This is a genomic window from Flavobacterium rarum (SeqCode), assembly GCF_965234445.1.
GTDB classification, from domain to species: Bacteria; Bacteroidota; Bacteroidia; order Flavobacteriales; family Flavobacteriaceae; genus Flavobacterium; species Flavobacterium rarum.
The window spans coordinates 57,672-115,342 of the sequence record NZ_OZ248502.1; the positions used below are offsets into that span (position 1 = coordinate 57,672).

Consider the following 57,671-nt stretch of genomic DNA (forward strand, 5'->3'; position numbering starts at 1 on the left):
AATCTGAAATATCCATATCACACAATTCGGATATGCTTTTTTCGTAGATTCTAAAATAGTTCGCTTCTTTTTTTAAACGCGAACCTTCGCAAACGGGACATTTTACTTCGTCCATAAAAGCTGCTGCCCAACGTTTTATGGTTGTCGAACCGCTTTCGTCGTGTTGGTTTTTTATAAAATGAGAAATCCCTTCAAAGTCAATTTTGTAATCTCTCGCAACGCCTAAAACTTCAGAATTGATGGTGAATTTTTCTTTACCGCCATTCAAAATCATTTCCATGGCTTCTGCAGAAATTTTTTCGACAGCATCAGTTAGTTTAAAATCATATTTCTCACCAATTATCTCCAATTGCTTGAAAATCCAAGATGATTTGTATTCGCCCAAAGGCGCAAAACCACCAGCTTTGATGGATAATTTAGGATTCGGAATGATCTTTTTAACATTAATTTGATTGACAGTTCCCAATCCGTTACAATTATCGCAAGCACCTTTTGGGGAATTGAAAGAAAACAAATTCGGTTCTGGATTTTGATACGATATTCCAGTAGTAGGACACATTAAGTTTCTACTGAAATAGCGGACTTCATTGGTGTCTTGGTCCAGCACCATCAACACATTTTCTCCATGATGCATCGCTGTATTGATACTTTCGGACAACCGTTTTTCATTGTCGGGGGTGTTTTCGATTACCATTCTGTCTACAACAATTTCGATATCATGGGTTTTGTAACGGTCCAATTTCATTCCCGAAACCAGGTCCAAAACATCTCCATTGACACGGACTTTCAAAAATCCTTGTTTGGTTATTTGCTGAAAAAGTTCCGCATAATGTCCTTTTCTGGCTCGAATAACCGGTGCAAGTATGTTGATTCTTTTCCCAGTAAAATCCTGAATAATCAAATCTTTAATTTGATCATCCGAATACGAAACCATTTTTTCTCCAGTATTGTAGCTGTAAGCATCGGCTCCACGGGCATAAAGCAAACGCAGGAAATCGTAAATTTCGGTAATGGTTCCCACCGTAGAGCGTGGACTTTTACTTGTTGTTTTTTGTTCAATCGCAATAACAGGGGAGAGTCCGTCAATTTTATCAACATCGGGACGTTCTAATCCGCCAAGAAATTGTCTCGCATAAGCCGAAAATGTTTCTACATAACGGCGTTGCCCTTCGGCATAAATAGTGTCAAATGCCAAAGAGGATTTTCCAGAGCCCGAAAGTCCGGTAATAACTACCAGTTTTTCTCTGGGAATGGAAACATCTATATTTTTTAGATTGTGAACGCGGGCACCTTGAACTTCAATCGTATTGTTTGTATCTAGCATAGTTTTTGCAAAAAAGCAAAGTTACCATTTTGATTGCTACTTTTAATAGAACAGTATGGAAGATTGTGTTAAATTAGAATAAAAAAAAACGCTAATTTTAGTTAGCGTTTTCTTTTTCGGGTTTCCATATAATCTTCTATCGCTTCCTTAGTAGTAAGCCAGTTTCTGCCTTCTTTGTAAGCATCAATTTTTCCCTGACGCGCCAATAAACTGATGTATTCCTGGCCGTATGGAAAATTAGGCTCTTGAACAATATCAGAAATTTCCTGATATTCTGTGTAATTATCAGGCATAGCTCTTTTGTAAATATTTAAGGTTCGTTCCAATGCCTGACACATCAATAACGTTAATTTTTGATAATTACCACCATTGGCTTGATTCAATGCTTCGTAGTATTTCTTTCGGTCATTTTTAAGAATAATAGCAGGTGGAAAACCACAGCGCATTAATATTAAATTCATAGCCAATCGGACAGTTCGACCATTCCCATCAAAAAAGGGATGAATCCATACCAATTTATGGTGAAAAACAGTAGCCAACTCAATATCATTTAGGTTTAAAGGATTTGTATTTACAAAATCAATCAATTCATCCAATAAATCGGGTACTTTATTGGCATTCGGTGGTGTAAAATTGGCACCTGTAATTCGAACACCTGCATTTCGGATACGTCCTACAAAATCTTCTTCAATTGAGCGTAAAACCAAACCATGCAAAGATAAAATATCAATACTGCGCAAAGTATAATCTTCATTTACGATTGAGTACAAATAATCAATGGCTTTATCGTGGTTATGTGTTTCAAAATGCTCTCGAAGTGATTTTCCTTTTACGGTTATCCCTTCTTGTATGACCATTTGAGTTTCGCGTAAGCTCATTGTATTTCCTTCAATACTATTCGAATTATATGTCCATTCTATCGAAAGGCTTTCCCGAATTTTATGTAAAGCAATATTAGGCAATGGTCTGCTGGACTGCAAATCTTGTCTTTTTTCATACAATCTGTCAAAGGTTGATTGAAGTTCTTCTCGGTATGTTAAATTGATATCCCACATAAGACCACAAAGATACATTTATTATCGGATAAATTAAATTTTAATCTATCCGATAATAAACTATTCTATAGTCATCGATTTTAGCTTGGCTCTATAAGCTTCAAGAGCCACCGATTTGGATATAAAACCAAAATATTTTTCATCACTTATCACAGGGAGAAACGCTTTTTTGGATAATTCAAATTTGTCCATAACGACTTCCATACTATTTGAAGGATGTATAATAGCAACAGGCTTTATCATTATTTCTTTAATCAAAGTATATTTTACGCGATAGGGATTGAAAATGATTTCACGAATGTCATTGAAATGTACAATACCCAATAGTTGTTTTTCTTTTGAAACCACAGGGAAAATAACTTGATTGGAATGGGATATTAAATCAACCAACTTTTCTAGGTTATCATCAGGTGAGATAGTAAGATAATCGGTTTGAATAATAGATTGGGTATCTAAGGTCGAAAGTACATTTGAATCTTTATTACTAGTAAAAGCATGCCCTTTTTTTGCTAGACTCTTGACATCCAAAGAGTGTTTTTCAAATGTTTTTGAAATGGCAAAACTGATGGAAGAAACAATCATTAGTGGAATCATTAGACCATAACCGCCTGTAATTTCAGCAATTAAAAATATAGCTGTCATTGGAGCATGGAACAATCCGCTCAAAATACCTGCCATACCAACTAATGTAAAATTTGTAATTGGCAAATGGGTTAAACCAGTTAAATTCAGCGATTTAGAAAAGAAAAAGCCAACATAAGATCCTAAAAATAGAGAAGGAGCAAAATTCCCTCCATTTCCACCACTGCCTAAAGTAATTCCCGTAGCAAAAGCTTTTAGCAAAAAAGAGCATCCAACGAAAGCTAATAAAACCCAGCTGTTATTTCTAAAATCCCTAAAAAGAGTATCTTCAAGTAATTGATTCGGATCGCTATCTGCTAATGTTTTGATACTCTCATATCCTTCTCCAAATAAAGTTGGAAAAATAAAGATTAAAAGAGCTAATATCGAAGCTCCAAAAAAAGCTTTTTTGTAAGTTGAGAGTCTTAAACGACCCAGAAAATGCTCTGTTCTTTGAAAATTTCTAGCATAAAAAACAGCAATAAATCCTGTAAATATTCCTAAAAGAATATAATAAGGGATGTTTTGATAATTAAAAGTTTGTCTGCCCGTAAAATTCAATAAAATAGTCTCATCCAAAGCAATTGCTGAGACTAAAGCACCTGTAGCTGCAGCAATCATAATGGGTGTAAATGCTGCTATACTAACATCAACCAGTAAAACTTCAATAGCGAACAAAACTCCTGCAATTGGCGCATTAAAGGCTGCGGCTATTCCTGCTGCGACACCACAACCTATGAGAAGCGTTCTATCTTTATAATTTAACTTATAACGTTGTGCATAATTTGACCCAAAAGCTGCTCCTGTAATAACAATAGGACTCTCTAATCCAGCTGAACCACCTAATCCAACTGTTAGTGAGCTAGTTACAATTTGGGCGTACATTTGCTTTTTTGGAATTATACTCGCTTTTTTGGCTACAGCATATAAGATTTGGGATGTGCCTTTTTCAATTGTACCTCCTAAAAAGCGTTTTACAACAAATACGGTAAGCATTATACCTATAACAGGCAACATCACTTTTAGAATTCCCAACTTAAAAAAATTGGCATGAATAGTCATATATGTTGCGAAACGAAAAACCCAATGTGCAAATGTCTTTAAAACAATAACTGCTAAAGCAGCAGATATTCCAACCAAAACACTGGATAAAAAAATAAATTGCTTAGGAGTAAGAAGTGTTTGTGCTAAAACAATTAAATATTCTATTTTTGAAATTATCTTTTTAAGCATTTTATTTCTAATTGGTTTAAATACAAAAATAGGTTTTTATAATTTTAATTTTCTCATACATTACCTTTAATTAAGGTCTGGGTTAAAGAACAAAATACTAGACTCAATATGAACTGGCAAACAGATTCTTATCCTAAATTTTTCAAGGCTTCTTTCTCACTCAATTTTTTTAAATTGGAACTTAAAACAAAATCTTTGACTGCATCCGGATTTGTTTTGGCATATTCCCGCAATGCCCAGCCTATGGATTTTTGAATAAAAAATTCAGTTGATGTTTTGTGTTTCTCACATATGGATTTCAATAAATTAAAATTCGTTTTTTCTTTATAACCCAACTGAAAAAGAATCGCGGATCGATTGAGCCACATATTATCTGAATTGGAAAAACGAACAATGACAGCATCAGTTTCATTCGGAAATTGTATTAAAAAATCTCCTAAAATAAATTTGGCAATAACATCAACACTGTCCCACCAAGAATTAGTGGTAATGAGTTTTTCAATAAGCAGAATATCTTCTTTTATATAATTGTTTTTGAGATTTTTGATTACCATTTCTAAGGTGCAATACTGAAGTTCCCGTTCTTTTTTAGAATATAATAACAAAGCAATATCTCTTGTATTATCGAAAACTTCTTTTTGGTTTGCTGCCCAAATAGCTTTAAATATACATCTTCTTTCCTCTGTTTTTATGCCAAAAAAAAGAAAATTATTTTTCATGTATTTTGACATAGCAATTGCATTTTCGGCATTGCTGTTTGCTAGGAAAGCTTTTTCTAATGAGGTTATAAAATTCATATAATTAAAAATCAATGGCAATATCAATGGCAATTTCAATGATGAAATCTGCAATCTGTATCTAACAATCTAAAATCCACTAGCTTTATCATCTCCTCTAAAATCAGCACCGCCTTCTAATTTTCCATCTGGTAGTACCAAAATAGCATCCACTTTTCCAATTACGGGAGTTGTTTTTTCATTGATGATGTATCCTTTGGCTTTTAATTTTTCGAAAGTATTGGTATCAAAAGTTTTGGGTTCAAATGTAATTACGTCTGGTAACCATTGATGATGAAATCTAGGAGCGTTTACCGCTTCTTGCATTCCTAAATTGTATTCATAAACGTTTAAAATCGTTTGCAAAACCGAAGTAATTATAGTTGAACCGCCAGGTGATCCGACAACCATAAATAATTTTCCGCCTTTCTCAACAATTGTAGGAGTCATAGAACTCAACATTCTTTTTTGAGGTGCGATGCTGTTGGCCTCATTTCCAACCAAACCAAACATATTGGGTTCACCGGGTTTGGAACTGAAATCATCCATTTCATTGTTTAGAAAAAAGCCCAATTCATCACAATAATACTTGGAACCAAATCCATCATTTAGGGTTGTAGTTGCTGCAACTGCGTTTCCAAATTGATCTACGATGGAGTAGTGAGTTGTTTCGGTGCTTTCATTGTAATTAACCTTTCCTTCTTTAATTTCAGCCGATAGAGTTGCTTTATTTACATTAAAACTTGACATTCTTTCTGTTAAATAATCCGAAGCCATTAATGCTTTCAAAGGGATTTTTACAAAATCAGGATCACCCAAAAAATAGCTTCTGTCGGCATAAGCTCTTCGCTCGGCTTCCACAATTACCTGAATCGATTCGGCCGAATTGTGACCCATTTTGTATAAATCATAAGGCTCAATCATTTTTAAAATTTGTGCCAGACATATACCGCCACTGCTTGGAGGTGACATCGAAATTACTTTTAAATCTTTATACTTAAAAGAAAGGGGAGTTCGCCATTTGGCTTCATATTTAGCCAAATCTTTCATAGTAATAATTCCACCTTTATCTTGAAGGTATTTAACCAAAATTTTGGCGGTTTGTCCTTTATAAAACTCATTTCGACCATTTTGGGCAATTCTTTTTAAGGTTTCAGCCAAGGCAAGATATTTAATGGTATCATTTTGTTTGTAAACAGTGGCAAATTTAGTTTTTTCTCCATTTGCTTTTATAATTGATTCTCTATAATCATTGAGTCGGCGTTCTTGTCTTCGGGTAACAATAACTCCTTTTTCTGCTAATGCAATAACAGGTTTCAAAATTTCGGATATTGGCATAGAACCATATTTGTCGTGAACGGCAAATACTCCTGCAATAGTTCCCGGAACGCCAATGGCAAGCGGTGATTCAGTACTTTTTCCTTTAATTACATTTCCGTCTTTGTCCAAAAACATATTTTTGGTGGCGGCCAATGGTGCTTTTTCTCTGTAATCTAGCGAGCCAACTTCGCCATTTGCTTTGCGAAATACCATAAATCCACCACCTCCGAGGTTGCCTGCATAAGGATAGGCGACTGCCAAAGCCAATTCTGTAGCAACCATGGCGTCAAATGCATTACCGCCTTTTTGCATAATTTCGGCACCAATTTTTGATGCTTCTTCTCGTGCAGAAACGACCATTGCTTTGTTGGCAACAAGACCGTTAGTTGTTGAATTTGTTTGCGAAAAACTATTCAAACAGATCAATAGTAATAGTAAGTTAATATTTTTCATATTTCTTTCAAGTAATCTTTAAATAAGCGTTGTATTGATTGTTTAAAATTAAATTATTATTAAGATTTTAAAAGTCATTAAGCTTAATAAACTTAATATCTTAATGGTGATTTTATTTAGTTTTTATTTTGCAAGAGTAGAATTGATTGCAATCATAGAAGATTTTTACTAGTATCCAGATGCGTTATTATCTCCTCTTTTGTCTGCTCCACCTTCTAATTTACCATTTGGAAGTACTAGAATAGCATCGACTTCACCAATAATTTGATTGTTTTTTTCATTGATAATGTATCCCTTGTTTTTTAAATCATCCAATAAAGATTTTGAAAACGAATTCGGTTCAAAAACAATTTCGTCCGGTAACCATTGATGATGAAAACGTGGGGAATCTACCGCCTCCTGCATACTCAAATCAAACTCGTAAACATTCAAAATAGTTTGTAAAACAGAAGTGATAATAGTTGAACCTCCAGGAGTTCCCACAACCATAAAGAGCTTTCCGCTTTTCTCAACAATCGTTGGCGACATAGAACTTAGCATTCTTTTTTCGGGTGCAATGCTATTGGCTTTTGATCCTGTCAAACCATATAAATTGGGCACACCCGCTTTGGCACTAAAGTCATCCATTTGGTTGTTCAAAAAGAAACCCAATTCATCACAATAAATTTTAGAACCATAGTTGTCATTTAAAGTAGTCGTTACAGAAACTGCATTTCCTTTGGCATCCACTATCGAATAATGGGTTGTTTGCTTGCTCTCATAACCTTGAATAGTGCCGTGAGCTACATTCGAAGATTTTGTGGCTTTATCAAATGAAAAATCACTCATTCTATTTTTTAAATAAGTGGAGTCTTCTAATTCTTTCATCGGAAGTTTTACAAAATCAGGATCGCCCAAAAAATAGTTTCTATCGGCGTAGGCTCTTCGTTCCGCTTCCGTAATCACCTGAATTGTTTTGATGCTATTGTGTCCCATTTCGGCAAGATCATACGGCTCAATCATCTTCATTATTTGATTCAAACAAATACCGCCGCTGCTTGGAGGTGACATCGAGGTTATCTTTAAATCTTTATAATTAAAAGTAATTGGTGTTCTCCATTTTGCTTGGTATTTGGCTAAATCATCAAGAGTGAAAAGACCGCCTTTTTTGGAGATAAAAGCAACCAATTTCTGTGCCGTTTCTCCTTTATAAAATTCAGTTGCCCCATTTTTTGAAATTCGCTTCAATGTTTCGGCCAAAGCCAAATATTTGATGGTATCCCCAACTTTATATACTTTCGAAAACAAACTATTTGTCCCATTGGCTTTTAAAAAAGAAGCTCGGTAATCTGCCAAACTTTGAGCTTGATATTCAGTAACGACAACGCCTCTTTCTGCTAGAGCAATTACAGGCTTTAAAATTTCACTTATAGGTAATGAACCATATTTTTGATGTACTTCAAATATACCTGCGATTGTACCTGGAATTCCAGACGCTAAAGCCGTTTCGGTACTTTTTCCGTCAATGATATTTCCTTTTTCATCCAGATACATATCTTTTGATGCTGATAAAGGGGCTTTTTCTCTATAATCCAACGCTCCTGATTCGCCGTTTGCCTTTCTGAAAACCATAAATCCGCCACCACCAATATTTCCCGCTTGAGGATGGCTTACCGCTAAAGCCAATTCGGTTGCAACCATAGCGTCAAAGGCATTTCCTCCTTTTTTTAAGATTTCAACACCAATTTTGGATGCTTCTTCTCGAGCCGAAACTACCATAGCCTTTGAAGTCACTAAACCTGTTGGTTCAACAACTTTCTCATTGGATTTGCAACTTAGAAACAATACTGTGATTAGAAGAATGTATTTTCTCATAGGGATACTAATTTTTGTTGGGATTGGATTTTAACATCTTCGAAGAAAGACGTAAATTCTTGTTCAAATTCGGTATAATATTCAATAAGTTCATTTGGTGAAAAACGCATTTTGGATTCGTTTTTGGTTCGGCTGTCCATTTGTGTCAAAATCCTACTAATTCCCTCAACGGTTTGATAACTGACTAACCAATTGTATTCAATCATATAAGGCATCATTCCTTTGGTTCTTTCGGATAAAAAATCATAATTATCACGTAACGATTGGTAAAAGTTTTCGGTAAAATCAACCAAAGACTCACTTGAATAATTACTCCAATTTTTGGCTAAAAAATGATCATAAAAAACATCGACAATTACACCTGCATAATGATGATAATTTTGATGCAAACGCTTGGTGCTTTTCCTAAAAACAAGATGAGCATCGGTATACGTATCAATAAAACGATGCAATTTGATTCCCTTTTGAATTTCTAATGGATAATTTTCAAAATGTTTCCCCCGAATTCCATCCGCCATAAAGTTTCCGATTTTTATCAAATCGTTATCACCAGATAAATAAATGTGGGCTAGGAAGTTCATTTTTATTAGTTGCTAAGTTTCTTAGAAGCTGAGATTCTGAATTCTCTTTTGTAAATGTATAAACTTTTTGGATCTACACTCAATCATGTGGGTTTTAAAAATTAAAAATTTAATTTTTTCTTTTTACCATTAAGTTATTAAGATTCATTAAGTCCTATAAAACTTAAATTTTCTTAATAACTTAATGGTGAAAATTTTTCTTCATTTTTTCTTATGCACACAATTCAAGGCAGAACCAACTTTTTATTGATTATTTTATAAATTAAACCAAGAGAGTAAATGAATGATTTTCATATTCTCAGAAACTCAAGCATTGAAGAACCTATTTTTATAAAAACTTAGCAACACAGCACCTCAGAAACTCAGCAACTTTTTTATATTTGTATTAAAATAACCATTAATTCAAAAAAATGACTTTAATAAAATCAATATCCGGAATACGAGGAACAATAGGAGGGAAAGTAGGAGATAATTTAACTCCTGTTGATGCAGTAAAATTTGCTTCGGCCTATGGAACTTGGCTAAAAAATTATTCCAAAAAAGAGAAGCTGACTGTTGTAGTTGGCCGTGACGCCCGTATTTCGGGGCCTATGATTCACAATTTGGTAATTAATACACTTGTTGGACTCGGAATTGATGTAATCGATTTGGGATTATCTACAACTCCAACCGTTGAAGTAGCTGTTCCATTAGAAAAAGCGGATGGTGGAATTATTCTAACTGCATCCCACAATCCAAAACAATGGAATGCCTTGAAATTATTGAATGAAAAAGGAGAGTTTTTGAATGGCGCAGAAGGAGAAAAAATTCTCGAGATTGCCGAAGATGAAGCTTTCGATTTTTCGGATGTAGACAATTTGGGGGAAATCACACAAAATGATGCCTATATGGATATTCATATCGATGAAGTTTTGAACTTGCCATTGGTAGATGTTGAAGCAGTAAAAGCGGCTAAATTTAAAGTAGTTGTTGATGGCGTGAATTCATCAGGAGGTATTATTATCCCAAAATTATTAGAATTAATGGGCGTTGAAGTGGTGAAATTATACTGTGAACCCAACGGACATTTTCCGCACAATCCAGAACCTTTGAAAGAACATTTAACTGATATTTCGGAGTTGGTGGTTAAAGAAAAAGCGCATTTAGGCGTAGTTGTTGATCCTGATGTTGATCGTTTGGCTTTTATTTGCGAAGACGGTGAAATGTTTGGAGAAGAATATACGTTGGTCGCTTGTGCCGATTATGTGTTGAGCAAAACGCCAGGAAATACGGTTTCGAATATGTCATCTTCCCGTGCCTTACGTGATGTGACCAACAAACATAACGGTACTTATGAAGCCAGTGCTGTAGGTGAAGTAAATGTAGTGGAGTTGATGAAAAAGAATAACGCTATCATTGGAGGTGAAGGAAATGGAGGAATTATTTATCCTGAATCACATTACGGTCGTGATAGTATGGTGGGTGTGGCTTTGTTCCTTACTCATTTAGCCAATAAAAAAATGTCGGTATCCGCTTTGCGGGCTTCGTATCCGGAATATTATATGAGCAAAAACAAAATTGAATTAACACCACAAATTGATGTTGATGCAATTCTTGTCGCAATGACCGAAAAATACAAAAATGAAGATATCACTACTATTGATGGAGTGAAGATTGACTTCGCTGACAATTGGGTGCATTTAAGAAAATCGAATACAGAGCCGATTATTCGTATTTACACCGAAGCGTCAAGTCAGCAATTGGCAGATGATTTGGCTTTACGAATTATAGATGAAATAAAAGCTGTAGCTGGAATATAAATTCTATTTTTTATAAAATTAACCCTTTCAGATTTCTTCTTTATGATGGATTGAAAGGGTTTATTGTTTTTGAAATAGTTTAGATTTTAACATAATGTATTCTTTTAAAAAACAATATATTTGCAATCAAATGTACATATCGATGACAAATAATAGTAATTCTACTTCATTAGAACAATATTTTCAACAATTTCGTAAGAATATAATTGGAATTGATCAAGAATTTGATTCGCCTTACGGGCAGCAAAAAATAATCTATACCGATTGGACAGCCAGCGGTCGTTTGTACCGACCTATTGAAGAGAAATTGATGAACGAATTTGGTCCTTTTGTTGCCAATACGCATACCGAAACGACAGTTTCCGGAACGGCAATGACCAAATCCTATCATCATGCCCGTTACATTATTAAGCATCATGTAAATGCAAATTCGGATGATGTTTTAATAACAGATGGAACCGGAATGACAGGAGTTGTAAATAAATTTCAACGTATATTGGGATTAAAAGTACCCGAAAATCTAAAAGATTTTATCAATATTCCAGCCGAAAAGAAACCAATTGTTTTCATTTCGCACATGGAGCATCACTCAAATCAAACCTCTTGGTTAGAAACAATAGCTGATGTGGAAGTAATTCCTGCTACTGATGATGGACTTTTTAGTTTAGAAAACCTTGCCCTTTTATTAGATAAATATAAGAATAGAGCATACAAAATTGCTTCTATTACTTCTTGTTCGAATGTTACTGGAATTAGAACGCCATATCACGAAGCGTCAAAGTTAATGCACCAAAATAACGGGGTTTGTTTTGTTGATTTTGCCTGCTCAGGTCCTTATGTGAAAATTGATATGCATCCTGAAGATTCCGAATCGTATTTGGATGCCATCTTCTTTTCACCACACAAGTTTTTGGGAGGCCCAGGAACTTCTGGTGTTTTGGTATTTAATAAAAAATTATACCACAATATGGTTCCAGATTGTCCTGGCGGAGGAACAGTTTCTTGGACAAATCCTTGGGGAGAACACAAATACATTGATAATATTGAAGATAGGGAAGACGGTGGAACACCAGGTTTTCTTCAAGTGATCAAAACGGCATTGGCTATTCAGTTGAAAGAGCAAATGGGAATTGAAAATATTCTCAAACGCGAACATGAAATTGTGGAGTATGTTTTTGACACCTTAGGAAATATCCCAAATATAAAAATTCTTGCTGGTCAACATCACGATCGATTGGGTGTAATTTCATTTTTTGTTGAAGATTTGCACTTTAATTTGGGTGTCAAATTATTGAATGACAAATTCGGAATTCAAACTCGTGGTGGGTGCAGTTGTGCAGGGACTTACGGTCATTTTTTGTTGCACGTAGATCAAGAAGCTTCCAACAAATTGATAGACGAAATTAGTTTAGGAGATTTGATACGGAAACCGGGTTGGATTAGAATGTCCATCCATCCGACAACTACAACTGCCGAAATTGAATATGTTTGCAACAGCATTAAATCGTTGTCCCATAATCACAAAATTTGGGACTTAGATTACATTTATAATAAAGACACTAATGAGTTCATACACAAAAATACTATTGCAACTGAAGATAAATTAGTGCAAGATTGGTTTTCGTTATAAATACGGTGTCACTAAGAATAAAAAATGCACTTTTTCATATTAATGGTCTTTAAAAGGGGAGTTTTTAGTTGTTTTATTTTTTTGTTCAATATTCTTTGCTCTTTTTGAAAAAGCTAAAATAGTTTTTTGTTTGGAAATTTGGAAATGGGAATGTTTAGGAAATCTAATATGAAAATTATTATATTTGAAAAATGCAATGATTTTTAATATAATAACCTAAATGAAATTATCCCTAACCACTCTATTAGTTTTGCTTATATTCAGCATCAATTTAAACGCTCAATTAAGTAAAGAAAACTATAAATTTTCTGGCGATATTGAGACTTATATGGAAAAAGACACTGTTCCATGGAGATTTCAATATGGAGCAACTTATTATTCAATAAACGGAAATTATAAAAAAGCATTACAAACATGGGACAAAACAATGTCTAAAGTCCCTTCTATTACTACTCAAGACAGTTTATATTTCAACCAATTTCAACCACAAGATGCTAAAGAGTATATTCTATATCGTTCCAAAAATGAAAAGCTTATCATAATTAATGAAGCACACAATAATTCGAGACATAGAGTATTCACTACATCATTATTAAAAGGATTGTATAAAAATGGATATCATTTTTTGGGAATAGAAGCACTTGATGACACTTTAATAAATCAACGAAAATTTCCTGTTTTAAAGGGAGGAAGTATGTATATACATGAATCTCAATATGGAAATTTAATCAAAGAAGCATTGGATATAGGTTTTACTTTATTCAATTATGAATATAAATGGGTCAAAGGCAAAACACAAAAGGATAGAGAAAGAGAACAAGCAGAAAATATTGCTAAGATTATGGCTCAAAACCCAAATGCCAAATTTTTGATTCACTGCGGTTATGACCATCTGAATGAAGGAACTCCAGGTATAAAAGAATGGGAAAAAGCGATGGCTTCTAGAGTACATGATTTATCAGGAATCAATCCGTTTACAATTGACCAAATACCATGTTCTGAAAAGGGAGATTTAAAATTTAATACTCCTTATATTCAAATGGCTAATATCAAAAAACCTTCGATAATGGTAAATGTGCAAGGTAAAACGTATTTTGGAGAAATTGGGAAAGAAAGAGCAGATTGTAGTATTATTTACCCCGTAAGTACTTATACGAATCAAAGGCCAGATTGGCTTACATTAGATGGACAAAGAAAAACTTTTCATTTCACTTCCAATTCAATTACAGAATATCCTGTTCTAGTTATGGCGTATCGAAATAATGAATTCGAGCAAGAAGGAATCCCAGCTGATGTTATTGAAGTAAAGAATAAAGATGAAAAAGTAGATTTAGTTTTGAACAAAGGCGATTATCGAATAATTGTTAAAAATAAGGACTATAAAATTATTCAAGATTATCAGCAGAAAATAAAGTAATTAAAAAAATAGCCTTTGGTCTAAAAAACATATTGATTTTCAAATTATTTTGCCACAGATTTAAAGGATTAAAAAGATTTTTTTCTGTGATTTATAGCAAAATCTGTGCTAATCTTTGTAATCTGTGTAATCTGTGGCTGAAAAAATACTTATATTTATTAGACTAAAGCCAAGAAATATTGAATTTAAAAGATGAAAGTACAAGCAATACTATTCTAAAAAGAAACCTTATTTTTGCCAATAGACTTTAGTAAAACAAAATAGATTTAAATTAAAAAAAGCACACGAAAATAATGGTTATCGACAAAATTGAAAATTACAGACTTTATAGTACGCTTACTAAAAGACTAGCTAAAGGATTTGAATTTATTAATAATACAGATTTAATAGCAATAGCCCCAGGTAAATACGAAATCGAGAATGATGCCATTTTTGCAATCGTTCAGGAATATGATACCAAAGAACAGGAAGATTCTGTATTGGAAGGTCATCATAAATACATAGACATTCAATACGTAATCCAAGGAGTTGAGCTAATGGGATTTACTCCTTTGACCAATCAAGAAGTTGTTGAAGAAAATTTAGAAAAAGATTACACTTTCTATAATGGAGAAACATCAATGCTTCGAGTAGAAGCAGGAATGTTTACATTATTTTTTCCTGAAGATCTTCACAGACCTGGTGTAAAAGCAGGGCAAATTTCGAAAGTCAAAAAAGTGGTTGTGAAGGTTAAAATTTAAGAAATACTTAATTACTGCCAATAAGCACAATACTTTTGCAATTCTAAAAAATATAAAAATGACAACTCATCTCGCACTTCTTCGTGGTATAAATGTTTCGGGCCATAATATGATAAAAATGGACGCTTTGAAAACAACTCTCGAAGCCATTGGTTTTAAAAATGTACAAACGTATATACAATCTGGAAATGTTTTTGTAGATACTGATGAAGAAAGTCCCGCAAAAGTTGGTTTCCAAATCAAACAAGAAATTTTTAAAGTTTTTGGCCACGAAGTACCTATTGTGGTTATTGAAAAAGCTGATTTAGAAGCCTGTTTAAAAAATAATCCTTTTTTGAGGGAAAAGGAAATTGATCTCAAGAAGTTGTACGTGGCTTTTATTTCCACAACTTTACGAAGCGACAATATAAATGATTTGAAAATTAGCCAATTCAAACCCGATGAAGCCAGCATCGACGAAAGTAGAATCTACATTAAATATGCAGTGGGAGCAGGGAAAACAAGATTTGACCAAAAATACATCGAGAAAAAACTAAATGTAACAGCCACTATTCGAAATTGGAATACGGTAACACAGCTGTTGAAAATGTATGAGGAGCGATAAATTAAAATCTTATTGAATTAAAATTTATATGTTAAAAAAACTACTTCTCTTTTTATTTGTTTTTCTGTTTTATAATTCTGCCAATTCTCAAAACTTCGATAGAGTCCCTACGATAGATTTGATGGGAGGTTACTTAGGATTCTCTTCATTTGTGGACTATGACAATGATGGTTTATTGGATATTTTTGTTACAGGATTAGATTTTGGTGCTGCAGGTGATTTTAAGCATGCTATTTTTTATAAAAATAATGGTGACAAAACTTTTACAGAAAGTAATATATCCAATATTCCTAGAATTGTATACGGTGATTATTCTTGGGGCGATTTTGATAATAATGGTACACAGGATCTTATATATACTGGTACTGTATCTGGTGGTAAGGATGGAAACATTACTAAGATTTATAAAAACATAAATAATGGGTGTGAATTTGTAGAAATTTCACATTCAATTCCAAAACTAAGTAGTTGCTCGATTGATTGGGTTGACGTTAATAATGACGGTTTGTTGGATATTCATTATCAAGGTATTAACTCTGGAGATAAATTTGATTTAGGTATTTCTAAAAACAATGGAGATGATTCCTTTACAAAAATTGAAAATACAGGTTTAATTGCTATAAATGGAGGTTCGGGCAATCATACCGTTAATAATTCAGAATGGGTTGATTTTGATGGCGATGGTTTAAAAGATGTAATTATGGCTTCGTCAACTAATACAGAGAGGCGTTTTGCTATATATAAAAATTTAGGGAACTTTAAATTTGAAAAAATTAATTTAGACTTACCTCAATTTAGTTATGTAAAAATGGATGTTGGAGACATTAATAATGATGGTCTTGTAGATTTTGTTTTTACAGGAAGCACAAAACTTTATTTAGATAGTGCCGATTATGGTGCCCAAATTTATTTTTATATTAATAAAGGAAATATGAGTTTTAATAATACCACTAGTATTAATAATGAAGGTGTTATATTATCTCAAATAAAACTTGCTGACTTAAATAATGATGGCTTTTTAGATTTTATAAATTATGGTTCAGGAGATAGTTTTAAAGTCACGAGAATTTATATAAATAATAAAGATAATACTTTTTCTGAAAAAAATCATTCTCTTCCTGTTTGTTATAGTGGTGGTATCGACTTTGGAGATTATGACAATGATAAAGATTTGGATATACTTTATTATGGCAGAACCGAAAATCCAAGAGATGATGAGATTACACAGATTTTCGAAAATAAAACCTTAAACATTGAACTTCCGACTGAGATTCTTTACGATAAAGGATGTGGCTGTAGTTTACAAGGATCTTTTTCTTTAAACAATTCTGTAGATAGTGTAAAATGGGATTTTAATGATACAGCTACAGGAATATTAAATACATCCAATTTGCCAAGACCCACACATCTTTTTTTAAAAAATGGTACTTATTCAGTATCCGCAACATATACTAAAGGATCTATTACAAATACATTTTTTAAAACGATATCAATAAGTGGAACACCAATCGTTGCAGAACCGTCTGATGTAAATACTTGCATAGTAAATGATCAATTCAATTTCCATGCTTTGAAAGATTTACAAATCCTAAATGGTTTATCTTCATTAGACTACGATATAAGTTATCATTTATCATTAAAAGAGGCAGAGAGTAATAGCAATAAACTATCCAATTTATATACCATTCAAAGCGCAACACAAAATGTTTTTATAAGAGTTCAAAGTAAGAGCAATCCCAGTTGTTATATAATTAAAGATTTTGTGATCAAGGTCTTACCCTCGCCGTTAGCAAATGCTGTAGATGATATATATGTATGTGATTTTAACAATGATGGAATTGAATCATTTGATCTTAGTACTATTGAAAGCAAAATTTTAGGAAATCAGACAGATGTAAAAATTGAATTTTACGATAGTAATAATAATTTTCTTTCTAGTCCATTGTCAACAAGTTATAGCAATATAATACTGAAAAAAGATTTTATTAAAGCAAAATTAATTAGTTCTAATAATTGTTATTTCGAAACCACTGTAAATTTAATAGCAAGTCCTTTACCAATAGCAAATAATTTGTCTATTTTGATTGGTTGTGATGATAATAATGATGGTGTTTCAGAGTATTTTGACACCACAAATATTGAAAATAATGTAATAGGTAACCAATCTGGAATGCAAGTGTCATACTATGATAATCTTGGAAATAAATTAACAAATCCTCTGCAAAATCCATTTACAAACTCAATCAAGAACACTCAAAATATAGTAGTGCGGGTAACCGATTCAAAAACAAAATGCTTTTCCGAGACTATTTTAACTCTTAAAACGTCTTCAAAACCGGTTATCAATAAACCTCAGAATTTATATGCCTGTGATGAAGGCAACGGATTTACTAGTTTTAACACATCATTAATTGAATCGCAACTCATAAATAATCAATCTGGTTTACGCATTTTTTATAAAGATGTCAATGGTAATATACTACCGAGTCCTTTACCTACAACTTTCAAAAATACTATTGCAAATGTCCAAACGGTTTTTGTAAAAGTTGAAAATAGTTTAAATCCATTATGTTTTTCTGAAACTAATTTTGATTTAATTGTAAATAAACTGCCTAGAATTGATTTGGAGAAAAATTATTCTAGATGTGAATTAGAACCATCATTACCAATTTCCATAAATCCTAATTATGATTCTTATAACTGGAAATTTGAAAGCAAAGATATAATTTCAGTTACGAATGAGGCTAAACTTATAGACCCAGGTAATTATACAATTTTGGTTACCAAAAATGATAATGGTATATCCTGTGAAAATTCTTTTAGCTTTATTTTAGAAAAAACATTTAAACCGCAGATTGAAAAAATTAATTTTGCCCAGTTTGGTAATAACTTTATTGAAATTATCGCATTAGGGGATGGTAATTTTGATTATTCAATTGATGGAATAAATTATCAGGATAGTAATTTCTTTGACACTGTTTCTATGGGGAATTATAGGGTTTATTTAAGAGATAAAGATGGATGTGGAGAAGATTCAAAAGAAGTGACAGTATTGGATTATCCTAAATTTTTCACTCCAAATAATGATGGACTTAATGATTTTTGGCAAATAAAAAATTTGGAAGAATACCCAAATGCTCAAGTATTAATTTTTGACAGATTTGGAAAAATATTAAAAAATTTAAATTCAAATGATATTGGTTGGGATGGAAAATATAATGGTGAAATGCTAATTTCAGATGATTATTGGTTTGTATTACATTTCGATAATAATACTAAATCTTTCAAAAGTCACTTTGCATTGAAGCGATAGAAAACTTAACACAAACTAGAAATAATTGTTACCTCACGCAACCTTTTTTATAAAACAGCATCTATATAAATAACGATACTGAATATTTTTGAAACTGAATACAAAAAAGTAATCCAATAAGAATTGTTTAGTGCGTTTTGTTAATAGTTTGATGTTTTGGTTAATTTCAATTTATGACAAATTTTTAAAAGAGAACTCTAAGGCACAACGCTATATTGTTCTCTTTTTTATTTATTACATTCTCCCTAAGAACGAAATAGATTAAATAAATGGCATCGTTAAAAATAGTATATTTACTTTCAATTTATCAAAAAGATACCGCGTCCATTCAACTTTTAAATCCTAAATAAAGATGAAATTTCAATTTTCTATAATTTTTACCATATTGTTTTTTTGTAGCACATTTGCTCAAAACGGAACACCAACAGATTTTTTAACGGCTCAATTTCATAAAGAGAGAAGAGAAGCTTTTAGAAAAAAAATGTCCAATAATAGTGTAGCTGTATTTTTTGGAAATCCAATTCGGAATCGTGCCAATGATGTAGATTTTGTCTATCATCAAGATCCCAATTTTTATTATTTGACAGGATACAAAGAACCCAATTGTGTTTTAGTTCTATTTTCGAATGATCAAATGGATAAAGAAGGTTCATCTTATAATGAAATCTTATACGTCCAAGAAAAAAATCCAAGAGCAGAACAATGGACAGGAGTTCGATTGGGAATCGATGGAGCCCAAAAAGAATTAGGTTTTTCTAGGGCCTTTAATGGAAAAAAAATTTTAAAATCGGGTATTGATTTTTATAGTTTTAGTTCGGTATATTTTGAGGAATTTAAAGACGATTATCGCGAATCCAAAAGAGAAGAAGCTGATGTTTTTAAACTCGTTGGGTCTTTCAAAAATCAAATAGGTTTTAATACAAAGACAAACTTAAAAACAGATTCAAATATTCAAAATGAAATAAATTTGACCAAAAATGTTACTTCTAAAAAAGCAAATGTTGACACCAAATCTATTGATTTGTTTATGAAAAAATTAAGAGAGATTAAATCCAAAGAAGAAATGGTTTTGTTGACAAAAGCTATTCGGATTTCTGCAATGGGACAACGGGAAACAATGAAAGCAATGCATACGGGTATGTCTGAAGCCGAAATTCAAGGTGTTCATGAATTTGTTTATAAAAAATATGGAAGCGAATTCGAAGGTTATCCTTCTATTGTAGGTGCAGGGAACAACGGTTGTGTTTTACATTACATAGAAAATAACAAAACGAAAGTCGAAAATGATTTAGTTTTAATGGATTTAGGTGCAGAATACCACGGTTATACTGCTGATGTAACCCGAACTATTCCTGCAAACGGTGTGTTTTCAACAGAGCAAAGATTAATTTATGATTTGGTTTATGATGCTCAGGAAGCGGGTATTGCAACGGTTAAAATTGGAAATAGTTTTACTGCTCCTGATCAAGTTGCTCGAAAAATTATTACCGATGGATTATTAAAACTTGGAATTATCAAATCAGCAGAAGATTCCAGAAAATACTTTCCTCACGGAACCTCGCATCATATTGGGTTAGATGTACACGATCCTGGAATGTACAATACTTTCGAGAAGGATATGGTGCTAACTGTTGAGCCGGGAATTTATATTCCGATTGGAAGTGATTGTGACAAAAAATGGTGGGGAATAGCAGTTCGAATCGAAGATGATATTTTGGTAACGGCAAATGAACCTATTAATTTGTCTGCGGAAGCACCCAGAGAATCAAATGAAATTGAAGCACTTATGAAAGAAAAAAGTGTTTTGGATGGTTTTATTTTACCCAAGCTAGACTAGAATATTTATTTGAATTTTTTAATAACCAAAAGCTCCGCGATCTGATGACTACGGAGCCTTTTGTCTTAGTTTATTTCTCTACCAAATCACAATACCAAAAACCAAAATCAAATGCATCCGATGCAGATGTATCACAAGCAGTGTCTGATGCTTCTTCTTTTTTAGGTTTTTCATATTTGCGATAAACCACTTCACCAATTTCAAATTCAATCGGTTTATTGAAAATTGGCCCATCAAAAGTAAAGGTATGAAATTCTCCATTTTCTCCACAAACATCAACATTATCAGGTAAATCATTAATGAAATCTTGATCAATTACCCGACCAACAAAACTTTTGTCCAAAAAGCGTTCATTAACACAAACCACAATAGTTTTGAATCCTAATGAAATAAATTCATGAATCAAATCAACTGTTGGTACTTTCCATAGCGGAAAAACACCTTCAAAACCCATTTCGGCCAATTTATCTTCTCTGTATTTTCTTAAATCTTCCAAAAAAATATCACCAAAAATGGAATGCGTTACGCCTTGTTCTTTTAATTTAGAAAGCGTAGTTTGCATAACTGCTTCGTACACTTCCATCGTTGGCATTTCTGGAATCTGCATAATTTCAAGAGGCAGTCCAATACTTTGGGCTTGCTGATGTAATAATTCTACTCGAACTCCGTGCATAGAAATACGTTGAAATTCTTGATTTACACTCGTTAATAAGCAAGTAACATCATATTCTTTGTTACGAAGTATTTTGTATAAGGCTAAAGCAGAATCTTTTCCACTGCTCCAATTAAATAAAGCTTTATTTTTCAATGGTTTAGTATTTGTTTATTTCGGAAGTAAACTTACAAATTATGTTGCATTTGTTCTACAAACCTTTGTAACTTTGAATAACTTTATAGCCAAATTTAATTCTTAATGAAATATTTATTACTTCTTCTTTCCACTTTTATATTCGCACAACAAACCAAATCAGTAGATTTTAAGTCTGTATTGGGAAAAATAAATATAAGCCCAAAAGATAAGTTAATTACTGGAGATGTTATTTATGATTTTGAAGTGCTAAGTCCTACGGATACTATCAAAATTGACGCTCAAAATATGGTGTTTGCAGATGTAAAGTTAAATGGGAACAATATTCAAACTATAACAACAACAAAGCAATTAAAGCTTGTATTTCCATTTAAAAAAGGAAGTAATAAACTAACTTTTAATTACTCGGCAAAACCCAAACAAACGCTCTATTTTGTGGGTTCCGAAGCTTCAAATAACTTGCAAATTTGGACTCAAGGACAAGGTAAATATACTAGTCATTGGTTCCCTAGTTTTGATGATGTCAATGAGAAAGTAATTTTCAATATGGATATTGTTTTCAATTCCAAATACCAAGTACTATCAAACGGACTCTTAAAAAGTAAAGTCCAAAATAATGGTGTGACCTATTGGAGATATCAAATGAAAAAGCCAATGAGCTCTTACTTGTTAATGCTTGCTATTGGAAAATTTGATAAAAACACGCTGAGAGCCAAATCGGGAATACCATTAGAAATGTACATCGACCCGAAAGATGTTGCCAAACATGAGCCAACCTATCGGTATTCCAAAGAAATATTTGATTATTTGGAAAAGGAAATAGGAGTGAAGTACCCTTGGGAAATTTACCGCCAAATTCCTGTTTCTGAATTTCTGTATGCAGGAATGGAAAATACGAGCTCTACTTTGTTTACCACTCGTTATGTAGTTGATGCCATAGGTTTTGAAGATCGAAGTTACACCAATGTCAATGCACACGAATTGGCTCATCAATGGTTTGGGGATTTAATTACGGCCGAAAGCGGGAAAGACCATTGGATTCAGGAAGGTTTCGCTACTTATTATGCTTTGCTGGCCGAAAAAGCAATCTATGGGGAGGATTATTTTTATTCCAAATTGTACGAATCATCAATGCAACTCAAACAAGCCTCCAAAACAGATACCATTCCAGTGTTGAATGCCAAAGCAAGTTCGTTGTCATTCTATCAAAAAGGAGCATGGGCGTTGCACGTTTTACGAGAAGGAATAGGAGAGAAAGCCTTTAAAAAAGCAGTGAAGAATTATTTGAAGAAATATGCTTATCAAAATGTGAAGACAGAAAATTTCTTCGATGAAATCAGGAAAGTGTCCGATTATGATTTGGTGAATTTTAGTAAAATATGGTTGGAATTACCCGGTTTTAGCAGCGAGATTGCCAATGAATTACTGGCCAAAAACAAAGCGATGCAAGTTCAGCTTGAAGTTGCCAAACTCAGAAACAAACCTTTGGAAGAGAAATATGCCTTTTTCGAAAAAATATTACAATCGGATATATATTTCACCGTAAAAGAAGCTATTGTTGGTCAACTCGTGAAAGAGAAATTTGAAGACAAAAAGCAATTATTGCTATTGGCTTTGCAAACTCAAAACATTCAGGTTCGTCAGGCTGTGGCAAGCACTCTTCAAAAAATCCCTGAAGAGTTCAGAACCGAATATGAAATGTTGCTCGATGACAAATCCTATCAAACACAAGAAGTTGCTCTGTACAATTTATGGAACAATTTTGAAAATAAAAGAGCAGTGTATTTAGAAAAGTCAAAAGATTGGGTAGGTTTTAATGATTTTAATCTAAGAATTCTGTGGTTATCTTTGGCTGTTTCAACATCCGAATATGCTGCCAATAAAGAAATATACCTTCAAGAATTGGTCAACTATTCTTCTCCCAATTATGAAGCTACAACTAGACAAAACGCATTGGAATACTTGATTAATTTTAATGTGATTAACGATGCAGTATTGAAGAATTTAGTCAATGCTACAACACATCACATGTGGCAATTTTCTAAATTTGGAAGAGAAAACATTCGAGTTTTATTGAAAAATTCCGAAATCAGAAGTTCTTTTCAAACTATATTCCCTAGTCTAAACGAAAAAGAACAATTTCAATTGGATCGATTACTTAAAGAATAGATGTTAAGATTCTAAGTTACTAAGACTATAAGAATTTTATAAAAGAAAAAAAAAAAGCTAAGTTTCTAAGACAAAAACTTAGAAACTTAGCCTCTCAGAGTCTTAAAAACTCAAAAATCTACCACATCTGGCTCACTTCCTTTTTGATATAACCCAAAGCTGCATTACTAGGGGTTTGTTTTTCCAATAAATCATTCAATAGTGTTTCTCTCAACTGGTCTGCATTACTTACAACTGGACTCAAAGCCGCTTTTCGAATCATTTGACTCGTAGCGTTTTTGGCTGTAGTAATAATAGTCCAACATTCATCGGTCATATAGATTTGTTGCGCCAAATTGTGTTCAAATTCCTGATCGATTTGAGCAATAACAAAATTGGCATAATCATTTTTATCAGTCGAAATCGGTGAAATACGCGTCAATAAATTAGCAAGACTAATGCGTTCCAAAAACAAAGTCATGCGTTCATAGGCTTGTAATCGCATGGGCATTGAGTTTTTTTGACCGTCTTTCATCAATAAATAACGGCGTCTACCTTCTTCATTTTTGGTATGTAAATTAAAAAAGTGAAAAGCAACCATTCCAGTAATAATAGCAGGTAAAGTATAACTCAGTAATTCTAGCATTTTTGATAAATCCATTTTGTTTTCATTTTATAAAAAACAAAAATAATGTTTTTGAAACTAAAACAATGGCTAATTTATCGCAATAATTTAAAGTGGAATAGTATTTTTGTCCCTCAAGATTCAAAACCTTTACTGTACAGCACTAATGGAAACCTACATCATCGTATTACTTTGTTTAGCTGCCTTTTTCGCGGGATTTATTGATGCTATTGTAGGTGGTGGCGGACTCATACAAACTCCTGTAGGTCTCATACTGCTACCTAATCTTCCGGTATCTACAGTCATAGGATCCTTAAAAGTTCCAGCATTTAGTGGTACTTCATTTGCAGCTTACCAATACATTAAAAAAGTCAATGTCGATTGGAAAATTCTTGGCACTATGATGGTATTGGCATTTCCTGCAGCATTTTTGGGATCTACATTATTGACTTATGTGAGCAATGATTTCATGAAACCTTTGTTGCTTGTAGTGCTTTCGTTATTAGCTATTTATACTTATGCTAAGAAAAACTTTGGTCAGCACCAAGCCAAAGAGATTTTACCAAAAACACAAATATTGAATGCAGTTGGAATTAGTTTTGTAGTAGGTTTCTATGACGGATTCATAGGTCCAGGAACGGGAAGCTTTTTTGTTGTTGCCTTCATCGCCATAATGGGATTTGATTTCCTGCATGCTTCTGCCAATGCCAAGATGGTCAACCTAGCTACTAATTTTGGTTCCATTTGTTTGTTTTTGTTAAAAGGAAAAATAATATGGGCAATAGCATTACCTATGGCTGCTTGTAATGCAATTGGAGGGTGGATTGGTGCAAAACTAGCCATCAATCGAGGAAACAAATTCATCCGAATCTTCTTTTTAGTTGTAGTGATTGGCACATTGCTTCGTTTTTCCTATGACGTGTTTTTTAAATAATATTTTAATTTTACTGGTGTTTAAAACAGTTTGACACTCAATATATTCTAGAATTTATAGATATATATAAATCAATCTTTAATAAAAAAGAAAAACCGCAAAGTGACGTATCTGTTGTTTTGCGGTTTTTGTTTTCAATAAATAGTAACTCTTTTAGTAAAGCAAATAGACTTTGCTAAAATTTTACTTATGCTAGCAAGAGCTCTAATTTTATCCTTTTTCTCAATATCATTTTTCCAAGCAATCCACAGCAGTAAATCTATATTTTACTTTTTCAAAATCTAAAGGCGTGTCTTTAGCAAAATAAGATTTTCCCAAATAGGTTTCTATCTTACCACTTCCTAAAATGAGTTCACTCCCTTTTTTTAAGAAAGCCATTGGATTTTTGAATTTTACTTTTTCATTTGTTCCTTGAATAAATGAGTAATCTGCAAATAATGTGTCTCCATGAAATTCACCTGTAATTTTTCCTGTTTTTTCTGGCATATTTATGATTTTCATTACCATATCACCAGTTACTTTTTTGTTTTTTAATATATTGATTTTTAGATCGATAGTGTCGTTTTCATACAGTGCTTTGAAACATGTTATGCTTATCGGATTTTCTGCCTCAGCTTTGGTTGTTTCAACATCTTTTGGGATTTCATTTTTTTTACAGCTTTGGAATCCAAGGCAAGCCAATAACAAACAAAATAGGGCTAAATTTTTCATAGTATTTAGATTTAATTTATAAACTAATAACATAGCTAATTTACGAATAAAAAACATGCATTAATGGATTCGGCATTTTATATTTTGACAAATAATTAACGCAATAAAATAATTGTACCTAGCACCATAATTAATTATATAATTTTACAGAAAAAATATTGGTATTATGCTGATAATCAATTATATTTTACAATTAGATAAGAAATTTGTATTAACTTTGACTTTAGAAATTTTATAAACAATTTTATATACTTATACTATGAAAAAATTAAATATTATTTGGATAATGCTGATGGTTTGTTTTATAAATATGACATCAATATTTGGGCAATCAGAGTCTAAAAAAAATAAAATTATAGCAGACAGCAATACCTCAAAGGCAGAGTTCATAAAAACCGACCATCTCATGAAATCAATTTTTAACAATGCTTATGGCTATGTCATTTTTCCAAATGTTGGAAAGGGAGGAATTGGAGTTGGGGGAGCAGCTGGTAATGGAGCGGTTTATGAAAAAAATAATTTGGTAGGTATGGCAAAGTTGTCACAATTGAGCATAGGATTTCAGGCAGGTGGGCAAGCATATCGAGAGGTAATATTTTTTGATTCTAAAAAAGCTATGGATCGGTTTAAAGAAAGTAAATACGAGTTTTCAGCCCAGGTTTCTGCAGTAGCTGTAAAGGCGGGAGCCTCAGGAAATGCGAAATATACTGATGGTGTTATGGTATTTACAATGCAAAAAGGCGGCCTTATGTATGAGGCTTCGGTTGGTGGTCAAAAGTTTAAGTTTAATAAATTATAATACTCTTTTTTGTTATCACGCAAAAGCAATATGTGCTTTCGCTTTGAATCGGTAAATATATTTTACAATTCATAAAAACTAAAAGCTATGATCTATAAAAATCATAGCTTTTTTTTATCTATAAATTTTTATAGTTCCGAAAACTATTCAAATACAAATCGTAAAATAAACGGTATGATAAAAAATAAAACAATAGAAACCGAAAACAGTATCTTTTACTTTTTAGCTTCGATAATCGATAGAAAACAACGTTCTCAATTCTGCAATCTGAATTCTGATAAGACTCGTTTATTCATTCTAAAATTCTTATTTTTGCATCAAACAGAAATTTTTCGATGCAAAAATATATAGAACAACTTAACGAGGCACAACGCGAGCCGGTATTGCAAAAGGATGGTCCAATGATCATTATTGCCGGTGCTGGGTCAGGAAAAACTCGTGTACTTACCATTAGAATTGCTTATTTGATGCATCTCGGTGTGGATCCGTTTAGTATATTGTCATTGACGTTTACAAATAAAGCGGCGCGAGAAATGAAGAAACGTATTTCGGATATTGTGGGAGCCAGCGAAGCTAAAAATCTATGGATGGGTACTTTTCACTCTGTTTTTGCTCGAATTTTGCGTTCAGAAGCGGAGCATTTGGGATATCCTTCGAACTTTACAATTTATGATTCGCAGGATTCATTACGCGCCATTTCTGGAATTATCAAAGAATTGCAATTGGATCGTGATGTCTACAAGCCCAAACAGGTTTTGGGGAGGATTTCGAACTTTAAAAATAGTTTGATCACTGTAAAAGCGTATTTCAACGATCCAGATTTACAAGAGGCTGATGCAATGAGCAAGAAACCAAGAATGGGAGAAATCTATCAGCATTATGTAGACCGTTGTTTTAAGTCGGGCGCAATGGATTTTGATGATTTGTTATTGAAAACCAACGAATTATTAACTCGTTTCCCTGAAGTTTTAGCGAAATACCAAAACCGTTTTCGATACTTATTGGTGGATGAGTACCAAGATACCAACCATTCTCAATATTTAATTGTTCGTGCTTTGTCGGATAAATTTCAAAACATTTGTGTAGTAGGGGATGATGCACAAAGTATTTATGCTTTTCGAGGTGCAAATATCAATAATATCTTGAACTTCCAGAAAGATTACGAAGGGGTAAAAACCTTTAGACTAGAACAAAATTACCGTTCGACCAAAAATATTGTAGAAGCAGCCAATACCATTATTGATAAAAATAAAGTAAAACTTGACAAAATTGTATGGACAGCCAATGAATTCGGTCCAAAGATTAAAGTACACCGAAGTTTGACAGACAATGAGGAAGGTCGTTTTGTTGCAGGAACCATTTGGGAGCAAAAAATGAATCATCAATTGAACAATGGTGCTTTTGCCATTTTGTATCGTACCAATGCACAATCCCGTGCAATGGAGGATGCGCTTAGAAAAAGAGATATTCCGTATCGTATTTATGGGGGACTATCTTTTTACCAAAGAAAAGAAGTAAAAGATGTATTGTGTTACCTTCGATTGGTTATTAATCCAAAAGACGAAGAAGCTTTGGTGCGCGTGATCAATTACCCCGCTCGTGGTATTGGTAACACTACAATTGAAAAACTGACTATTGCGGCTAATCACTACAAACGATCCATTTTTGAAGTGATGCAAAACATAGAGCGCATTGATTTGAAACTGAATGCAGGAACCAAGCATAAACTATTGGATTTTGTAACAATGATTCAGAGTTTTCAAGTAATTAATGAAAATCAAGATGCTTTTTATCTAGCAGACCATGTAGCCAAAAAAACGGGATTGGTTCAAGAATTAAAAAAAGATGCTACTCCCGAGGGAATGGCAAAAATCCAGAATATAGAAGAATTATTAAACGGTATCAAAGATTTTACAGAAGGTCAAAAAGAAATAGATGGTGCTCGTGGTGCTTTGTCTGAATTTATGGAAGATGTGGCTTTGGCTACGGATCTTGACAAAGACACCAGTGACGAAGACCGTGTGGCTTTGATGACAATTCACTTGGCCAAAGGACTTGAGTTTCCTCATGTATTTGTGGTTGGAATGGAGGAAGACTTGTTTCCTAGTGCCATGAGTATGAGTACTCGAAGCGAATTGGAAGAAGAACGTAGATTATTTTACGTAGCTTTAACACGTGCGGAGCATCAAGCGTATTTGACTTATGCACAATCCCGTTACCGTTGGGGGAAATTGACTGATAGTGAACCTTCTCGTTTTATAGAAGAAATTGACGGACAATATTTGGAATACCTTACGCCAGCCGAAAGCAATTACCGTTATAAACCTACCATTGACAGTGATATTTTTGGAGATATAGACAAATCAAAATTGAGATTGGCTAAACCCATAGGAGGAAGCCCGCCGACCTCTGTAGGTGGTGTAAAACCAGAAGTAAGTATTAGAAAACTGAAACCAGTTACAGGAGCGAATCCATCAACATCAGGACCTGCAAATTTATTTGATAATAAGTTGACTGCCGGAAATATAGTAATGCATGAACGTTTTGGAAAAGGACAAGTCATCAATCTTGAAGGTGTCGGTGCTGATAAAAAAGCAGAAATTAAATTTGAAGTAGGTGGGCTTAAAAAATTATTATTGCGTTTTGCAAAATTGGATATTATAGGTTAAAAAATGTTTTAGGTTTCAAATTTCATTGCGTATGATTTTAAACTTTTAATTTTTTAAACTTTAAACAAAAAAATATTATGGCTCAAATTATAAAAATTTATCCCGATAAACCCAACGAAGCTGCTATTGCAAAAGTAGTTAAGGTATTGAAAGACGGTGGTTTGGTGATATATCCAACAGATACAGTTTACGGTCTAGGTTGTGATATAACTAATTCTCGAGCACTCGAAAAAATAGCGAAAATAAAAGGAGTAAAGCTAGAGAAAGCTAATTTTTCATTTATTTGCCACGACCTAAGCAATTTATCCGATTATGTAAAACAAATCGATACTTCGACATTTAAGTTACTCAAAAGAGCCTTGCCAGGGCCTTATACATTTATTCTTCCAGGAAATAATAATTTGCCAAAGGAGTTCAAAAAGAAAACAACAGTTGGTATAAGGATTCCAGACAACGCTATTGCACTAGAAATGGTTCGGGAATTAGGAAATCCAATTGTTTCAACTTCTATAAGGGATGAAGATGAAGTGATCGAATACACTACCGATCCAGAATTAATTTTCGAAAAATGGCAAAATTTGGTAGACTTGGTTGTAGATGGAGGTTATGGAAATAATACAGGTTCTACAATTATCGATTTGTCCGGAGATGAGCCAATTGTGATAAGGGAAGGTAAGGGAAGCCTTGATATAATGTAAGATATATTAATTTTTTTATAAATTTTCTATGTTTTAATTGGATAACTGAGAATTTAGTGCTTATTTAGTATAATATTTGAAACAAGTACATTCTTTATGGAATACATAGCATGTTATTCTTAATTTATATTTAATTGGTTGTTAAAGAAAAAATTAAGGATTCGTAAAAGCAGGACTTCGGTTCTGCTTTTTTTTTGTGGTTTATAAAAAGTAAATAAATAAAAACGCCTCGAAAATTTCGAGGCGTTTTAGTATAGAAATTGAAAATGAATTATTTTTGAACTGGAGCAGTTGTTGCACCCGGTTGTTTTTTCATTTCTTTTTCAACCATATCATAGAATTGATCAATTTTTGGCATTACATAAATACGTGTTCTTCTGTTTTTAGCCTTATTTTCCGGAGAATCATTTGGTACCAAAGGAACATAAGAACTTCTACCTGCAGCAATTAATTGCTCTGGTTTAACACCTAATTCAGCAGTTAACAAACGAATAATTGCAGTAGAACGTTTTACACTTAAATCCCAGTTATCAATCAAGAAAGCATTTCCTTTTAATAAATCAGAATCTGTATGACCTTCAATCATACATTCAAAGTCAGGTTTATCGTTTACTACTTTAGCAACTTTTGCCAAAACTCCTTTTGCTTTGTCACTTACTTCGTAACTACCGCTTTTGAATAACATTTTATCAGAGATTGAGATGAAAACAACACCTTTATCAACATTAATTTCGATATCGGTATCATTCATTCCTACTACAGATTTTAAACTAGTTACAACTGCAAGGGTTACACTGTCTTTTTTAGTCAAAGCATCTTGCATTCTACTAATTTTCAAATCTTTCTCTTTGATAGATTCAAGAGCTTTCTCGATATTTTCAGCACCTTTAGTAGACAAAATAGTCATGTCTTTAGATGTTGTAATCAAGTTTTGATTGGTTTCTTTCAAACCATCTACTGTAGCTTTAAGTCCTGCTTTTTCTTCCAAGCAAGAATTAAGTTTTACCGTACAAGTGTTTAACAAATCTTGAGTTTCTTTATTTTTAGCTTCCAAAGCTGCGTATTCTTTTTTAGAAACACAAGACGTTAGAAGTGCCAAAGCCGATAATGTAATCATTATTTTTTTCATAAAATGCGAATTTAATTAAACGTGTGAGTTACAAAGTTAGTTTTTAAATGTTAATTTTAAATGTAATTTATTGTTAAATTACTTCAGCAAAAACTATGCCATTTTTAACATAATACTCATAAACGATGCTTTTGGTTTTAAAGTATATTTCAATTTGTTTTTTTTCTCTTTTTTTATAGTTTCTTAAAAATAACCTATAAAAAGAAAAATGTGCACGGATAACAGCCCAAAAATGAATGAATTGACCTCCAATAATGAATTTAATTCCTGCTATACCATCCAACAGCATTCGGATGATAAGTACTTGAAAGAGTGTTTTTTGCGGTAAATTCTTGGTTAACATCAATAAAGAATTTCTAAAATTTAAAAATGTTTTTTGAGGATTGGCTTGCTGCAAAGTGGCTCCTCCTACATGGTATACTATTGACTCCGAATTGTATTTGATTTTGTAACCTCTATTTATGGCTCTCCAACACAAATCAATTTCTTCTTGATGTGCAAAAAAATCTTGATCAAAACCATTTAACTCTTTGTAAACAGCTGATCGAATAAAAAAGCAAGCACCAGAAGCCCAGAAAATTTCCTTCTTATCGTTGAACTGACCTCTGTCTTTTTCTAAAGTATCAAAAATGCGACCACGGCAAAAAGGATACCCAAACTGATCAATGAAACCGCCACCAGCTCCAGCGTATTCAAAATAGTCTTTTCGTTTATAATCCAGAATTTTTGGTTGTATTATAGCTGTTTCGGGTTCAGATTCAAATGTTTGCAAAATCGGTTTTAACCAATTTTCTGTTACTTCAATATCCGAATTTACTAGTGCAAAAAAATCAGCATCAACATGTTGCAAAGATTCATTATAACCACCAGCAAATCCTTGATTGGTTTTGTTTTGTACTATTCTAATTGTTGGGTAATTGTTTTTTATAAACGCAATTGATTCATCTGTCGAAGCATTATCTGCAACATAAACCGTTGCTTCAGGAGAATATTTAACTACTGAAGGCAAAAACTGTTCTAAAAGTTGTACTCCATTCCAATTCAGTATGACTACGGCTATTTTCATTTTAGATTTTAGATTTTTAGACTTCTTAGATTTTTAGACTCTTAGATTGTTAGATTATTAGATTTTTAGAAAAATAGTATAGTAGACTTTTAATTATCTCAGATTTTTTGAAGTCTAAAAATCTAAAATTCTAAATTGTCTAAGATGTCTAAGTTGTCTAAATTGTCTGATAGTTGGGCAGTTCTCTCAAAAATTCATATTTTTCATTTTCAAAATCCATTTGACAAAAATAATGATTTAGTCCATTGGTAACCATCAAAAACTCAGCTTCCAAAGTCATGTTATATCTTGCAATTTGGTCAAAAGTCGCTTGAGCAATTTTAACTTCTGGTGCTTTGCATTCGATTAATATAAAAATGGAGCCATTAGAATTAAAAACCACAACATCATATCGTTTTCGTAAACCATTAACCAGTAGTACTTTTTCAACGTTTATAAGAGACTTTGGATATTTTTTTTCTTCTAATAAATATTGAACAATATGCTGTCGAACCCATTCTTCGGGTGTAAGAATGATGAATTTTTTCCGGATACTATCAAAAATAGATACTTTATTTTCGCTATTTTTGAATCGAAAAGAATAAGAAGGAAAATTGAGTTTTTGCATTGCACAAAAGTATTAAATAAGTTTTAAGGTTTTTGAATCAAAAATCTAAAATTTGAAATCTAAAATTAAAAATGGATGAAGTTGTAAAGATTGTTAATGATATAAAAGGAGGTAGCATTAAACCAATTTATTTTTTGATGGGAGAAGAGCCTTATTATATTGACAAACTATCCGAATATATTGAAAAAAACATTTTAACTGAAGACGAAAAAGGGTTTAATCAAACCGTATTGTATGGTAGAGATGTTTCCATAGAAGATGTGGTTTCTACAGCAAAACGCTATCCAATGATGTCAGATCGACAAGTGGTGATTGTCAAAGAAGCACAGGATTTGTCCAGAACAATTGATAAAATTGAAAGTTATGCAGAAAACCCAATGCCATCAACGGTTTTGGTGTTTTGTTATAAGTATAAAACGTTGGACAAAAGAAAAAAAGTAACCAAACTTCTAGCCAAAAATGGAGTTGTTTATGAAAGTAAAAAACTCTATGAAAATCAAGTTGGTGATTGGATAAAACGAGTACTTGCTGGTAAAAAATACACCATCGAACCTAAAGCATCGGCAATGTTAGTAGAGTTTTTGGGAACCGATTTGAGTAAAATTAACAACGAACTCGAAAAACTTCAAATAATATTACCTGCAGGAAGTACTATTTCTGCTAAAGATATTGAAGAAAACATCGGATTTAGTAAAGATTATAATGTATTTGAACTCCGAAAGGCAATAGGTGAAAATAACCAACTGAAAGCGTATAAAATTGCCGATAATTTTGCGCAAAATCCCAAAGACAATCCAATCGTTATGACTACGGGATTGGTTTTTGGTTTTTTTATTCAATTACTGAAATACCACGGTCTCAAAGATAAAAATCCTAAAAATGTGGCCTCGGTATTGGGTGTTAATCCTTTTTTTCTTAAGGATTATGATGTGGCTCTCAAAAATTATCCAATGAAAAAAGTAAGTCAAATTGTTGCTTCTCTAAGAGATACCGATGTCAAAAGTAAAGGGGTAGGTGCTAATAGTTTGTCTCAAGCCGATTTATTGCGTGAAATGCTATACAAAATATTCAACTAAAAAAAGAAATAATGCCTTACATCAATTTAAAAATCAGCAATATACTTTGTTTTATTTTTTTTATAACAAACCTCAGTATGGCACAACTTTCAAAAACAAACTCAAAGAAATATAAATCTTTTGATGATTACCCAGTTTATCTAAAAGATGATTTAGGAGTGACCTTTACTGAAAATAAAACAGTTGTAAAACTTTGGAGCCCCAATGTTGAAGAAGCACGAATCAACCTATACAAACATGGAAATGGAGGTAATGCAATTGCGGTTAAAAGTTTACTTTATGACAAAATAACTGGAGTCTGGCAAATTGTATTAAAAGGTAATTATCACAATACTTATTATACGCTACAAGTAAAAAATAAAGGGAATTGGTCTGCAGCAATGCCCGATCCTTATGCAAAAGGGGTAGGCGTTAACGGAAATCGGGGTTTGATATACGATACAAAAAAAACAAATCCAACCAATTGGTTAACAGACAAAGCACCCGCTTTAAAATCGGCTTCGGATATTGTGCTGTATGAGGCGCACGTTAGAGATTTTTCTATTGATTCAACTTCTGGTATTATAAACAAAGGAAAATTTTTAGGTATTGCAGAGAAAAACACCAAAAACGAATTGGGAGAATCCTCTGGATTAGACCATTTGCAAGAATTAGGAATTACACATTTGCATTTACTTCCAGTATTTGATTATAAAAGTGTAGATGAAACAACATTAGACAAAAATCAATACAATTGGGGGTATGATCCACAAAATTACAATGCGTTGGAAGGATCGTATTCAACCAATCCTTTTGATGGGCTAGTTCGCATCAAGGAATACAAGCAAATGATTGTGGCTTTGCATAAAGTAAATATTTACTTGATAATGGATGTTGTTTACAATCATACCAGTTCAACAGCTATTTTTGATGAACTGGTTCCAGGTTATTATTATAGAAGTTGGCCTAATGGAAAACGTTCGGATGCTACTGCTTGCGGAAATGAATTTGCTTCAGATCGAATAATGGGACGCCAATTTATGTTGGAATCTCTAAAATATTGGGTAAAAGAATACCATATCGATGGATTTCGATTTGATCTAATGGCGGTGCACGATATTGAAACGATGAATAGTATATCTAGAGAATTAAAAAAAATAAATCCAAACCTATTTTTATATGGTGAAGGTTGGACAGCGGGGGATTCACCATTGCCAATAGAGAAAAGGGCTTTAAAAAACAACGTCAAAAAATTAAATGATATAGCCGTTTTTTCAGATGATATTCGAGATGGTGTAAAAGGGCATTGGTCAAATGTTGAAGAGAAAGGCTTTGTGAGTGGAAATCCTAATTATAAAGAAGTAATACAATTTGGAATTGTAGCATCAACGAATCATCCACAAATTAAATACGACACCAAACGCAGTTACGCACAATTTCCATACTCAGATAGCCCTTCAAAGGTAATTGGTTATGTGTCTTGCCATGACAACAACACTTTGTATGACAAACTTAAAAAAGCAAATCCAGAGGCTAGTGAAATTGATTTAGTGCAAATGGATAAACTGGCAAATACTATCATTTTGACTTCGCAAAGTATTCCTTTTCTGCACATGGGAGTAGAAATGAAACGCACCAAAATGGGAGTCGAGAACTCTTATAAATCTGCTGACAGTATCAATAAAATAGATTGGAATTTAAAACATGAAAATATTGAGCTGTTTCACTATTATAAAAATCTTATAACATTACGAAAAAATCATCCCGCTTTTAAAATGCCTACCGAAAAAATGATTCAGGAACATTTGGAGTTCTTGACCATTGATTCTCCTTTTTTAATTGGATATACTTTGAAAAATAATGCAAATGGAGACCAATGGAAGAATATTAGAGTGTATTTTAATGGTGATGAAAAAGGAATACAACAAGATATAGTTGGCAATTGGACAATGATTTGTAATGGTTCAATCATTAATTTAGGTGGAATAGAAACCATTCAGAATCAAAGCATTATCATTCCGGGTCAAAGCGCCATAATTTTGTATCAGGAATAATTATTTTAAACAAAAAGTATGCTGAAAAATACCGATATTTGCATCTTTCAAAAAAACAAATACCACAATTATGGGAATGAATAAAAACACTATTTTAGGATGGGCAACCTTAATAATGATACTAATGGGATTATTACTTATTGGATTAGGTGCTTTTCGATATGATGATGTAGCTGGCTGGGGATTTGCCGCTGTAGGATTTGGATTTTTAGCTAATGCTTGGGTATTTAATGCTCTTAAAGGAAGGGTATAATTTGTATTCAAAATCAATAATTAATTACATAATAAATTAAAACATATACTATGTCAGACGATAAGAAAGTAATTTTCTCGATGCAAAAATTGAGTAAAACCTATCAAGGAGCGGATAAACCTGTTCTTAAAAACATCTATTTAAGTTTCTTTTATGGAGCTAAAATTGGTATTTTAGGTCTAAATGGTTCTGGGAAATCTTCATTATTGAAAATTATTGCAGGAGTTGATAAAAATTATCAAGGTGATGTGGTTTTTCAACCGGGATACACAGTAGGTTATTTGGAACAAGAACCTATCCTTGATGATTCAAAAACCGTTATCGAAATTGTTCGTGAAGGTGTTGCAGAAACTATGGCTGTTCTAGAAGAATACAATAAAATCAATGATTTATTTGGTCTTCCGGAAAACTACGAAGATGCTGATAAGATGGACAAGTTAATGGATCGTCAAGCTGCTTTGCAGGATAAAATTGATGCTCTTGGTGCTTGGGAAATTGATACCAAACTAGAAATAGCGATGGATGCTTTGCGTACGCCAGAAGGAGATACACCTATCAAAAACCTTTCAGGTGGAGAACGTCGTCGTGTAGCTTTATGTCGTTTGTTGTTGCAACAACCTGATGTATTACTGCTGGATGAACCAACGAATCACTTGGATGCAGAAAGTGTACTTTGGTTGGAACAACATTTGGCACAATATAAAGGAACAGTAATAGCTGTAACACACGATAGATATTTCTTGGATAATGTTGCTGGTTGGATTCTGGAATTGGATAGAGGAGAAGGTATTCCATGGAAAGGAAACTATTCTTCTTGGTTGGATCAAAAATCAAGTAGAATGGCATTGGAAGAAAAAGTAGCCTCAAAACGCAGAAAAACATTGGAACGTGAACTGGACTGGGTTCGTCAAGGTGCAAAAGGCCGTCAAACCAAACAAAAAGCACGTTTGCAGAACTACGATAAACTTTTGAATGAAGACCAAAAACAATTGGACGAAAACTTGGAAATTTATATTCCAAATGGTCCACGATTGGGTACCAATGTTATCGAAGCCAAGAATGTAGCCAAAGCTTTTGGCGAAAAATTATTGTACGATAATTTGAACTTTACTTTGCCTCAAGCTGGAATTGTTGGGATTATTGGACCAAATGGTGCTGGTAAATCAACCATTTTCAAAATGATTATGGGAGAGCAAAAAACAGATAGTGGTGAATTTTTGGTTGGTGATACTGTGAAAATTGCTTATGTAGATCAAGCACATTCGAATATCAATCCTGATAAATCCATTTGGGAAAATTTTGCCGACGGACAGGAACTAATTATGATGGGTGGAAAACAAGTGAATTCAAGAGCTTATTTATCCCGTTTCAACTTTGGTGGTGGAGAACAAAACAAGAAAGTGTCTATGCTTTCGGGTGGAGAACGTAACCGTTTGCACCTTGCTATGACTTTGAAAGAAGAAGGAAATGTATTGTTACTGGATGAGCCAACGAATGATTTGGATGTAAACACACTTCGTGCTCTAGAAGAAGGTTTGGAAAATTTTGCAGGTTGTGCCGTTGTGATTTCGCACGACAGATGGTTCTTGGATAGAATTTGTACGCACATTCTAGCTTTCGAAGGGGATTCTGAAGTGTATTATTTTGAAGGTGGATTCTCTGATTACGAAGAAAATAAGAAGAAACGTTTGGGTGGTGATTTAACTCCAAAACGATTAAAATACAGAAAATTGATTCGATAATATTCGGTCTTTTTATATAAAAAGTAAAAGAGGATGTCCACAGAAAGGCATCCTCTTTTTTTTAGACAAAAAAACTAATCATTTCTTTTTACCAGAATTTATCATCATTACCACAGTTCCAATTAAACCAATAATTACCAAACCGAAAACAATTACCATTATAAATGCACCGTTTTCCCATGAATAAAGTGATAGATTTTTCATAAAAATAAATTATTTAGAATAATCAAATTTATAACATCAATACGTGTTAAGAAATGACATTTATCATGTTAAACTATTATTCTAAAAATTTTATTTTCAATTCTGGCGACGGTATCATGCAACTTTCTTTTTTGCCATACCATTTGTATCTATTTCTGGCAATGTTGTCGTATAAATGATTTCTGATTCCAGTTGGTATAATTTTAAAAATAACTCCAAGCGAAAATAATCCATTTAAATTTTTGGCAATTTGCAAAGCAGCATCCGATTTGTAGTAATAAGCTACACCTGGTTCGTACAGAATAACACTGTCAATATTTTTGGAATCAACTCCAATATAAGTAAGGATTTCTTGTCCCAATTTTGATTGCAATGCCACGAATCGAAAGTCATCTTTTTTGTCGTGTTTGATAATAAATTGCACCGCCGAATTACAGAGATTGCAAACACCGTCGAAGAGTATTATTTTTTTATGGAGAGGGAGGTTTTGCATTATTAAAGTTTCTAAAAAACTTTGTCAAAGTTCAAAACTTTGACAAAGTTGTGTTACGGAATATTACTTCTTCCCGTGTTCAACAAATTCCAATTCATCCAAACTTACTTTCGAAGTAAACACGCCATAATTCACAACAGCTTTATTTTTTTCGATTTTATCAATACTTCCAACCGATTTTCCATCTAGCATACGCACGCGATCTCCCACCTTTAAAATAACATTCGGTTTTACAATTACAGGCTTTAATTTCTTTAATTTCTTTTCCTTTCGGATTTCTTCCACAACGACTGTAACCTCTTGAATGATTTCTTTTTTCTTTTCAATAATGGCTTTGACTTCTTTGGGAGTCGCCTTTATGCGTTTTGAGTTTTCTATTTCTATAATTTTTAAAAACTCACCAATTAGGTCTTTTTTGTTTTTATTATTGAAATATTTTTCGGCTATATCTTCAATTTTCTGACCTATATAAATCGTTTTCTGGTTGCTGTCGTACAATTCTTGATAGCTTTCCAGTTTTTGTTTGATTTTGACATTGATAGTTTCCATTTTCTTGCCTTCCTCACGCGCTTTGGTCTCTTCTTCTTTAAGTGTTTGAGACGTTTTTTCCATTTTGGAGCGCTCTTTTTGCAAGTTGGCTATTGTTTTGTCAAAACGAACTTTCCCAACTTCAATTTTCTTTTTGGCTCGGTTGATTAAGCTAAAAGGAATTCCGTTTTTTAAAGCGACTTCAAAAGTAAATGAACTTCCCGCTTGTCCCAATGCCAATTTGTACATTGGTTCCAATGATTTTTCATCAAAAAGCATGTTGGCATTCGTAGCGCAAGGCAGTTCGTTTGCTAATATTTTTAGGTTCGAATAATGCGTTGTGATCAATCCGAAAGCTTCACGGTGGTAAAACTCTTCCAAGAATATTTCGGCCAAAGCACCACCCAATTCAGGATCGGAACCGGTACCGAATTCATCAATAAGGAACATGGTTTTCTTATTACACTTCTTCAAAAAATAGTTCATGTTCTTCAAACGGTAACTATAAGTACTTAGATGATTTTCAATAGATTGATTATCTCCAATATCTGTCAGTATTCTATCAAAAAGAAAAGTTTCGCTTCGTTCATGAACTGGAATTAACATACCCGATTGTAACATTAATTGCAACAATCCAACGGTTTTCATCGAAATAGTTTTTCCACCTGCATTCGGTCCTGAAATAACAATTATTCTATTTTCCTGACTCAGTTCAATTGTTTGTGGATGGGTAATTTCCTTTTTTTGTTTGTTGCTTAAATATAAAATAGGGTGAAAGGCATCTCTAAAATAAAGACGACGGTCTTCTGTTATTTTTGGTAAAATTCCATTTATTCTGTTCGCATATTTTGCTTTGGCTGCAATCACATCAATATCGCTCAAGAAATCTTGATATTGAATCAATAATGGTAAAAAAGGCCGAATATCATTTGATAATTGCTTTAATATTCGAGTGATTTCTTCTTTTTCTTCGTATTCAAGATTACTTAATTCTCGAGAATAATTCAATGTAGCTTCGGGCTCTATATAAGCAATGCTTCCTGTTTTGGAACTTCCCAAAATAGAACCTTTTACTTTTCGCCTATACATTGCTAAAACGGCCAAAACACGGCGATTTTGAACAAAACTTTCTTTAATATCATCCAAATAACCCAATCCATTATATTGAGACAATGCCATTCCAAAACTTTGGTTCATTTTGCCACGAACTGAATTCATATTGCGGCGAATGTTTAATAATTCTGGTGAAGCGTTATCTTTTATTTCACCATATTTATCAACAACAACATCTACTTTGGTGATAATTTCTTTGGTAAGTTGAATCCCAGAACCTTTGGTACACAAATAAGGGTAATAATCATTGAATTTATTTAAAAAAGCCAATAAAAAATTAGTAGTTTCTGATATTGTAGCAATTTTTCTAAATCCTCCTACTTCAAGAAAACTATCTTCTATAGCTAGGAATTTTATTTCATAAGTAATTGCATCAAAACCGTGATTGGGTATCGCATTGTTATTTTGGAAAGACGAAACATACTCCGAAGTTTGCATTAAGGCACTCATCAAGGTTTCTTTGTCTTTAAAAGGGATTATCTCAAGAGCCTTTTGTTTTCCAATATCAGTATTGCAAATTTCGGAAATCGTTTCGAGAACCGTTGGAAATTGTAAATCTTGTAACGTTTTTTCGGTAATGGAGATCATTATTATGCTTTAATTTTTCATTACAAAAATAAGACTATTTTAAGGAAGAAACATAGGGTTATTTCACGTAGATTGACATATTATAAACCACAGCGACTTACTAAGAACATTAATGTTTTTGTTTGTCAATTTTTCTAATCTCTTTTGAATCTTCATGTATCTTTGTGAAATAAACTTTTAATATGCAAATCAACTTAAATCCTTCTTGGCAAACTATATTATCTGAGGAAATAGAGAAACCTTATTACCTGGAATTGATGGATCTTGTTAATGAAGAATATAAAAATTCGGTTTGTTTTCCTCCAAAAGAATTGATTTTTTCGGCTTTTAATTCTTGTTCGTTTGAAGAAGTAAAAGTGGTTATTATTGGCCAAGATCCGTATCACGGAGAGGGAGAAGCCAATGGTTTGTCATTTTCGGTAAATGATGCAGTTCGAATTCCGCCTTCGTTGCGTAATATTTATAGAGAATTAACTGTAGATCTCGATTCTATTTTTTTGCCAACAACAGGTAATCTAGAGTGTTGGGCCCAACAAGGTGTTTTACTTCTGAATGCTTCTTTAACGGTAAGAAAAGATAGTCCCAATAGTCATAAATACCTAAAATGGAATTTGTTTACAGATGCTGTAATACATAAGATATCTGATGAAAAAGAGAATGTAGTTTTTATGCTTTGGGGTAGTTTTGCACAAAAAAAAGGGGGTAAGATCAATCGGGAAAAGCATTTGATTTTAGAATCCGGGCATCCTTCGCCAATGAGCGCCAATCAGGGGAAATGGTTTGGAAATAAACATTTTAGTCAAGCAAATTTATATTTAGAGAAAAATAATTTAGTACCAATTCAATGGATTATATGATCAAAAATCAATTTAAAATAGTATTTACATTCCTATTTATCAGTGTAATTTCAGTTACTTGTAATGCACAAAATGTGCTTAAAAAAGCTTTGGCGACAGATAATGAAAAGATAAAAAAAGTAATGGATCATCCTGAAGCATTTGAACTTCAGATTATTTATACTCAAATTATTCGAGGGAAAAATAATAAAATCACCTTAAAAGATTATACTTATAACCTCAACAAAGACCACTATTTCTATCCTGCCAGCACGGTTAAATTTCCTATTGCTGTTATGGCTTTAGAAAAATTAAATAGTATTCCGAATACTTCAACAAACAGTCAATTTACGATAGAAGGGAATCCTAATAGCATAAATTTTGTAGAGGAAATTTCTAAAATTTTTGCCGTGAGTGATAATGATGCGAGTAATAATTTGTTTGAGTTTATAGGCTTTGATTATTTGAACAAAAATATGGAATCGAAAGGATTAAAGCCATTCAGAGTCAATCATCGGTTATCAACTCCAAATTCAGGCCGTAAGACCATTAAATCTATTACATTAACAAAAGATGATCAAACCACACAAAATTTCCCTTCCTATACTACCCAAAAATACAGTCCTTTGCAATTAAACAAAACCAAAAAAGGAAATGGATATTTAGAAAACGATACACTTGTAAAAGAACCTTTTGACTTTTCGAATAAGAATTACTATCCGCTTGAAACCTTACATAATACTTTGAAAAGAATCGTATTTCCAAATAACTTCAAAGAAAGCGAACGGTTTTATATTACTGAAAAAGACAGGGAATTTATCCTCTTTTCGATGCAAAACTTACCCAAAAATGCAGGTTACGATCCTGTAGAATATTATGATGGCTATTGTAAATTTTTCATGTTTGGAGATACGAAAGAAAATATTCCGGCTTCAATTAAAATATACAATAAAGTAGGTGATGCGTATGGAACGCTTACCGATTGCGCTTACATTGTCGATTCTGAAAAAAATATTGAATTTATGGTTTCGGCTACATTATTGGTGAATAAAGATGGAATTTTTAACGATAATATCTATGAATATGATGAAGTTGGCTTTCCGTTTTTGGCTGAGTTGGGAAGACAACTTTATTTGTTGAACACAAAGTAAATTGAATAACCAAATGCCTTAGCCCCGAGTGAAGTGAAAAGCCCGGAGACTCGCTTGCTTACATTTTATGAAGGGGCAAAGCGACCAAAGGAAGCTCTTGCAACTGTATAAAAATGTTGCTAGCGAGATGAGGACTTGAAACGGAAAGCGGGAAAAGCTCCAATAAAAAATTAGACTCTAGATGCAATTCTGTAGCTTATTCCAATGTTAAAGCTCCCAAGATTTCTTCGGATAGAAAGGGACCTCCTGGATATTTTGCAGTATAATCTAGATTCAACCATACTTGATTGCGCTCGTCAATGTGGTAATTGATTTGCTTATTTTGGCTTTCATCGACAAATAAAACGTTTTTGATAATGTAATTTACTTTTTCAAGATCTTTGATATTGCCGATTAAAATTTCAGGATAAATATGGCCTTTTGTATGAATCAATCTTGGTGTACCTCCAATGGATTTTATTGCGGCAGCCATTAAAACGGAATGGTCATCGCAATCACCAGAAAAAAAGAGCAACGATTCACGTGCGGTGGCAATGTAATCTCCATTTTTAGGATCATTTACATAGTTCCATCGGCTATTGATTTCTTTGAAAACTGCAAAACACTGAATCAGATTTCTATAATCAGAATAGCCTCTAATGTTCTTAAAATGCTTGGTTGTGGCCATGATGGCAAAATTTCGCACTTTGGGGTTTTCATATTCAATGGCTTTTACGATTTCGTCTTTGTTGGGAAATGGCAGTAACTTGGCAATGATGATATCCTGTGGAAATGGATTATTATTCATGGTATACAGCATCGAATTGTAATCGTCAAAAACAGAATTAAAACTAAAATTCCCAAACAAACTTCCATAAATAAGCACCAAAAAATAGAGCGCCAAACACACGATAATTATGGTTCGCAATGTGTACAAAGCGAAATGAATTAATGCTAGAACGATGATAAAAAGTAGTATTCTATCCAGATTGAAAAACCAATGCGGATCGATTAAATTTTGGTGAAGTACTATAAATGTTGGAATGGTAATGAGAATACTTAAAAAAAAGATAACAAAACTATCCCAAGGTTTTTTCAACTGAAACCGCCATGATGAAATATTCTTCCAACTAAAATCTAAAAGCGGTTCCTGACTACCAGATTTTAAATCCTTTTTAGGAAGAAACTTGGACCTTACCAGATAAAAATTCTCTTTGTTAAGTTGTATCATAATACCCAAAAGTTGGGGCTTGTATTGCTTTTTTTTAAGTTACTAAGATACTAAGTTTCTAAGTCACTAAGCTTTTTTTTGTTACTAAGTTATTACAAAGTTGCTAAGCTACATATATGGTAAGTCTTTAAGAGTCTTAGGAGCTTAGAAACTTAGAATCTCAGCAACTCATTTCACACATTAATATCCTTAAAATCATTCAAAATGGCATACCGAATCATATTGGTAAACGCCTCACTGTCCAATTTTGGGATTTCAAGAATTGAATTCAGCAAAGTAGTATCATACTCGTTGGGATTGGTAATAAAATAAGGTTTTAAATGCTTACCTATACTTTCATAATACAACTTTTCGATGGTATTTCTGTATTGGAAATCGATTGGATTTTTGATTAAAGTAAAATTGGTATATCCAACCTCTTTCATAATCAACTGAAGTCCTTTTACAATATTGAAACTTTTATCATTTACGATATTTAACTGTTCGATATCGTCACGTTCAAAAGTATTAACAATCACTCGGGCTACATAATCAACAGGAATAATGTTCAAGCCAGTTTCTTCATTTATAATAAAACGAACATTTTCTTGCTCGCCTTTTCGTTGTGAGGTAAAGTGGAAAAACTTTGCCAAAAGATAAAACACCATGTATTTCGGAATGAAATAAGGACTTTCCGTTCCTAACATTTTACCACCTATCACGCTTGGTCTGAGAATCTGGAAAGGCAATTCCAAAGCTTTACATTCCTGTGCAATGAAATTTTCGGAATGGAATTTGGCATCCTCATACGCATTGCGGTGCTCGGGAGTAAAATCGAGGTTGTGAAAATCATTATCAATCAACCCTTCTCGGATTCCGGATGAAAAAGCGGTGCCGATATAAATGAATTTCTTTATAAAAGGCGAAAAAGTTTTAAAAAGGGATTTGGTTATTTCAGCATTTTCATCAAAAATCTTTTCTTTTAGGTTTTCGTCCGTAGATAAATTAACGTAACCCGCAGAATGAATAAAGTACCCTCCTTTTATTTTTTCTGAAAAAGTATCTTGGAGATTTGCTAAATCCGAATCAATAATTTCGATATATTGATGTAGGTTTACTAAACCACTTTTTTGCAAAAGTAAAGGAGTATAATCGCTGGTCAAAAGTTCATTAATACGATCTAATGCACTGACTTTTCCTTTGTTTCTGGCAATTATAAAAAGTTTCCCGTTTTTGTTGTCTTTTATAAAAAGTTCCAGAATATCATACATAATATGCGATCCCAAAACTCCTGTAGCTCCCGTAAGTATTATTTTCATTGTTGAATTTTTCAAAAAGTAAAGATAGTTTTAAAAAAAGGAATGAAGAAGTTAAAAAAGTGGACTTAAAAAAGAACTTTGTTTCATATTTATTGAGATAAAAATGCGATACTTTGCTCACGAATAGCCCACAATTGTTCAAAATTGGTTGTGCTATTTGAGTTGAGTAACCAATTTTTAATAAAATTTTGATGATACTCGATTTTGAATTTTCCTACTTGATAAGGTTCTATTTCGATTTCTTCTAATATATCCTTTTCGATTTTAACAAAATCCGATTTGGGAGTTGTACAATCAATTCGATTTTCATCAATTTTTAAGTAACAATGGGCTTCTGGGATGAAATCAATGCTGTTATCAGAGAGAATGGTTCCAATTTTGGTGTTGATTTCGTTCATTTTGTAAATTCCAATAATGAGTTTAATATTTGGAATTTTATTTTGATCTGCCACTTCTTTTAAAAAAGCATGCTTAGAACTGCAAGTTCCTTTGTTTTCTTTTAAAATTAATGACAAATCTTCTCGATTGGTATTTCGACCGTAGGGTATGTTTTTTACGTAAATCAATAAGTCTTCCCAAGAATTAATTCCTAAATTTTGAATATGTTGAGTAAATGAATCTGAAGACGAAAATACTTTTTTAGTCATTTATATTGCCTTTAAATCTGAAACAACAATTCTGAAACCATCGGGATCAAGAAACATTTTTCCGTTGTGATTCCAAAATGGATTTTTTGAAGTAATGAAAGAAATATTATTATCAGTAAGTCTATTTATAAACAAATCAAATTCTGAAATCGTTGCGGGATAAAGCACTATTACATCGTCTTCATCGCAAGTATGTTGCGCTTTTGTTTCTGATTGAGTAAATTCAAAATGCCAATCTAAGCCTGATTTACCAATAAAAACTCCATCATAATTATTGTGCTTTTGAAAACCTCCTAAACGCTCAAAACCTAGAATATTTACATAGAAATTCTCTAATTTGACTATATTATGGGTATGTCTTGCTATTCTTAATTTCATATAGTAAATAAATTTTCTGCTAATTTTTCTAGCGTATATACAATCAACTCATCCACTGCTTTGTATGGATCACCACTGAAAGTTCCATTGGCACGGTTGGCAATAATGGCGTTCAGTGACAGCGCCTGATGCCCTAAAAGTGCCGAAAGCCCATAAATAGCAGATGTTTCCATCTCAAGATTGGTGATTCTGGTTCCTTCAAAAAGGAAATTATCCATTTTAGAATTTAAACTTGAATCCTGTATATTCAAACGCAAAACTCGACCTTGTGGACCGTAAAAACCACCTGCTGTAGCCGTGATTCCTTTGTGCATTTTGTCGCTTTCTATTCTTTTTTCCAATACAGAAGAACAAGGAACAACTATAGGTTTTCCTTTTCGTAAATCCCAATTGGTGTGTTGAATAAATGCATTTTCCATATCGTCATTAGAAACAGCATCAATCAAATAAGAGCGGAGCATATTGTCTAGTCCCAATCCAAATTGAGACATCACAAAACTATCCACAGGAATATCAGCGTGCAAAGAACCTGATGTTCCTATTCGGATAATATTTAGTGACGTTAGTTTTTCTTTTGGTTTCCTGGTTTCTAAGTCAATATTAACAAGTGCATCCAGTTCATTGATGACAATATCTATATTATCAGGACCAATTCCGGTGGACATCACCGTTAATCGTTTGCCTTTATAAGTTCCTGTTTGAGTTTTGAATTCTCTTTTTTGGGTAGTAAATTCAATGGAATCGAAGTGTTTGGTGATTTTTGACACTCTATCTTGATCCCCTACAAAAATAATATCGTGGGCAATGTGTTCTGGTTTTAAATTAAGATGATACACACTCCCATCAGGATTGAGTATTAATTCGGATTGTTGTATAGCCATTTTAAAAAAAGTTTAAGAGTTTAAATGTTTAATATAGTTTAACGGTTAGGGTGGTTTAAGACATAAAAACAGATTTAAACTTTTAAACCATTTTTAAATCATATTAAACCCTTCGCTTTACCCTCCAACACGTTTTACTTTAAAGCCTTTTTCTTTTAAAATGATCATTATTTTATCGCGATAATCGCCTTGAATAATAATGGAATCATCTTTGAAAGTACCGCCAACACTCAGTTTGGTTTTAATTTCTTTGGCTAGGATTTTAAAATCTTCATCGGTTCCTTCGTACCCTTCGATGATAGTAGTTGCTTTACCTTTTCTTTTTTCGAATTTGCAAATCATAGGTTCTTTTTGAACGTATAATTCATGCGCTTCTTTTTCAATTTCCTCCTCAGGAGCTATTTCATGATCCGGAAAAAGATTTTTTAATTGGTCTTGTAAATCCATATATTTTTAATTCTAAAAAAAAATCTCAAATTTTAAAAACAAATCCCAAATCCCAATTGTAATACATTGGAATTTGGAATGAAATTTGTTTCTCATTTACTCTCCCTTCGGGGGCAGAGGGGCAATTAGTCCTAAGTCAACTAAACGTTCGTATAAATAGTCTCCTGCAGTAATATCCTCGAATTTTTTTGGATTTTCAGCATCAATACAATTTTCTAAACAATTTAATTTCATGTCACTTACGGGATGCATAAAAAACGGAATAGAATAACGTGAAGTTCCCCATAATTCTCTAGGCGGGTTTACCACCTGATGAATTGTAGATTTTAGTTTGTTATTGGTATGACGTGACAACATATCACCTACATTAATGACCAATTCATCCGGTTCTGCAATGGCATCAATCCAATCACCATTATGATTTTGAACTTGCAATCCTTTGCCTTGAGCACCCATCAACAAAGTAATCAGGTTGATGTCACCATGAGCTGCAGCACGAATTGCATTCTCTGGCTCTGATGTAATAGGAGGGTAGTGAATAGGCCTTAGGATTGAATTTCCATCTTTGGCATATTCGTCAAAATAGAATTCATCCAATCCAAGGTGCAAAGCCAAGGCTCGCAATACATAAACTCCTGTTTTTTCAAGCATTTGATAGGCTTCTTTACCTACAATATTAAAACGGGGTAATTCTTTTACTTCAACATTATCTGGATATTCTGAAGCGTATTTGGAATCTTCATCCACATATTGACCAAAATGCCAAAACTCTTTTAAATCCCCTTCTTTTCGGCCTTTGGCATGTTCTTTTCCAAAAGAAACATAACCTCTTTGTCCTCCAATTCCTGGAATTTCATAGCTGTGTTTGGTGTCTAATGGTAAAGAAAAGAAATTTCGAATTTCACCATACAACTCATCAACTAATTGATCGTTTAAAAAATGCCCTTTGAGCGCTACGAAGCCAATATCTTCGAATGCACTTCCGATTTCATTTACAAATTTTTGTTTACGTTTCGGGTCGTCCGAAAGGAAATCACGCAAGTCAACACTAGGAATGTTTTGCATATTATGTCTGTATTTAATACTTTAGAAGTCTTAAACTTCGTAACTACAAATATAAAGAATAAAACAGATAAGTCATTTCAAAAATTAGGTATAATTTAAATTATTATAACAATTAACATCAATCCTGTTATATTTTTCTATCTTTGAAAAGCACCAATAAATAGACCAAAAATGAATTTTGACCAAAAAAACCTATCCAACGATACTTTATTAGATTTATACAAAAGAATTTTAAAACCAAGACTTGTTGAGAAAAAAATGTTAATTCTCATTCGTCAGGGAAAAGTGTCCAAATGGTTTTCGGGCATTGGACAAGAAGCAATTTCTGTTGGAATTACCGCAGCACTAGACAATGACGAATACATATTACCTATGCACCGCAACTTAGGAGTATTTACAGGAAGAGATATTCCTTTATCTCGATTATTTTCGCAATGGCAAGGCAAAGCCAATGGTTTTACCAAAGGAAGAGACCGAAGTTTTCACTTTGGAACACAAGAATATAAAATTATCGGAATGATTTCGCATCTGGGACCTCAACTGGGTGTTGCAGACGGAATAGCATTAGCCAATAAACTTAAGAAAAACGGAAAAGTAACAGCCGTTTTTACTGGCGAAGGGGCAACCAGCGAAGGAGATTTTCATGAAGCTTTGAATATAGCAGCAGTATGGGATTTGCCCGTTCTGTTTGTAATCGAAAATAACGGATACGGCTTATCAACTCCAACCAATGAACAATACCGTTGCGAAAACCTAGCCGACAAAGGAATAGGATACGGAATCGAGAGTTATATTGTAGATGGGAATAATATTTTAGAAGTTTATAATCTAATTACCGAGTTAAAAACTTCAATGTCCGAAAATCCACGCCCCATTTTATTGGAGTTCAAAACCTTCCGAATGCGAGGACATGAAGAGGCTAGTGGTACCAAATATGTTCCGCAGGAATTAATGGATTTATGGGCTGTTAAAGATCCTGTGGACAATTACAGAAACTATTTGCTTCAAAATAATATTCTTACCAAGGAATATGATGATTTTTTACATTCAGAAATAAAAAAAGATATTGATGAAAGCTGGGCTATGGCCAATGCAGAATCCGAAATCACACCTACTTATGAAGGAGAATTAAACGATGTTTATCAGCATTATACTCATGAAGAATTTCAACCGAATTCGGAAACAGAAAACATCCGTTTTATAGATGCCATTTCGAGTAGTTTGCGTCAATCTATGGAAAGGCATGAGAACTCAGTTATTATGGGACAAGATATAGCTGAATACGGAGGTGCTTTTAAAATCACTGATGGATTTGTATCTCAATTTGGTAAAGATCGTGTTCGGAATACACCCATTTGCGAAAGCGCTGTCGTTTCAACGGCCATGGGATTGTCTATTAACGGTTACAAAGCGATTGTCGAAATGCAATTTGCCGATTTTGTTTCGACAGGATTCAACCCAATTGTGAATTTATTGGCAAAGTCACATTACCGTTGGCTGGAGAAAGCCGATGTTGTGGTCAGGATGCCTTGCGGTGGCGGCACTCAAGCAGGTCCTTTTCATTCGCAAACCAATGAGGCCTGGTTTACCAAAACACCGGGTTTGAAAGTCGTTTATCCAGCCTTTCCGTATGATGTAAAAGGGTTGCTGAATGCATCTATCAATGACCCAAATCCTGTTCTATTTTTTGAACACAAACAATTGTACAGGAGTTTGTCGCAGGATGTCCCAACAAACTATTATACCATTCCATTGGGGAAAGCAGCTTTACTCAAAGAAGGAAATGATGTCACTATTATTTCTTTTGGTACTACAGTACACTGGGCTTTGGAAACTTTAGACAAAAACCGGGATATAAAAGCAGATGTATTGGATTTAAGAACACTTCAACCTCTGGATATCGAAGCTATTTTTACATCGGTTAAAAAAACGGGAAGAGTTATAATCTATCAGGAAGATTCAATGTTTGGCGGTATTGCTAGCGACATTTCGGCATTGATTATGGAAAATTGCTTTGAATTCTTGGATGCACCTGTAAAACGTGTGGCGAGTTTGGATTCTCCGATTCCGTTTACAAAAGCACTGGAAGATCAATATTTGCCGAAAGGCCGATTTGAAAGGGAATTGAAAGCGCTTTTGGAGTATTGATAAAAAGCATTAGGGCTAGACCCCATTAGGGCAAGGGGGCTACTTCTCATACCGCTCATTTGCCCCCTTACCCTAATACGGTCGGGCTATTTGCGCTACTTCGGTAGCCAGCGTCTATCCCTCTCGCAATCCCGTTTTCATAACAATATTTATTGGAATTTTATCTTTGTCAAAGTTTAAAACCTTGGCAAAATCCATAAAAAAAGAGGCTGTCTAAATTTTAGACAGCCTCTTTTGATTGAAATAAACAGATACAACATCAACTCGCAAAGAGCAAAATAAGCAATTGTGCAACCAGAATTCTACTAATGGTAACCAAAGGATAAACCGTAGCATACGATTGATTAGGGATATCAGAATCCAAATATTTAGTACTAAAAGCCAAAGCTGCAGGATCTGTATAAGAACCACTCATAATACCAACCATTTGATAAAAATTAAGCTTGAATACAAATCTACTAATCAACACCAAAACTGTTAATGGAATAAAAGTGATATAACAACCATAATAAATCCACATCCAACCATTATTTGAAATAAAATTATCATAGAAACCATGTCCCGCTTTAATACCCACTGCAGCAAAGAACAAACAAATTCCGAAGTCTTTCATAAAATGAATCGCTCCATTATTGATGTAAGAGTGAATTGCCCCAACACCGCCATATCTACTAATGAATAAAGCTGCTAATAGCGGTCCTGCAGCCAAACCTAATTTTAGTGGCACTGGCAAAGAAGGAATCATAATAGGAATTGAACCAATAATAACACCAAAAATTAATCCGCCAAAAAGGGAAAGAAAATCAGGTTCTAATAATAATTTTTTTGAATTTCCAATAACTTTTTCTACTTCAAGAATGGCTTGTCTATCTCCAACCACCATTAAAGTATCTCCATAAAACAATTCCAAAGAAGGCTGTGCTAAAATTTCTAAACCAGATCGGATTACACGAGTTACTTTTACATCATATTGATTGTATAAATCCAACTCTGCTAATGTTTTATGAATGGCGGTTTTGTGAGTTACACTAACGATTCTTGTAGTTACATCATCTTCAGATTCAATAAATAAATCCGTAGAAACTTTTCCGACGATTTTAACAAAGGAATCAATGTCTTTTTGTTTTGCAACAACCATTAAAACATCTTTATCTTTAATGACAGAATCCAAAGAGGGAGCATAAACTACTTTTGTACCACTTTGTTTTTGTCTAGAAATAATTACATTTTCTATTTTGAATTCTTTGAATACTTGCTTGATAGTTTTACCAATAACTTCCGATTTTGTTACTCTGCATTTTTGACGAACAATTACATTTTCATGGTCTTTGTTTTTTTCTTTAAGCAAAGTCACTTCTTTCTTTAAATCAATTTTTAAAAAGCTTTTTGACAAAATTATAAGAATGATTATTCCAAAAACTCCAATTGGATAAGTTATAGCATAAGCAATAGCAGGGTCAGAAAAGTGATCAACTGGAAGATTCAATTGTTTTTGAATTTCAATAAGGGTTGATTTTGCAGCTCCTAAACCAGGAGTATTGGTAACAGAACCAGACATTAATCCAACTGCATTTTCAATTTTCACATTAGCAAGTAAGTGAATTAAATAAGTAATAATTCCTCCTAAGAACACAGTTCCAACGCCCAAAGCATTAAAAACCAATCCTTCTTTTTTGAAAGACGAAAAAAATGTTGGTCCAACTTGAATACCTATACCATATACAAAAAGAATTAAACCAAACTCTCTAACAAATTGTATTAACTCAGAATTCATTGTGAATCCCAAATGTCCCAAAAAGAGACCTACAAACATTACAGCAGAAACACCTAAAGAAACATTCCCTATTTTAAGTCTACCTGCAAAGAAACCAACGCTAATAGCCATAAATAAAACTATCAATGACTGTGTCATCTCCGGCTCATCTGTCGGAGTAAACAAAAATCTTAACCATTCAAACATAATTATATAAGATTATTGGTGAATAATGATGTAAATGAATCAATAAATTTACTAATTTTATATGATAAAAATCATTTAATAAAAATTTTCATAATAATAAACTCATTAATTTAAATATAAAGAATAAATCAAAACCCTCTGTACCCCCCGTAAAATACGAAAACGTTTGCGTATATTTTTCTTTGAACATGATAAATGTCAGCTTTTATCTTCAATAGCTAAAGTATCTTTGAGTAGAAATTAAAACTAAGAATTATATAAATACAAAAGACCATGAAAAACATCAAAATCATTCAGGAATTACACAATTTAGGAATTACAGGTTACCATGAAGTTGTTTACAACCCTTCTTATGAAGAATTATTTAAAGCTGAAGTTTCTAATAAAAGAAAAGGATACGAAAAAGGAGCTTTAACTGACACTGGTGCTGTAGCTGTAAAAACAGGAGTTTTTACAGGACGTTCTCCTAAAGACAGATACATTGTTAAAGACGCAACATCAAGAGACACTATATATTGGGACGATAAAGTAAATTTTCCAACAACTCAATCAATTTATGAAGATTTAAAAGGGCTTGTTCTAAAACAACTTTCTACTTCTCCAAAATTATATGTAGTTGATGCATTTTGCGGAACAAATGAAGATACAAGATTAAAAGTTCGTTTTGTTATGGAAGTGGCTTGGCAAGCACATTTTGTTACTAATATGTTTATTAGACCATCAATATACGAATTGGAAAATTTTGGACAACCTGATTTTATCGTAATGAACGGTTCAAAAACTGTAAATCCAAATTGGAAAGAACAAGGATTAAATTCTGAAAACTTTGTAATGTTCAATCTTACTGAAAAAATTCAAATTATTGGAGGAACTTGGTACGGTGGAGAAATGAAAAAAGGGATGTTCGCAATGATGAACTACTACTTACCGCTTAAAGGAATGGCTTCAATGCACTGTTCTGCAAACGTAGGTGAAAAAGGCGATGTTGCTGTATTCTTCGGACTATCTGGAACAGGAAAAACTACATTATCTGCCGATCCAAAAAGATATTTGATTGGTGATGATGAGCACGGATGGGACAACAATGGAGTATTTAATTACGAAGGTGGATGTTATGCGAAAGTAATTGACTTATCAGAAGATAATGAACCAGACATCTGGAGAGCGATCAAGAGAGATGCTTTATTAGAAAATGTTATCGTTGACGAGTACGGAGAAATTGATTACTACGATCACTCAATCACTGAAAACTCTAGAGTTTCTTACCCAATTTATCATATTAACAAAATTGTATTGCCATCAAAAGCAGGTCATGCAAGCAAAATCATCTACCTTTCTGCTGATGCCTTTGGAGTATTGCCTCCAGTATCAATCTTAGACGAAGATCAAGCTCAATACCACTTTTTATGCGGATACACTTCAAAATTAGCAGGAACTGAAAGAGGAATTACTGCTCCAGAACCTTCTTTCTCACCAGCATTTGGTGAAGCTTTCTTAACATTACACCCAACAATGTATTCTAAAACATTAATTGGAAAAATGAAAGAACACGGAGCTAAAGCATACTTGGTAAACACAGGTTGGAACGGTACTGGAAAAAGAATTTCGCTTAAAAACACAAGAGCTATCATTGATGCTATTATCAACAGTGAAATCGATGCTGCCGAAACTACAACAATTCCGTTCTTGAATTTGACTATCCCAACTGCATTAACCAATGTTAGCGAAGGAATTCTTGACCCAAGAGACACCTACAAAGATGTAGCGGAATGGGAAAGTAAAGCAAAAGATTTATCAGAGCGTTACATTAAAAATTTCGAACAATACACAGATAATGAAGAAGGAAAACGTTTAGTCGCTGCTGGACCTTCTTTGGAAGCTGTTTTAAATTAGTAAGTTAAAAATAATTATTTAGGATTGGTTTTAAAACATCTATTGATATTGCATAAAAATATCAGTAGATGTTTTTTATTTAACAAATAATTATTGTAACGTTAAAATAATAATTGGTTTGTATTTAATTAATCCTCTATATTTGCAAAAGAAACAAAGAGTTATCTAAATTTATAAAGTTATGTTATCAATTCAATTACATCATCATCATTCTCATAATTGCTCTCAAGCGATGTGTTAATGGTATGCGTGTAAATCACAATAATCTAAACCCGTTTGAGTACATCAAACGGGTTTTTTATTACCCAAATTTTGTACTCAAGCTTTAATCTAAACAAAATACAAAAAAAACTAAAAATGAGTACACTTAAAATTGCCATTCAAAAATCAGGACGTTTAAACGAAGAAAGTATCCAAATTCTTAAAGATGCTGGTATCTCTATCGATAATGGAATCGATCAATTAAAAGCAGAAGCTTCCAATTTTCCTTTAGAGGTTTTGTATCTACGAAATTCAGATATTCCTCAATATTTAATTGATGGAGTTGTAGATATTGCTATCGTTGGAGATAATTTATTGGTTGAAAAAGGGAAAAACATTGAGGTAATTCAAAAATTAGGTTTTTCAAAATGCAAAGTTTCTGTTGCTGTACCCAAAGCATTTAATTATAAATCCGTAAAAGATTTAGAAGGAATGCGCATTGCAACTTCTTATCCAAACACGGTAATTGATTTTTTTAATTCTAAAGGAGTAACGGTTGACATTCACCAAATTTCTGGTTCAGTAGAAATCGCTCCAAATATAGGCTTGGCAGATGCAATTGTCGATATTGTTTCTAGCGGAAGCACTTTATTTAAAAATAATTTAAAAGAAGTTGAGGTTATTTTTAAAAGCGAAGCCGTATTAGCAGTTTCTCCAAAAGTAAGCCCGGAATCTCAAAAAATAATTGACACATTAAAATTCCGAATAGAATCAGTTTTAAGAGCTAGAAAATCGAAATACATTTTGATGAATATTCCAAATGACAAAATTGAAGCTGTTGGAAAAATTCTACCTGTATTGCGAAGCTTAACCGTTTTACCATTAGCCCAAGAAGGCTGGAGCAGTGTACACTCGGTAATTGATAAAGATACTTTTTGGGAAGTAATTGACCAACTCAAAGAAGTTGGCGCCGAAGGAATTCTAGTTTGCCCAATTGAAAAAATGGTACTTTAGACCCCTAACCCCTAAAGGGGAATTTTAAAATAAGAATAAAAATTTAAAATATTAGGAATACATTATAAAATACAGGCTACCTCTCCTGTATCAATTCCCCCTTTAGGGGGCTAGGGGGTAAACAATGAACAAAATATACAATCCAAAACCAGAAACTTGGTCAACTATTTTAGAAAGACCAACAAAAACAGTTGATGATATCGAGGCAACTGTAAAAGGAATTTTCAAGGAAGTTCAGTCTAAAGGGGATATTGCTGTGGCAAAATATACGTCTCTTTTTGATGGTGTTTCAGTTCCAGATTTAGAAGTTTCCAAAGCAGAAATAGAAACTGCGATTGCATCCATTTCAGAAGAATTAAAACAAGCCATTCAATTGGCAAAATCAAACATAGAAAAATTTCACGCTGCACAAAAAACAAATCCAATAGTTGTTGAAACCATTGAAGGTGTTAATTGTTGGCAAGAGAAAAGACCGATTCAAAAAATTGGTTTGTACATTCCTGGAGGAACAGCCCCTTTGTTTTCAACGGTTTTGATGCTTGCCGTGCCCGCTAATCTAGCAGGATGTAGCGAAATTGTGTTGTGTTCGCCTCCAGATAAAAAAGGAAACATCAATCCTGCTATTTTGTATGCGGCTTATTTATGCGGTGTCACCAAAATTCTAAAAGTGGGAGGGATTCAAGCCATCGCAGGAATGACTTTTGGTACAGAATTAATTCCAAAAGTGTACAAAATATTCGGACCTGGAAACCAGTTTGTAACGGTTGCCAAACAATTGGCTACTCAGTTTGGTGTTGCCATCGATATGCCTGCTGGTCCATCTGAGTTGTTAATTGTAGCTGACGACACTGCCATACCCGCTTTTATTGCCTCCGATTTATTATCTCAAGCAGAACACGGAACAGACAGCCAAGTAATTTTAGTTTCGACTTCAAAAACATTGATTGACGCTGTCGAACTGGAAATCTACTCTCAAATGAACGTTTTACCCCGAAAAGCCATTGCCGAAAGAGCCATAGCCAATTCAAAATTAATTTTTGTCGAAAATGATACAATCGCTTTAGAATTAATTAATGAATATGGTCCAGAACATTTTATAATTTGCACCAAAGACGAAGCTTTTTACGTTGATAATATTGCCAATGCTGGTTCTGTTTTCATCGGGAATTACACTCCAGAAAGTGCTGGTGATTACGCTTCGGGAACCAATCACACCTTACCAACGAATGGTTATGCCAAAAATTATAGTGGCGTAAACCTAGATAGTTTTACCAAATCGATGACTTTTCAAAAAATTTCTGAAAAGGGAATACAAAATATTGGTTCTGCTATTGAGATTATGGCTGAAGCCGAGGGATTACAAGCTCACAAAAATGCAGTTACTTTGAGATTAACTCAGATAGAAAAGAATAAATAGTAAAGAACATAGAATATAGAAAAAAGAGAATAGACATAATATTTAAAACTGTAGCGAAGTCTATATTCTATTCTCTTTTTTCTTAACTCTTTTATTAAAATTTAAAAAAAATGATAAATAGTTTTAATTTAGATAGTTTAGTTCGTGACAACGTCAAGGTTTTAAAGCCTTATTCGTCGGCAAGAGATGAATTTGAAGATTTTGACACGGCCGAAATGGTTTTTTTGGATGCCAATGAAAATCCGTTTAACAATGGTGTAAATCGTTATCCTGACCCGCAACAAGCTTCTGTAAAAAGTATCCTTGCCAAACAAAAAAAAGTAAATCCAAACCAAATGCTGTTA

The 57,671-nt window shown here is 33.1% G+C and carries 47 protein-coding genes (2 of these 47 cut by a window edge); 23 read left to right on the forward strand and 24 right to left on the reverse strand.

Translation table 11 applies throughout. From position 1 onward, the window contains the following. The 7 genes from uvrA to AC8GF4_RS12740 all read right to left on the reverse strand — a co-directional run. On the reverse strand, window positions 1-1,324 hold the beginning of the coding sequence (uvrA, locus tag AC8GF4_RS12710) for an excinuclease ABC subunit UvrA (protein ID WP_506595144.1). The gene continues 1,508 nt to the left of window position 1, outside the view; only the first 1,324 of its 2,832 coding nucleotides appear in the window; its start codon is at window positions 1,322-1,324; the stop codon falls past the left edge of the window. A gap of 101 nt (window positions 1,325-1,425) precedes the next feature. Continuing rightward, window positions 1,426-2,379 (reverse strand): Fic family protein, encoded by a 954-nt coding sequence (locus tag AC8GF4_RS12715; RefSeq protein ID WP_506595146.1) that lies wholly within the window; start codon window positions 2,377-2,379, stop codon window positions 1,426-1,428. Window positions 2,380-2,439: 60 nt separating this feature from the next. Continuing rightward, entirely contained in the window at window positions 2,440-4,233 is a 1,794-nt protein-coding gene (locus AC8GF4_RS12720) for a chloride channel protein (protein ID WP_506595148.1), read from the reverse strand. A gap of 128 nt (window positions 4,234-4,361) precedes the next feature. Continuing rightward, a complete protein-coding gene (locus AC8GF4_RS12725; protein ID WP_506595149.1) occupies window positions 4,362-5,030 on the reverse strand; it encodes a DNA alkylation repair protein in 669 nt (222 codons plus the stop codon). Between the two features lie 69 nt (window positions 5,031-5,099). Further along, a complete protein-coding gene (ggt, locus tag AC8GF4_RS12730; RefSeq protein ID WP_506595151.1) occupies window positions 5,100-6,782 on the reverse strand; it encodes a gamma-glutamyltransferase in 1,683 nt (560 codons plus the stop codon). Window positions 6,783-6,950: 168 nt separating this feature from the next. Continuing rightward, the gene (ggt, locus tag AC8GF4_RS12735; protein ID WP_506595152.1) at window positions 6,951-8,636 is read right to left on the reverse strand and encodes a gamma-glutamyltransferase; all 1,686 of its coding nucleotides are present in this window, start codon (window positions 8,634-8,636) and stop codon (window positions 6,951-6,953) included. Next, entirely contained in the window at window positions 8,633-9,217 is a 585-nt protein-coding gene (locus AC8GF4_RS12740) for an acyl carrier protein phosphodiesterase (RefSeq protein ID WP_506595153.1), read from the reverse strand. Before AC8GF4_RS12740 ends, ggt (AC8GF4_RS12735) begins: the two co-directional genes overlap by 4 nt. Before the next feature lie 410 nt (window positions 9,218-9,627). Here AC8GF4_RS12740 and glmM point away from each other — a divergent pair, with 410 nt between their 5' ends. From glmM to AC8GF4_RS12775, 7 genes are all read left to right on the forward strand, one after another. Next, window positions 9,628-11,016 carry a phosphoglucosamine mutase gene (gene glmM / locus AC8GF4_RS12745; protein ID WP_506595154.1) on the forward strand — a complete coding sequence of 463 codons (1,389 nt, stop codon included), beginning with the start codon at window positions 9,628-9,630 and terminating at the stop codon, window positions 11,014-11,016. Window positions 11,017-11,158: 142 nt separating this feature from the next. Next, entirely contained in the window at window positions 11,159-12,646 is a 1,488-nt protein-coding gene (locus tag AC8GF4_RS12750; RefSeq protein WP_506595156.1) for an aminotransferase class V-fold PLP-dependent enzyme, read from the forward strand. Between the two features lie 220 nt (window positions 12,647-12,866). Next, the gene (locus AC8GF4_RS12755) at window positions 12,867-14,063 is read left to right on the forward strand and encodes a hypothetical protein (RefSeq protein ID WP_506595158.1); all 1,197 of its coding nucleotides are present in this window, start codon (window positions 12,867-12,869) and stop codon (window positions 14,061-14,063) included. Window positions 14,064-14,356: 293 nt separating this feature from the next. Beyond that, the gene (locus AC8GF4_RS12760) at window positions 14,357-14,803 is read left to right on the forward strand and encodes a NanQ anomerase/TabA/YiaL family protein (protein ID WP_506595159.1); all 447 of its coding nucleotides are present in this window, start codon (window positions 14,357-14,359) and stop codon (window positions 14,801-14,803) included. Between the two features lie 58 nt (window positions 14,804-14,861). Further along, complete coding sequence (locus AC8GF4_RS12765; protein WP_506595161.1) at window positions 14,862-15,407, forward strand: DUF1697 domain-containing protein; 546 nt, start codon at window positions 14,862-14,864, stop codon at window positions 15,405-15,407. Between the two features lie 28 nt (window positions 15,408-15,435). Further along, on the forward strand, window positions 15,436-18,720 hold the full coding sequence (locus AC8GF4_RS12770; protein WP_506595162.1) for an FIDD domain-containing protein: 3,285 nt from the start codon (window positions 15,436-15,438) through the stop codon (window positions 18,718-18,720). Between the two features lie 352 nt (window positions 18,721-19,072). Next, the gene (locus AC8GF4_RS12775) at window positions 19,073-20,557 is read left to right on the forward strand and encodes an aminopeptidase P N-terminal domain-containing protein (protein ID WP_506595164.1); all 1,485 of its coding nucleotides are present in this window, start codon (window positions 19,073-19,075) and stop codon (window positions 20,555-20,557) included. A 70-nt stretch (window positions 20,558-20,627) separates the two neighbouring features. Here AC8GF4_RS12775 and AC8GF4_RS12780 read toward each other — a convergent pair whose 3' ends face one another. Next, window positions 20,628-21,365 (reverse strand): Dph6-related ATP pyrophosphatase, encoded by a 738-nt coding sequence (locus AC8GF4_RS12780; RefSeq protein WP_506595165.1) that lies wholly within the window; start codon window positions 21,363-21,365, stop codon window positions 20,628-20,630. Between the two features lie 105 nt (window positions 21,366-21,470). Between AC8GF4_RS12780 and AC8GF4_RS12785 the strand changes: the two genes are divergently transcribed. Next, window positions 21,471-23,534, forward strand: coding sequence for a M1 family metallopeptidase (locus AC8GF4_RS12785; protein WP_506595167.1), 2,064 nt, complete (start codon window positions 21,471-21,473; stop codon window positions 23,532-23,534). Window positions 23,535-23,652: 118 nt separating this feature from the next. Here AC8GF4_RS12785 and AC8GF4_RS12790 read toward each other — a convergent pair whose 3' ends face one another. Beyond that, window positions 23,653-24,174: a DUF7935 family protein gene (locus AC8GF4_RS12790; RefSeq protein WP_506595168.1), complete on the reverse strand. Its 522-nt coding sequence runs from the start codon at window positions 24,172-24,174 to the stop codon at window positions 23,653-23,655. Window positions 24,175-24,304: 130 nt separating this feature from the next. On the opposite strand from AC8GF4_RS12790, the gene AC8GF4_RS12795 reads away from it, so the two are divergent. Continuing rightward, complete coding sequence (locus tag AC8GF4_RS12795) at window positions 24,305-25,072, forward strand: sulfite exporter TauE/SafE family protein (RefSeq protein WP_506595170.1); 768 nt, start codon at window positions 24,305-24,307, stop codon at window positions 25,070-25,072. Window positions 25,073-25,300: 228 nt separating this feature from the next. Here the strand turns inward: AC8GF4_RS12795 and AC8GF4_RS12800 are convergent, their stop codons facing one another. Then, window positions 25,301-25,783: a hypothetical protein gene (locus AC8GF4_RS12800; protein ID WP_506595171.1), complete on the reverse strand. Its 483-nt coding sequence runs from the start codon at window positions 25,781-25,783 to the stop codon at window positions 25,301-25,303. A 259-nt stretch (window positions 25,784-26,042) separates the two neighbouring features. Here AC8GF4_RS12800 and AC8GF4_RS12805 point away from each other — a divergent pair, with 259 nt between their 5' ends. From AC8GF4_RS12805 to AC8GF4_RS12815, 3 genes are all read left to right on the forward strand, one after another. Continuing rightward, the gene (locus AC8GF4_RS12805) at window positions 26,043-26,582 is read left to right on the forward strand and encodes a lipid-binding SYLF domain-containing protein (protein ID WP_506595172.1); all 540 of its coding nucleotides are present in this window, start codon (window positions 26,043-26,045) and stop codon (window positions 26,580-26,582) included. Window positions 26,583-26,917: 335 nt separating this feature from the next. Beyond that, window positions 26,918-29,251 carry an ATP-dependent helicase gene (locus tag AC8GF4_RS12810; RefSeq protein WP_506595174.1) on the forward strand — a complete coding sequence of 778 codons (2,334 nt, stop codon included), beginning with the start codon at window positions 26,918-26,920 and terminating at the stop codon, window positions 29,249-29,251. A gap of 77 nt (window positions 29,252-29,328) precedes the next feature. After that, window positions 29,329-29,949 (forward strand): L-threonylcarbamoyladenylate synthase, encoded by a 621-nt coding sequence (locus tag AC8GF4_RS12815; protein ID WP_506595176.1) that lies wholly within the window; start codon window positions 29,329-29,331, stop codon window positions 29,947-29,949. A 271-nt stretch (window positions 29,950-30,220) separates the two neighbouring features. On the opposite strand, the gene AC8GF4_RS12820 is transcribed toward AC8GF4_RS12815, so the two are convergent. The 3 genes from AC8GF4_RS12820 to AC8GF4_RS12830 form a co-directional block, all read right to left on the reverse strand. Then, window positions 30,221-31,078 (reverse strand): OmpA/MotB family protein, encoded by an 858-nt coding sequence (locus AC8GF4_RS12820; protein WP_506595177.1) that lies wholly within the window; start codon window positions 31,076-31,078, stop codon window positions 30,221-30,223. Between the two features lie 73 nt (window positions 31,079-31,151). Beyond that, window positions 31,152-32,144 carry a glycosyltransferase family 2 protein gene (locus AC8GF4_RS12825; RefSeq protein ID WP_506595178.1) on the reverse strand — a complete coding sequence of 331 codons (993 nt, stop codon included), beginning with the start codon at window positions 32,142-32,144 and terminating at the stop codon, window positions 31,152-31,154. 157 nt (window positions 32,145-32,301) lie between these two features. Beyond that, complete coding sequence (locus AC8GF4_RS12830; protein ID WP_506595179.1) at window positions 32,302-32,751, reverse strand: type I restriction enzyme HsdR N-terminal domain-containing protein; 450 nt, start codon at window positions 32,749-32,751, stop codon at window positions 32,302-32,304. A 71-nt stretch (window positions 32,752-32,822) separates the two neighbouring features. On the opposite strand from AC8GF4_RS12830, the gene holA reads away from it, so the two are divergent. From holA to ettA, 4 genes are all read left to right on the forward strand, one after another. Continuing rightward, window positions 32,823-33,827 carry a DNA polymerase III subunit delta gene (gene holA / locus AC8GF4_RS12835; RefSeq protein WP_506595180.1) on the forward strand — a complete coding sequence of 335 codons (1,005 nt, stop codon included), beginning with the start codon at window positions 32,823-32,825 and terminating at the stop codon, window positions 33,825-33,827. 77 nt (window positions 33,828-33,904) lie between these two features. Next, the gene (gene pulA / locus AC8GF4_RS12840) at window positions 33,905-35,860 is read left to right on the forward strand and encodes a type I pullulanase (RefSeq protein WP_506595182.1); all 1,956 of its coding nucleotides are present in this window, start codon (window positions 33,905-33,907) and stop codon (window positions 35,858-35,860) included. 70 nt (window positions 35,861-35,930) lie between these two features. Next, window positions 35,931-36,113, forward strand: a complete 183-nt coding sequence (locus tag AC8GF4_RS12845) for a CAL67264 family membrane protein (protein WP_506595184.1) — start codon at window positions 35,931-35,933, stop codon at window positions 36,111-36,113. A 50-nt stretch (window positions 36,114-36,163) separates the two neighbouring features. Further along, complete coding sequence (gene ettA / locus AC8GF4_RS12850) at window positions 36,164-37,855, forward strand: energy-dependent translational throttle protein EttA (RefSeq protein WP_506595185.1); 1,692 nt, start codon at window positions 36,164-36,166, stop codon at window positions 37,853-37,855. 78 nt (window positions 37,856-37,933) lie between these two features. Here the strand turns inward: ettA and AC8GF4_RS12855 are convergent, their stop codons facing one another. The 3 genes from AC8GF4_RS12855 to AC8GF4_RS12865 all read right to left on the reverse strand — a co-directional run bounded on the left by AC8GF4_RS12855 (window position 37,934) and on the right by AC8GF4_RS12865 (window position 40,781). Beyond that, entirely contained in the window at window positions 37,934-38,059 is a 126-nt protein-coding gene (locus AC8GF4_RS12855) for a hypothetical protein (RefSeq protein WP_506595186.1), read from the reverse strand. A 76-nt stretch (window positions 38,060-38,135) separates the two neighbouring features. Continuing rightward, window positions 38,136-38,552 (reverse strand): thiol-disulfide oxidoreductase DCC family protein, encoded by a 417-nt coding sequence (locus AC8GF4_RS12860; RefSeq protein WP_506595187.1) that lies wholly within the window; start codon window positions 38,550-38,552, stop codon window positions 38,136-38,138. Between the two features lie 63 nt (window positions 38,553-38,615). Next, window positions 38,616-40,781: an endonuclease MutS2 gene (locus AC8GF4_RS12865; protein WP_506595189.1), complete on the reverse strand. Its 2,166-nt coding sequence runs from the start codon at window positions 40,779-40,781 to the stop codon at window positions 38,616-38,618. A gap of 182 nt (window positions 40,782-40,963) precedes the next feature. Here AC8GF4_RS12865 and ung point away from each other — a divergent pair, with 182 nt between their 5' ends. Together ung and AC8GF4_RS12875 are read left to right on the forward strand one after the other, a co-directional pair. Continuing rightward, window positions 40,964-41,638, forward strand: coding sequence for a uracil-DNA glycosylase (ung, locus tag AC8GF4_RS12870; protein ID WP_506595190.1), 675 nt, complete (start codon window positions 40,964-40,966; stop codon window positions 41,636-41,638). Further along, on the forward strand, window positions 41,635-42,768 hold the full coding sequence (locus AC8GF4_RS12875) for a serine hydrolase (protein WP_506595191.1): 1,134 nt from the start codon (window positions 41,635-41,637) through the stop codon (window positions 42,766-42,768). Before ung ends, AC8GF4_RS12875 begins: the two co-directional genes overlap by 4 nt. Before the next feature lie 196 nt (window positions 42,769-42,964). On the opposite strand, the gene AC8GF4_RS12880 is transcribed toward AC8GF4_RS12875, so the two are convergent. The 7 genes from AC8GF4_RS12880 to AC8GF4_RS12910 form a co-directional block, all read right to left on the reverse strand. Further along, a complete protein-coding gene (locus AC8GF4_RS12880; protein ID WP_506595193.1) occupies window positions 42,965-43,978 on the reverse strand; it encodes a transglutaminase in 1,014 nt (337 codons plus the stop codon). 173 nt (window positions 43,979-44,151) lie between these two features. After that, entirely contained in the window at window positions 44,152-45,276 is a 1,125-nt protein-coding gene (locus AC8GF4_RS12885; protein WP_506595194.1) for an SDR family oxidoreductase, read from the reverse strand. Between the two features lie 89 nt (window positions 45,277-45,365). Beyond that, window positions 45,366-45,923, reverse strand: a complete 558-nt coding sequence (locus tag AC8GF4_RS12890) for a hypothetical protein (protein WP_506595195.1) — start codon at window positions 45,921-45,923, stop codon at window positions 45,366-45,368. Next, the gene (locus AC8GF4_RS12895; protein WP_506595196.1) at window positions 45,924-46,301 is read right to left on the reverse strand and encodes a VOC family protein; all 378 of its coding nucleotides are present in this window, start codon (window positions 46,299-46,301) and stop codon (window positions 45,924-45,926) included. Next, entirely contained in the window at window positions 46,298-47,182 is an 885-nt protein-coding gene (locus AC8GF4_RS12900; RefSeq protein ID WP_506595197.1) for a nucleoside phosphorylase, read from the reverse strand. The genes AC8GF4_RS12895 and AC8GF4_RS12900 overlap by 4 nt, the downstream gene beginning before the upstream one ends. Before the next feature lie 117 nt (window positions 47,183-47,299). Next, on the reverse strand, window positions 47,300-47,629 hold the full coding sequence (locus tag AC8GF4_RS12905; protein WP_506595199.1) for a translation initiation factor: 330 nt from the start codon (window positions 47,627-47,629) through the stop codon (window positions 47,300-47,302). A 96-nt stretch (window positions 47,630-47,725) separates the two neighbouring features. Continuing rightward, entirely contained in the window at window positions 47,726-48,694 is a 969-nt protein-coding gene (locus AC8GF4_RS12910) for an isopenicillin N synthase family dioxygenase (protein WP_506595200.1), read from the reverse strand. Between the two features lie 171 nt (window positions 48,695-48,865). On the opposite strand from AC8GF4_RS12910, the gene AC8GF4_RS12915 reads away from it, so the two are divergent. Further along, the gene (locus AC8GF4_RS12915; RefSeq protein ID WP_506595202.1) at window positions 48,866-50,842 is read left to right on the forward strand and encodes an alpha-ketoacid dehydrogenase subunit alpha/beta; all 1,977 of its coding nucleotides are present in this window, start codon (window positions 48,866-48,868) and stop codon (window positions 50,840-50,842) included. A gap of 259 nt (window positions 50,843-51,101) precedes the next feature. On the opposite strand, the gene AC8GF4_RS12920 is transcribed toward AC8GF4_RS12915, so the two are convergent. Continuing rightward, window positions 51,102-52,802: a putative transporter gene (locus AC8GF4_RS12920; RefSeq protein ID WP_506595204.1), complete on the reverse strand. Its 1,701-nt coding sequence runs from the start codon at window positions 52,800-52,802 to the stop codon at window positions 51,102-51,104. Window positions 52,803-53,075: 273 nt separating this feature from the next. On the opposite strand from AC8GF4_RS12920, the gene pckA reads away from it, so the two are divergent. The 4 genes from pckA to hisC all read left to right on the forward strand — a co-directional run. Beyond that, window positions 53,076-54,695, forward strand: coding sequence for a phosphoenolpyruvate carboxykinase (ATP) (gene pckA, locus AC8GF4_RS12925; RefSeq protein ID WP_506595206.1), 1,620 nt, complete (start codon window positions 53,076-53,078; stop codon window positions 54,693-54,695). Between the two features lie 357 nt (window positions 54,696-55,052). Further along, on the forward strand, window positions 55,053-55,910 hold the full coding sequence (gene hisG, locus AC8GF4_RS12930; RefSeq protein WP_506595207.1) for an ATP phosphoribosyltransferase: 858 nt from the start codon (window positions 55,053-55,055) through the stop codon (window positions 55,908-55,910). A gap of 124 nt (window positions 55,911-56,034) precedes the next feature. Then, a complete protein-coding gene (gene hisD / locus AC8GF4_RS12935) occupies window positions 56,035-57,327 on the forward strand; it encodes a histidinol dehydrogenase (RefSeq protein ID WP_506595209.1) in 1,293 nt (430 codons plus the stop codon). Window positions 57,328-57,437: 110 nt separating this feature from the next. Then, window positions 57,438-57,671 carry the 5' portion of a histidinol-phosphate transaminase gene (hisC, locus tag AC8GF4_RS12940; protein WP_506595210.1) on the forward strand. The gene runs 813 nt beyond the window's last position, so the window shows 234 of its 1,047 coding nt (coding positions 1-234); it begins with the start codon at window positions 57,438-57,440; its stop codon lies beyond the right edge, outside the window.

Coding starts and splice junctions, on each gene's coding strand:
- AC8GF4_RS12715 (WP_506595146.1), bottom strand. CDS start 2,379: ATGTGGGATATCAATTTAACATACCGAGAAGAACTTCAATCAACCTTT.
- AC8GF4_RS12720 (WP_506595148.1), bottom strand. CDS start 4,233: ATGCTTAAAAAGATAATTTCAAAAATAGAATATTTAATTGTTTTAGCA.
- AC8GF4_RS12725 (WP_506595149.1), bottom strand. CDS start 5,030: ATGAATTTTATAACCTCATTAGAAAAAGCTTTCCTAGCAAACAGCAAT.
- ggt (WP_506595151.1), bottom strand. CDS start 6,782: ATGAAAAATATTAACTTACTATTACTATTGATCTGTTTGAATAGTTTT.
- ggt (WP_506595152.1), bottom strand. CDS start 8,636: ATGAGAAAATACATTCTTCTAATCACAGTATTGTTTCTAAGTTGCAAA.
- AC8GF4_RS12740 (WP_506595153.1), bottom strand. CDS start 9,217: ATGAACTTCCTAGCCCACATTTATTTATCTGGTGATAACGATTTGATA.
- glmM (WP_506595154.1), top strand. CDS start 9,628: ATGACTTTAATAAAATCAATATCCGGAATACGAGGAACAATAGGAGGG.
- AC8GF4_RS12750 (WP_506595156.1), top strand. CDS start 11,159: ATGACAAATAATAGTAATTCTACTTCATTAGAACAATATTTTCAACAA.
- AC8GF4_RS12755 (WP_506595158.1), top strand. CDS start 12,867: ATGAAATTATCCCTAACCACTCTATTAGTTTTGCTTATATTCAGCATC.
- AC8GF4_RS12760 (WP_506595159.1), top strand. CDS start 14,357: ATGGTTATCGACAAAATTGAAAATTACAGACTTTATAGTACGCTTACT.
- AC8GF4_RS12765 (WP_506595161.1), top strand. CDS start 14,862: ATGACAACTCATCTCGCACTTCTTCGTGGTATAAATGTTTCGGGCCAT.
- AC8GF4_RS12770 (WP_506595162.1), top strand. CDS start 15,436: ATGTTAAAAAAACTACTTCTCTTTTTATTTGTTTTTCTGTTTTATAAT.
- AC8GF4_RS12775 (WP_506595164.1), top strand. CDS start 19,073: ATGAAATTTCAATTTTCTATAATTTTTACCATATTGTTTTTTTGTAGC.
- AC8GF4_RS12785 (WP_506595167.1), top strand. CDS start 21,471: ATGAAATATTTATTACTTCTTCTTTCCACTTTTATATTCGCACAACAA.
- AC8GF4_RS12790 (WP_506595168.1), bottom strand. CDS start 24,174: ATGGATTTATCAAAAATGCTAGAATTACTGAGTTATACTTTACCTGCT.
- AC8GF4_RS12795 (WP_506595170.1), top strand. CDS start 24,305: ATGGAAACCTACATCATCGTATTACTTTGTTTAGCTGCCTTTTTCGCG.
- AC8GF4_RS12800 (WP_506595171.1), bottom strand. CDS start 25,783: ATGAAAAATTTAGCCCTATTTTGTTTGTTATTGGCTTGCCTTGGATTC.
- AC8GF4_RS12805 (WP_506595172.1), top strand. CDS start 26,043: ATGAAAAAATTAAATATTATTTGGATAATGCTGATGGTTTGTTTTATA.
- AC8GF4_RS12810 (WP_506595174.1), top strand. CDS start 26,918: ATGCAAAAATATATAGAACAACTTAACGAGGCACAACGCGAGCCGGTA.
- AC8GF4_RS12815 (WP_506595176.1), top strand. CDS start 29,329: ATGGCTCAAATTATAAAAATTTATCCCGATAAACCCAACGAAGCTGCT.
- AC8GF4_RS12820 (WP_506595177.1), bottom strand. CDS start 31,078: ATGAAAAAAATAATGATTACATTATCGGCTTTGGCACTTCTAACGTCT.
- AC8GF4_RS12825 (WP_506595178.1), bottom strand. CDS start 32,144: ATGAAAATAGCCGTAGTCATACTGAATTGGAATGGAGTACAACTTTTA.
- AC8GF4_RS12830 (WP_506595179.1), bottom strand. CDS start 32,751: ATGCAAAAACTCAATTTTCCTTCTTATTCTTTTCGATTCAAAAATAGC.
- holA (WP_506595180.1), top strand. CDS start 32,823: ATGGATGAAGTTGTAAAGATTGTTAATGATATAAAAGGAGGTAGCATT.
- pulA (WP_506595182.1), top strand. CDS start 33,905: ATGGCACAACTTTCAAAAACAAACTCAAAGAAATATAAATCTTTTGAT.
- AC8GF4_RS12845 (WP_506595184.1), top strand. CDS start 35,931: ATGGGAATGAATAAAAACACTATTTTAGGATGGGCAACCTTAATAATG.
- ettA (WP_506595185.1), top strand. CDS start 36,164: ATGTCAGACGATAAGAAAGTAATTTTCTCGATGCAAAAATTGAGTAAA.
- AC8GF4_RS12855 (WP_506595186.1), bottom strand. CDS start 38,059: ATGAAAAATCTATCACTTTATTCATGGGAAAACGGTGCATTTATAATG.
- AC8GF4_RS12860 (WP_506595187.1), bottom strand. CDS start 38,552: ATGCAAAACCTCCCTCTCCATAAAAAAATAATACTCTTCGACGGTGTT.
- AC8GF4_RS12865 (WP_506595189.1), bottom strand. CDS start 40,781: ATGATCTCCATTACCGAAAAAACGTTACAAGATTTACAATTTCCAACG.
- ung (WP_506595190.1), top strand. CDS start 40,964: ATGCAAATCAACTTAAATCCTTCTTGGCAAACTATATTATCTGAGGAA.
- AC8GF4_RS12875 (WP_506595191.1), top strand. CDS start 41,635: ATGATCAAAAATCAATTTAAAATAGTATTTACATTCCTATTTATCAGT.
- AC8GF4_RS12880 (WP_506595193.1), bottom strand. CDS start 43,978: ATGATACAACTTAACAAAGAGAATTTTTATCTGGTAAGGTCCAAGTTT.
- AC8GF4_RS12885 (WP_506595194.1), bottom strand. CDS start 45,276: ATGAAAATAATACTTACGGGAGCTACAGGAGTTTTGGGATCGCATATT.
- AC8GF4_RS12890 (WP_506595195.1), bottom strand. CDS start 45,923: ATGACTAAAAAAGTATTTTCGTCTTCAGATTCATTTACTCAACATATT.
- AC8GF4_RS12895 (WP_506595196.1), bottom strand. CDS start 46,301: ATGAAATTAAGAATAGCAAGACATACCCATAATATAGTCAAATTAGAG.
- AC8GF4_RS12900 (WP_506595197.1), bottom strand. CDS start 47,182: ATGGCTATACAACAATCCGAATTAATACTCAATCCTGATGGGAGTGTG.
- AC8GF4_RS12905 (WP_506595199.1), bottom strand. CDS start 47,629: ATGGATTTACAAGACCAATTAAAAAATCTTTTTCCGGATCATGAAATA.
- AC8GF4_RS12910 (WP_506595200.1), bottom strand. CDS start 48,694: ATGCAAAACATTCCTAGTGTTGACTTGCGTGATTTCCTTTCGGACGAC.
- AC8GF4_RS12915 (WP_506595202.1), top strand. CDS start 48,866: ATGAATTTTGACCAAAAAAACCTATCCAACGATACTTTATTAGATTTA.
- AC8GF4_RS12920 (WP_506595204.1), bottom strand. CDS start 52,802: ATGTTTGAATGGTTAAGATTTTTGTTTACTCCGACAGATGAGCCGGAG.
- pckA (WP_506595206.1), top strand. CDS start 53,076: ATGAAAAACATCAAAATCATTCAGGAATTACACAATTTAGGAATTACA.
- hisG (WP_506595207.1), top strand. CDS start 55,053: ATGAGTACACTTAAAATTGCCATTCAAAAATCAGGACGTTTAAACGAA.
- hisD (WP_506595209.1), top strand. CDS start 56,035: ATGAACAAAATATACAATCCAAAACCAGAAACTTGGTCAACTATTTTA.